This window comes from Billgrantia tianxiuensis (assembly GCF_009834345.1).
Classification (GTDB): domain Bacteria; phylum Pseudomonadota; class Gammaproteobacteria; order Pseudomonadales; family Halomonadaceae; genus Halomonas; species Halomonas tianxiuensis.
This window is the reverse complement of sequence record NZ_CP035042.1, coordinates 851,753-907,110: the sequence shown is the minus strand read 5'-3', so window position 1 is coordinate 907,110 and position 55,358 is coordinate 851,753. Positions and strand designations below refer to the sequence as shown.

The 55,358-nt window shown below is 64.5% G+C and carries 55 protein-coding genes and 4 pseudogenes (2 of these 59 running past the window's edge); 20 read left to right on the top strand and 39 right to left on the bottom strand.

The genetic code is table 11. From position 1 onward, the window contains the following. The 4 genes and pseudogenes from dbpA to EKK97_RS04195 form a co-directional block, all read right to left on the bottom strand. A protein-coding gene (dbpA, locus tag EKK97_RS04205; RefSeq protein ID WP_159549448.1) for an ATP-dependent RNA helicase DbpA crosses the window boundary here: on the bottom strand, positions 1–1,192 show its 5' portion. It extends 209 nt beyond the left edge of the window; 1,192 of the gene's 1,401 nt are visible here — the first part of the coding sequence; its start codon is at positions 1,190–1,192; its stop codon lies off the left edge, out of view. 273 nt (positions 1,193–1,465) lie between these two features. Then, on the bottom strand, positions 1,466–2,914 hold the full coding sequence (locus tag EKK97_RS23590; protein WP_201297098.1) for an efflux transporter outer membrane subunit: 1,449 nt from the start codon (positions 2,912–2,914) through the stop codon (positions 1,466–1,468). A gap of 54 nt (positions 2,915–2,968) precedes the next feature. Further along, positions 2,969–6,108 (bottom strand): annotated as a pseudogene (locus EKK97_RS24255) (efflux RND transporter permease subunit); the annotation flags it as partial. Between the two features lie 96 nt (positions 6,109–6,204). Continuing rightward, complete coding sequence (locus EKK97_RS04195) at positions 6,205–7,416, bottom strand: efflux RND transporter periplasmic adaptor subunit (protein ID WP_159549445.1); 1,212 nt, start codon at positions 7,414–7,416, stop codon at positions 6,205–6,207. Positions 7,417–7,729: 313 nt separating this feature from the next. On the opposite strand from EKK97_RS04195, the gene EKK97_RS04190 reads away from it, so the two are divergent. Further along, complete coding sequence (locus EKK97_RS04190; RefSeq protein ID WP_159549442.1) at positions 7,730–8,704, top strand: LysR family transcriptional regulator; 975 nt, start codon at positions 7,730–7,732, stop codon at positions 8,702–8,704. Here EKK97_RS04190 and EKK97_RS04185 read toward each other — a convergent pair. Together EKK97_RS04185 and EKK97_RS04180 are read right to left on the bottom strand one after the other, a co-directional pair. Then, positions 8,701–9,111: a RidA family protein gene (locus EKK97_RS04185; protein ID WP_159549439.1), complete on the bottom strand. Its 411-nt coding sequence runs from the start codon at positions 9,109–9,111 to the stop codon at positions 8,701–8,703. The two genes, EKK97_RS04190 and EKK97_RS04185, sit on opposite strands and share 4 nt — an antisense overlap. A gap of 34 nt (positions 9,112–9,145) precedes the next feature. Continuing rightward, positions 9,146–11,035 (bottom strand): ABC transporter ATP-binding protein, encoded by a 1,890-nt coding sequence (locus EKK97_RS04180; RefSeq protein ID WP_159549436.1) that lies wholly within the window; start codon positions 11,033–11,035, stop codon positions 9,146–9,148. A 350-nt stretch (positions 11,036–11,385) separates the two neighbouring features. Between EKK97_RS04180 and soxR the strand changes: the two genes are divergently transcribed. After that, on the top strand, positions 11,386–11,835 hold the full coding sequence (gene soxR, locus EKK97_RS04175) for a redox-sensitive transcriptional activator SoxR (protein WP_159549433.1): 450 nt from the start codon (positions 11,386–11,388) through the stop codon (positions 11,833–11,835). 76 nt (positions 11,836–11,911) lie between these two features. Continuing rightward, positions 11,912–12,532, top strand: coding sequence for a glutathione S-transferase family protein (locus EKK97_RS04170; protein WP_159549430.1), 621 nt, complete (start codon positions 11,912–11,914; stop codon positions 12,530–12,532). A gap of 29 nt (positions 12,533–12,561) precedes the next feature. Here EKK97_RS04170 and EKK97_RS04165 read toward each other — a convergent pair whose 3' ends face one another. Further along, positions 12,562–12,783 carry a hypothetical protein gene (locus EKK97_RS04165; protein WP_159549427.1) on the bottom strand — a complete coding sequence of 74 codons (222 nt, stop codon included), beginning with the start codon at positions 12,781–12,783 and terminating at the stop codon, positions 12,562–12,564. A gap of 68 nt (positions 12,784–12,851) precedes the next feature. Continuing rightward, on the bottom strand, positions 12,852–13,859 hold the full coding sequence (locus EKK97_RS04160; protein WP_201297006.1) for an AraC family transcriptional regulator: 1,008 nt from the start codon (positions 13,857–13,859) through the stop codon (positions 12,852–12,854). Between the two features lie 221 nt (positions 13,860–14,080). Between EKK97_RS04160 and EKK97_RS04155 the strand changes: the two genes are divergently transcribed. Beyond that, complete coding sequence (locus EKK97_RS04155) at positions 14,081–15,520, top strand: FAD-binding oxidoreductase (protein WP_159549422.1); 1,440 nt, start codon at positions 14,081–14,083, stop codon at positions 15,518–15,520. A gap of 44 nt (positions 15,521–15,564) precedes the next feature. Here EKK97_RS04155 and EKK97_RS04150 read toward each other — a convergent pair whose 3' ends face one another. Continuing rightward, the gene (locus EKK97_RS04150) at positions 15,565–16,770 is read right to left on the bottom strand and encodes a M24 family metallopeptidase (RefSeq protein WP_159549419.1); all 1,206 of its coding nucleotides are present in this window, start codon (positions 16,768–16,770) and stop codon (positions 15,565–15,567) included. Between the two features lie 144 nt (positions 16,771–16,914). Here EKK97_RS04150 and EKK97_RS04145 point away from each other — a divergent pair. Beyond that, a pseudogene (locus tag EKK97_RS04145) lies at positions 16,915–17,636 on the top strand (YebC/PmpR family DNA-binding transcriptional regulator). Between the two features lie 62 nt (positions 17,637–17,698). On the opposite strand, the gene EKK97_RS04140 reads toward EKK97_RS04145, so the two are convergent. The 7 genes from EKK97_RS04140 to EKK97_RS04110 all read right to left on the bottom strand — a co-directional run bounded on the left by EKK97_RS04140 (position 17,699) and on the right by EKK97_RS04110 (position 23,230). Next, on the bottom strand, positions 17,699–18,781 hold the full coding sequence (locus EKK97_RS04140) for a DUF3618 domain-containing protein (protein WP_159549416.1): 1,083 nt from the start codon (positions 18,779–18,781) through the stop codon (positions 17,699–17,701). Beyond that, a complete protein-coding gene (locus tag EKK97_RS04135) occupies positions 18,778–19,215 on the bottom strand; it encodes a phage holin family protein (protein ID WP_159549413.1) in 438 nt (145 codons plus the stop codon). The genes EKK97_RS04140 and EKK97_RS04135 overlap by 4 nt, the downstream gene beginning before the upstream one ends. Positions 19,216–19,280: 65 nt before the next feature. Next, a complete protein-coding gene (locus EKK97_RS04130; protein WP_159549410.1) occupies positions 19,281–19,736 on the bottom strand; it encodes a hypothetical protein in 456 nt (151 codons plus the stop codon). A gap of 248 nt (positions 19,737–19,984) precedes the next feature. After that, complete coding sequence (locus tag EKK97_RS04125; protein ID WP_159549407.1) at positions 19,985–20,821, bottom strand: alpha/beta hydrolase; 837 nt, start codon at positions 20,819–20,821, stop codon at positions 19,985–19,987. Positions 20,822–20,842: 21 nt separating this feature from the next. Beyond that, positions 20,843–21,595 carry a creatininase family protein gene (locus EKK97_RS04120; protein ID WP_159549404.1) on the bottom strand — a complete coding sequence of 251 codons (753 nt, stop codon included), beginning with the start codon at positions 21,593–21,595 and terminating at the stop codon, positions 20,843–20,845. 15 nt (positions 21,596–21,610) lie between these two features. Continuing rightward, positions 21,611–21,808, bottom strand: coding sequence for a tautomerase family protein (locus EKK97_RS04115; protein ID WP_159549401.1), 198 nt, complete (start codon positions 21,806–21,808; stop codon positions 21,611–21,613). Between the two features lie 111 nt (positions 21,809–21,919). After that, positions 21,920–23,230 (bottom strand): putative bifunctional diguanylate cyclase/phosphodiesterase, encoded by a 1,311-nt coding sequence (locus tag EKK97_RS04110; RefSeq protein ID WP_159549398.1) that lies wholly within the window; start codon positions 23,228–23,230, stop codon positions 21,920–21,922. A gap of 354 nt (positions 23,231–23,584) precedes the next feature. Here EKK97_RS04110 and EKK97_RS04105 point away from each other — a divergent pair, with 354 nt between their 5' ends. From EKK97_RS04105 to EKK97_RS04095, 4 genes are all read left to right on the top strand, one after another. Continuing rightward, on the top strand, positions 23,585–23,773 hold the full coding sequence (locus EKK97_RS04105) for a DUF3008 family protein (RefSeq protein WP_159549396.1): 189 nt from the start codon (positions 23,585–23,587) through the stop codon (positions 23,771–23,773). A gap of 95 nt (positions 23,774–23,868) precedes the next feature. Continuing rightward, a complete protein-coding gene (locus tag EKK97_RS04100; protein WP_340162922.1) occupies positions 23,869–25,083 on the top strand; it encodes a dihydrolipoyl dehydrogenase in 1,215 nt (404 codons plus the stop codon). Beyond that, positions 25,083–25,337 carry a hypothetical protein gene (locus EKK97_RS25620; RefSeq protein ID WP_340162961.1) on the top strand — a complete coding sequence of 85 codons (255 nt, stop codon included), beginning with the start codon at positions 25,083–25,085 and terminating at the stop codon, positions 25,335–25,337. The genes EKK97_RS04100 and EKK97_RS25620 overlap by 1 nt, the downstream gene beginning before the upstream one ends. Positions 25,338–25,489: 152 nt before the next feature. Further along, a complete protein-coding gene (locus EKK97_RS04095; RefSeq protein WP_159549393.1) occupies positions 25,490–25,834 on the top strand; it encodes a zinc ribbon domain-containing protein in 345 nt (114 codons plus the stop codon). Between the two features lie 28 nt (positions 25,835–25,862). On the opposite strand, the gene EKK97_RS04090 is transcribed toward EKK97_RS04095, so the two are convergent. After that, positions 25,863–27,713: an AsmA family protein gene (locus EKK97_RS04090; RefSeq protein ID WP_159549390.1), complete on the bottom strand. Its 1,851-nt coding sequence runs from the start codon at positions 27,711–27,713 to the stop codon at positions 25,863–25,865. Next, positions 27,611–28,540: an AsmA family protein gene (locus tag EKK97_RS04085; protein WP_159549387.1), complete on the bottom strand. Its 930-nt coding sequence runs from the start codon at positions 28,538–28,540 to the stop codon at positions 27,611–27,613. The genes EKK97_RS04090 and EKK97_RS04085 overlap by 103 nt, the downstream gene beginning before the upstream one ends. Positions 28,541–28,793: 253 nt before the next feature. Here EKK97_RS04085 and EKK97_RS04080 point away from each other — a divergent pair, with 253 nt between their 5' ends. From EKK97_RS04080 to EKK97_RS04055, 5 genes and pseudogenes are all read left to right on the top strand, one after another. Next, positions 28,794–29,105: a hypothetical protein gene (locus tag EKK97_RS04080; protein ID WP_159549384.1), complete on the top strand. Its 312-nt coding sequence runs from the start codon at positions 28,794–28,796 to the stop codon at positions 29,103–29,105. A gap of 45 nt (positions 29,106–29,150) precedes the next feature. Continuing rightward, positions 29,151–30,148, top strand: a pseudogene (locus EKK97_RS04075) (NADP-dependent oxidoreductase). 323 nt (positions 30,149–30,471) lie between these two features. After that, positions 30,472–30,783 carry a hypothetical protein gene (locus EKK97_RS04070; RefSeq protein WP_159549381.1) on the top strand — a complete coding sequence of 104 codons (312 nt, stop codon included), beginning with the start codon at positions 30,472–30,474 and terminating at the stop codon, positions 30,781–30,783. A gap of 418 nt (positions 30,784–31,201) precedes the next feature. Further along, entirely contained in the window at positions 31,202–32,695 is a 1,494-nt protein-coding gene (locus EKK97_RS23580; protein WP_201297005.1) for a LysE family transporter, read from the top strand. Positions 32,696–32,787: 92 nt separating this feature from the next. After that, positions 32,788–34,104: a glycerophosphodiester phosphodiesterase family protein gene (locus tag EKK97_RS04055; RefSeq protein WP_159549378.1), complete on the top strand. Its 1,317-nt coding sequence runs from the start codon at positions 32,788–32,790 to the stop codon at positions 34,102–34,104. A 64-nt stretch (positions 34,105–34,168) separates the two neighbouring features. Here the strand turns inward: EKK97_RS04055 and EKK97_RS04050 are convergent, their stop codons facing one another. Both EKK97_RS04050 and EKK97_RS04045 read right to left on the bottom strand, forming a co-directional pair. After that, positions 34,169–34,546: a nuclear transport factor 2 family protein gene (locus tag EKK97_RS04050; protein ID WP_159549375.1), complete on the bottom strand. Its 378-nt coding sequence runs from the start codon at positions 34,544–34,546 to the stop codon at positions 34,169–34,171. Between the two features lie 183 nt (positions 34,547–34,729). Next, positions 34,730–35,119, bottom strand: coding sequence for an HIT family protein (locus tag EKK97_RS04045; protein WP_159549372.1), 390 nt, complete (start codon positions 35,117–35,119; stop codon positions 34,730–34,732). 766 nt (positions 35,120–35,885) lie between these two features. On the opposite strand from EKK97_RS04045, the gene EKK97_RS04040 reads away from it, so the two are divergent. The 3 genes from EKK97_RS04040 to EKK97_RS04030 all read left to right on the top strand — a co-directional run bounded on the left by EKK97_RS04040 (position 35,886) and on the right by EKK97_RS04030 (position 37,669). Then, positions 35,886–36,710 carry a diguanylate cyclase gene (locus EKK97_RS04040; RefSeq protein WP_159549369.1) on the top strand — a complete coding sequence of 275 codons (825 nt, stop codon included), beginning with the start codon at positions 35,886–35,888 and terminating at the stop codon, positions 36,708–36,710. 183 nt (positions 36,711–36,893) lie between these two features. Further along, complete coding sequence (locus tag EKK97_RS04035) at positions 36,894–37,274, top strand: septal ring lytic transglycosylase RlpA family protein (RefSeq protein ID WP_159549366.1); 381 nt, start codon at positions 36,894–36,896, stop codon at positions 37,272–37,274. Positions 37,275–37,444: 170 nt separating this feature from the next. Beyond that, on the top strand, positions 37,445–37,669 hold the full coding sequence (locus EKK97_RS04030; protein WP_159549363.1) for a hypothetical protein: 225 nt from the start codon (positions 37,445–37,447) through the stop codon (positions 37,667–37,669). Positions 37,670–37,746: 77 nt separating this feature from the next. Here the strand turns inward: EKK97_RS04030 and EKK97_RS04025 are convergent, their stop codons facing one another. Together EKK97_RS04025 and EKK97_RS04020 are read right to left on the bottom strand one after the other, a co-directional pair. After that, the gene (locus tag EKK97_RS04025) at positions 37,747–38,268 is read right to left on the bottom strand and encodes a nucleoside deaminase (protein ID WP_159549360.1); all 522 of its coding nucleotides are present in this window, start codon (positions 38,266–38,268) and stop codon (positions 37,747–37,749) included. A gap of 12 nt (positions 38,269–38,280) precedes the next feature. Continuing rightward, positions 38,281–39,276: an AraC family transcriptional regulator gene (locus EKK97_RS04020; protein WP_159549357.1), complete on the bottom strand. Its 996-nt coding sequence runs from the start codon at positions 39,274–39,276 to the stop codon at positions 38,281–38,283. Positions 39,277–39,433: 157 nt separating this feature from the next. On the opposite strand from EKK97_RS04020, the gene EKK97_RS04015 reads away from it, so the two are divergent. Further along, the gene (locus EKK97_RS04015) at positions 39,434–40,771 is read left to right on the top strand and encodes a tetratricopeptide repeat protein (RefSeq protein ID WP_159549354.1); all 1,338 of its coding nucleotides are present in this window, start codon (positions 39,434–39,436) and stop codon (positions 40,769–40,771) included. A 53-nt stretch (positions 40,772–40,824) separates the two neighbouring features. Here the strand turns inward: EKK97_RS04015 and EKK97_RS04010 are convergent, their stop codons facing one another. The 9 genes from EKK97_RS04010 to EKK97_RS03970 form a co-directional block, all read right to left on the bottom strand. After that, positions 40,825–41,364 (bottom strand): histidine phosphatase family protein, encoded by a 540-nt coding sequence (locus EKK97_RS04010; protein ID WP_159549351.1) that lies wholly within the window; start codon positions 41,362–41,364, stop codon positions 40,825–40,827. Continuing rightward, positions 41,351–42,394 carry an MBL fold metallo-hydrolase gene (locus EKK97_RS04005; protein WP_159549348.1) on the bottom strand — a complete coding sequence of 348 codons (1,044 nt, stop codon included), beginning with the start codon at positions 42,392–42,394 and terminating at the stop codon, positions 41,351–41,353. Before EKK97_RS04005 ends, EKK97_RS04010 begins: the two co-directional genes overlap by 14 nt. Beyond that, the gene (locus EKK97_RS26040) at positions 42,391–43,437 is read right to left on the bottom strand and encodes an ABC transporter ATP-binding protein (protein WP_159549345.1); all 1,047 of its coding nucleotides are present in this window, start codon (positions 43,435–43,437) and stop codon (positions 42,391–42,393) included. Before EKK97_RS26040 ends, EKK97_RS04005 begins: the two co-directional genes overlap by 4 nt. Further along, a complete protein-coding gene (locus tag EKK97_RS03995; protein ID WP_159549342.1) occupies positions 43,425–45,125 on the bottom strand; it encodes an ABC transporter permease in 1,701 nt (566 codons plus the stop codon). Before EKK97_RS03995 ends, EKK97_RS26040 begins: the two co-directional genes overlap by 13 nt. 2 nt (positions 45,126–45,127) lie before the next feature. Beyond that, entirely contained in the window at positions 45,128–46,114 is a 987-nt protein-coding gene (locus EKK97_RS03990; protein WP_159549339.1) for an ABC transporter substrate-binding protein, read from the bottom strand. An 82-nt stretch (positions 46,115–46,196) separates the two neighbouring features. Continuing rightward, on the bottom strand, positions 46,197–46,538 hold the full coding sequence (locus EKK97_RS03985; protein ID WP_159549336.1) for a zinc ribbon domain-containing protein YjdM: 342 nt from the start codon (positions 46,536–46,538) through the stop codon (positions 46,197–46,199). 76 nt (positions 46,539–46,614) lie between these two features. Then, positions 46,615–47,076, bottom strand: a complete 462-nt coding sequence (locus EKK97_RS03980) for a GNAT family N-acetyltransferase (RefSeq protein ID WP_159549333.1) — start codon at positions 47,074–47,076, stop codon at positions 46,615–46,617. Between the two features lie 8 nt (positions 47,077–47,084). Then, positions 47,085–47,948, bottom strand: coding sequence for a glutathione-dependent disulfide-bond oxidoreductase (gene yghU / locus EKK97_RS03975; RefSeq protein WP_159549330.1), 864 nt, complete (start codon positions 47,946–47,948; stop codon positions 47,085–47,087). A gap of 178 nt (positions 47,949–48,126) precedes the next feature. Then, positions 48,127–49,053 carry a LysR family transcriptional regulator gene (locus tag EKK97_RS03970; protein WP_159549327.1) on the bottom strand — a complete coding sequence of 309 codons (927 nt, stop codon included), beginning with the start codon at positions 49,051–49,053 and terminating at the stop codon, positions 48,127–48,129. A 103-nt stretch (positions 49,054–49,156) separates the two neighbouring features. Between EKK97_RS03970 and EKK97_RS03965 the strand changes: the two genes are divergently transcribed. Beyond that, positions 49,157–50,167: a zinc-binding alcohol dehydrogenase family protein gene (locus tag EKK97_RS03965; RefSeq protein WP_159549324.1), complete on the top strand. Its 1,011-nt coding sequence runs from the start codon at positions 49,157–49,159 to the stop codon at positions 50,165–50,167. A gap of 51 nt (positions 50,168–50,218) precedes the next feature. On the opposite strand, the gene EKK97_RS03960 is transcribed toward EKK97_RS03965, so the two are convergent. The 6 genes and pseudogenes from EKK97_RS03960 to EKK97_RS25610 form a co-directional block, all read right to left on the bottom strand. After that, on the bottom strand, positions 50,219–50,851 hold the full coding sequence (locus tag EKK97_RS03960) for a LysE family translocator (protein WP_201297004.1): 633 nt from the start codon (positions 50,849–50,851) through the stop codon (positions 50,219–50,221). Positions 50,852–50,924: 73 nt separating this feature from the next. After that, complete coding sequence (locus EKK97_RS03955; protein WP_159549321.1) at positions 50,925–51,365, bottom strand: hypothetical protein; 441 nt, start codon at positions 51,363–51,365, stop codon at positions 50,925–50,927. Between the two features lie 19 nt (positions 51,366–51,384). Continuing rightward, a pseudogene (locus EKK97_RS03950) lies at positions 51,385–52,025 on the bottom strand (Vat family streptogramin A O-acetyltransferase). 48 nt (positions 52,026–52,073) lie between these two features. After that, positions 52,074–52,826 (bottom strand): alpha/beta hydrolase family protein, encoded by a 753-nt coding sequence (locus tag EKK97_RS03945; protein WP_159549318.1) that lies wholly within the window; start codon positions 52,824–52,826, stop codon positions 52,074–52,076. Positions 52,827–52,894: 68 nt separating this feature from the next. After that, on the bottom strand, positions 52,895–53,185 hold the full coding sequence (locus tag EKK97_RS25615) for a LysE family translocator (protein WP_340162921.1): 291 nt from the start codon (positions 53,183–53,185) through the stop codon (positions 52,895–52,897). Then, positions 53,182–53,511, bottom strand: coding sequence for a LysE family translocator (locus EKK97_RS25610; RefSeq protein ID WP_340162920.1), 330 nt, complete (start codon positions 53,509–53,511; stop codon positions 53,182–53,184). Before EKK97_RS25610 ends, EKK97_RS25615 begins: the two co-directional genes overlap by 4 nt. A 30-nt stretch (positions 53,512–53,541) precedes the next feature. Between EKK97_RS25610 and EKK97_RS03935 the strand changes: the two genes are divergently transcribed. Next, the gene (locus tag EKK97_RS03935; RefSeq protein WP_159549315.1) at positions 53,542–53,790 is read left to right on the top strand and encodes a hypothetical protein; all 249 of its coding nucleotides are present in this window, start codon (positions 53,542–53,544) and stop codon (positions 53,788–53,790) included. Between the two features lie 15 nt (positions 53,791–53,805). Here EKK97_RS03935 and EKK97_RS03930 read toward each other — a convergent pair whose 3' ends face one another. After that, positions 53,806–54,228, bottom strand: a complete 423-nt coding sequence (locus EKK97_RS03930) for a GDYXXLXY domain-containing protein (protein ID WP_236551369.1) — start codon at positions 54,226–54,228, stop codon at positions 53,806–53,808. Next, positions 54,122–55,358: the 3' portion of a DUF4401 domain-containing protein gene (locus tag EKK97_RS03925; RefSeq protein ID WP_236551368.1), read on the bottom strand. It continues 65 nt past the right edge of the window; 1,237 of the gene's 1,302 nt are visible here — the last part of the coding sequence; its start codon lies beyond the right edge, outside the window — the gene reads right to left on this strand; its stop codon occupies positions 54,122–54,124. Before EKK97_RS03925 ends, EKK97_RS03930 begins: the two co-directional genes overlap by 107 nt.

Below are 55,358 nucleotides of genomic sequence, written 5' to 3'. Positions count from 1 at the left end.
CGCCGTCGAGCTGCAGCGTGGCCATCTGTGGCAGGAACGGCTCCCGCGTCAGCACGCTGCGCGGCGGCAGCGGTGCCTCCTCCAGCGGCTCACCGAGGAATTCGTTCAGCCGCTCGAGGCGATAGGCCTCGCTCTCGCCGACCAGGGTACAGGCGATGCCGGAGCCGCCGGCGCGGCCGGTTCGTCCGACGCGATGCACGTGGACCTCCAGGTCGCGGGCGATCTGGTAGTTGAATACCGCATCCAGCGCGGCGATATCCAGCCCGCGGGCCGCCACGTCGGTGGCCACCAGGATGGAAACGCTGCGGTTGGCGAACAGGACCAGGATGCGGTCGCGATCGCGCTGCTCCAGGTCGCCGTGCAGCGCCAGGGCACTGAAGCCCGCCTCAGCGAGGGCGTCGGCGAGCTCCTGGGCCTCGCGCCGGGTGTTGCAGAACACCACGCTGGAGCGCGGCCGGTGCTGCAGCAGCAGCCCACGCAGCGCAGCAAAGCGCTCCGTCTCGTCGGCCACCCGGTAGATGCGCTGGCGGATGGTGCTCTCGTCATGGCTTTCGGCCACCGCTACCTCGGCCGGGTCACGCATCAGCCCCTGGGCGATGCCCCTGACCTCGTCGCTGTAAGTGGCGCTGAACAGCAGGGTCTGGCGGCTGGCGGGCGTCGCGTCGACGATCGCCTCCAGGCTGGGCTGGAAGCCCATGTCGAGCATGCGGTCGGCCTCGTCCAGCACCAGCATGCCGAGCGTGGCGAGATCGAGCGCGCCCTTGCGCAGATGCTCTTCGATGCGGCCGGGCGTGCCCACCACCACATGCGCGCCATGCGCCAGCGAGGCCAGCTGCGGGCCGAAGGGCGCCCCGCCGCACAAGGTCAGCACCTTGACGTTGGGCAACGTGCGCGCCAGCCGCCGGATCTCGCCGGCCACCTGGTCGGCCAGCTCGCGCGTGGGGCATAGCACCAGCGCCTGGACCTGAAAGCGCGAGACATCGAGGCGCGAAAGCAGCCCCAGACCGAACGCCGCGGTCTTGCCCGAGCCGGTCCTGGCCCGGGCAATCACGTCGCGGCCCGCCAGCACCGGCGGCAGGCTGGCGGCCTGCACCGGCGTCATGGCGTGGTAGCCGAGCGAATCGAGATTGGCCAACAGCGGTGGCGCCAGCGGCAGCGAGGCAAAGGCCCCGTGGTTGGGAGAGTCGGACACGGAAAGAGACCTGAAAGAAATTGAGCGATGCCGAGACGGCCAGCAAGAAGAAGCGGGAGTGCCTGAAAGCACGAACCGAGGGTAAATGGAAGGCAAGCAGCATAACAGAAAGTGGGGGATGGCGTAGCCTTCTCGACCGTTGCAGGTCAGCAAGTGCTTACTGGGGCGGTCGTGATAGGGAGGGTGCCGAGAGGCATGCGACAAGATGAACCGGCACGGCGCATGGCGCCGTGCCGGTTCGTCTTCAAAGGGCAAGCCAGAGGCTTGCCCTCCTCAGGTGGAGGTCAGCGCAGGTTCGGCACTCGCCTGGCGCGGCTCATCCATGCGCTCGTCCCAGCCGCCGGCCAGCGCCCGGTAGAGTCCCACCAGGGCGGTGGAAGCGCGCACGTTGGCTCGCGCCAGGCCATCCTCGGCCTCGAGTCGTGAACGCTCGCTATCGATCACCTCGAGGAAATCGATCACGCCGACCTCGAAGCGTACCCGCGCCTGACGGGCCGCCTCGGTGCTGGCCTCGGCGGCAGCCGCCAGGTGCTCACGTTCACGCAGCGATTGGGCGTAGCGGGCAAGTGCCGTCTCGGCTTCCTCCAGCGCCAGCAGCACGGTCTGCTCGTAGCGTGCCAGGTTGGCTTCGGCGTCGGCATCGGCCGCTGCCATGCGCGCCCTCACCCGGCCACTGTCGAGAAACGACCAGTCCACCCCCAGCGCCACCAGCCGTGTCTCGCTGTCACGGCCGAACAGGTCGCCGGTGCTGGCGGCCTGGGTACCGAGCAGGCCGCTCAGGGTGAAGCGCGGGTAGAGGTCGGCGGTGGCCACGCCGATGCTGGCGGTGGCGGCATGCAGGCGTCGCTCGGCGGCGGCGATGTCCGGGCGTCGACGCAGCAGCTCGCCAGGCAGTCCGGTCGCCACCTGGTCCGGCAGTGCCGGTAGTGGCGCGGGTGCCTCCAGCCGGGCGACCAGCGCGGCGGGCTCGCGCCCGGTCAGCACCGCCAGGCGATGGGTAATGGCGGCGATCTCGGCCCGAAGCGCCGGGATGCGCGACAGCGTGCTCTCGAGCTGCGCCCGGGCACGTACGCTGTCGAACTCGGTGCCGCGCCCGGCCTCCAGCCGTGCCTCCACCAAGTCCAGCGACTCACGCTGGTAGTCGGCATTGGCCTCGGCCACGCGCAGCTGCTCCTGCAGGCCGCGCAGGCGCATGTACTGATCGACCAGCTCGCCGACCACCACCACCTGCATGGCGCGCACATCGGCGGCCGATGCTTCCGCTTCGGCCTGCTGGGCTTCCACGGCGCGTCGTACGCGGCCGAAGAAGTCGAGCTCCCACAGCGCGGCGACGCCGGCATCATAGCTCTCGAAGTCGCGCTGGGAGCGCGTCGCCTCGGGCATCTGGTCGGCACTGGCACGCTGGTGGGCGGCGCCGCCCTGGGCGGTGACGCTGGGCGCCAGGTCGCGACGCGACTGGCGCAGCAGCGCCAGGCTGCGGTCGTGGCGCGCCAGGGCGATGCGCAGGTCGTGGTTGGCGTCGAAGGCCTCCTCGATCAGCTCGGTCAGCAGCGCATCGTCAAAGCCGCGCCAGAATTCCCGCTCGACGGCTTCCGTGGTGACCAGCTCCGGCTCGGCACGTACCAGGGCGGCGGGTTCGGGCAGTGTCGGCGCACGGTAGTCAGGCCCCACCGCACAGGCGGCCAGCGCCAGGAAAAGCGGCAACGGCAGCAGGTGTCGCATGGTTCTCTTGCGTGTGGCCAGTTCAGGCATGGTAAGCCCCTCCACGGGCTGTGCGTCGCGAGGTTCGGCCTGCCCACGCGTGACCAGCTTGCGCAGGGCGACGTAGAACACTGGGGTCAGGAACAGGCCGAACAGGGTCACGCCGAGCATGCCGGCGAACACCGCCGTGCCCAGTGCCTGGCGCACCTCGGCGCCGGCACCGCCGGCCAGCATCAGCGGCACCACCGCGGCGGTGAAGGTGATCGAAGTCATGATGATCGGACGCAGGCGCAGGCGGCACGCCTCCAACGCCGCCTCGACGATGCCGCGACCCTGTATCTCCAGCTCGCGGGCGAACTCGACGATCAGAATGGCGTTCTTGCACGCCAGGCCGATCAACACCACCAGCCCCACCTGGACGAAGATATTGTTGTCGCCGCCGGTGAGCTTCACGCCAATCAGCGCCGAGAGCATGCACATCGGCACGATCAGGATCACCGCCAGCGGCAACGTCCAGCTCTCATAGAGCGCGGCGAGCGCCAGGAACACCAGCAGGATGGCGAGCGGGAACACGATCAGCGCCGCCCCGCCCTGGTTGACCTGCTGATAGCTCAGGTCGGTCCATTCGAAGGCCATGCCGGCTGGCAGCACCCCCGCGGCGAGCTGCTCCACCACCTGGATGGCCTGGCTCGACGACAGCACCCGCGGGTCGGCCTCGCCCATCAGGTCCGCCGCCGGGTAGCCGTTGTAGCGAATCACCGGGTCGGGCCCGAAGGTCTGGTCGATGCGGATCATGCTGCCGATCGGCACCATCTCTCCATAGACGTTACGGGTACGCAGGCGATCGATGTTGGCCACGTCCATGCGGAAGTCGCCATCGGCCTGGGCCATCACCTGCCAGGTGCGCCCGAAGCGGTTGAAGTCGTTGACGTAGACCGAGCCGAGGTAGACCTGCAAGGTCTCGAACAGGTCGGTCAGCGCCACGCCCTGGGTCTTGGCCTTGACCCGGTCGACGTGCAGGTCGAGCTGCGGCACGTTGGACTGGTAGGAGGTGATCGGGTAGCCCATGCCCGGTGCCTGCATCAGCGCGCCGCTGAAACCGTCCACCGCCTGCTGCAGCTCGCCGTAGCCGAGCCCGGCGCGGTCCTGGATGAACAGCGAGAAGCCCGAGCCCGAACCGATCCCGAGGATCGCCGGCGGGGTGAAGGCAAAGCTGAACGCCTCCTGCATGGCGCCGAACTTGCCGTTGAGTTCACCGACGATCTCCTCGGCGCTGCGCGAACGCGACTCGAACGGGTCGAGGCCGAAGAACACCGTGCCGGTGTTGGGCGTGTTGGTGAACTGCAGCGGGTTGAGCCCGGGGAAGGCCACCGCCGAGGTCACGCCTTCGGTCTCCAGCGCCAGTTCGGTCATGCGCCGGATCACCGCCTCGGTACGATCGAGCGAGGCCCCTTCGGGCAGCTTGGCACCGCCGATCAGGTACATCTTGTCTTGGGTGGGAATGAAGCCCCCGGCACCATCTGAAACATCACGCCGGTACCCGCCAGCAGCAGCGCGTAGACGGCGAACACGGCGCCACGCCGGCGCAGGCTGCGCGCCACGCCGCCCTGGTAGCCATTGGAGCTGGCGTTGAAGAAGCGGTTGAAGGGGCGGAACAGCCAGCCAAACAGGAAGTCGATCAGCCGCGACAGGCGATCCTTCGGCGCGTCGTGGGGCTTGAGCAGCATCGCCGCCAGCGCCGGCGACAGCGTCAGCGAGTTGATTGCCGAGATCACCGTGGAGATGGCGATGGTCACCGCAAACTGGCGATAGAACTGGCCGGTGACCCCCTCGAGGAAGGCCATCGGCACGAACACCGCGCACAAGACCACCGAGATGGCGATGATCGGCCCGCTCACCTCGCGCATGGCCTGGTGGGCCGCCGCCAGCGGGGCGAGCCCCTCCTCGATGTTGCGTTCGACGTTCTCCACCACCACGATGGCGTCGTCGACCACGATGCCGATCGCCAGCACCAGGCCGAACAGCGTCAGGGTGTTGATCGAGAATCCCAGCAGATAGAGCACGGCGAAGGTGCCCACGATCGACACCGGTACCGCCAGCAGCGGGATCACCGAGGCGCGCCAGGTCTGCAGGAACAGCGTGACCACCAGCACCACCAGCAATACCGCCTCGAGCAGGGTCTTGATCACCGACTTGATCGAGTCGCGTACGAACACCGTGGGATCGTAGACGATGGTGTACTCCACGCCTTCGGGGAAGCGCTGGGAGAGTTCCTCCATCTTGTCGCGCACCGCATCGGAGAGCGCAATGGCGTTGGAACCGGGCGCCTGGAAGATACCGATGGCCACCGCCTGCTGGTTGTCGAGCAGCGCCCGCAGCGAATACTCGGCGGCACCGAGTTCGATACGCGCCACGTCGGAGAGGTAGGTGATCTGCCCGTCGCTGCCCGCCTTGACCACGATGTTGCCGAACTCCTCCTCGGTGGTCAGGCGTCCCTGGGCGTTGATCGAGACCAGGAAGTCGGACGTGGTCGGCGTCGGCGGCGCACCGAGCTGACCGGCCGAAACCTGCACGTTCTGCTCGCGAATTGCTGCGATCACGTCACCGGCGGTGAGCCCCCGCGCCGCGGCACGGTCGGGATCGATCCACACCCGCATGGCATAGTCGCCGGCGCCGAACAGCATCGCCTGGCCCACGCCGGGCAGGCGTGCCAGCTCGTCGCGTACGTGCAGCGCCGCGTAGTTGCGCAGGTAGGTGCTGTCGTAGCGGCCATCGGGCGAGATCAGCTGCGGCACCATGGTCAGGTCGGGTGACTGCTTGTCGGTGGTCACGCCCTGGCGGCGCACTGCCTCGGGCAGCCGCGCCAGCGCCTGGCTGACCCGGTTCTGCACCTGCACCTGGGCCTCGTCCGGGTCGGTGCCGGGGCGGAAGGTCAGCGTCATCGCCAACACCCCGTCGGAGCCGGCCACCGACTTCATGTACATCAGGTTCTCGACTCCGGTGATCGCCTCCTCCAGCGGTGTGGCCACCGTTTCGGCGATCTCCCTGGGGTTGGCGCCGGGATAGACCGCGCGCACCTGCACGGTGGGCGGCACCACGTCGGGGTATTCGCTGACCGGCAGCAGCGGGATGGTGATGGCGCCGGCGATGAATATCAGGATCGACAGCACCGCGGCGAAGATCGGCCGGTCGACGAAGAACTTGGCGAAATCCATGACAAGACTCCCTCCCGGCGCGGACAGCCACATCCGCACCGAAGATCGTTCAGGGGTTATTGCGTTGTTGTGTCAGCAGGCAGCGGGGCCTGGCGGTCAGGGCCTGGCGGCCAGTTCGTTGCCGCCCTCGGCCTGGCCGCGCATGTCGACGCTCTCCGCCGCCACCGGCATCCCCGGGAAGAAGATCCGCTGGGCACCATTCACGACCACCTGGTCGCCAGGTTCGAGACCAGCGGCGACGACACGCAGCCCATCGGCCATGCGCCCGAGCTGCACGTCGCGGCGCATGGCGCGCCCCTCTGCGTCGACCACGTAGACGTACTTGCGGTCCTGATCGGTGAGCACCGCCTTGTCGTCGATCAGCAAGGTGTCCTCGGCGCTGCCCGCCAGCAGCTGCACGCGAGCGTACATGCCAGGAGCGAAGCGGCCCTCACTGTTGTCGAGCACGGCGCGGGTCAGGATGGTACCGGCCTCGGCATCGAGATGGTTGTCGACGAAGTCGACCTCGCCGCGGTAGGGATATCCCTCGTCGTTGGCCAAGCCGACGCGTACCGGCAGGCTCGAGCCACGGAACTCCGCCCGCTCGCCGTTGCGCGACATCGCGTCGTAGCGCAGGTAGGCCTGCTCGTCGCTGTGGAAGTGCACGTGGACCCGATCCAGAGCGACGATCCGGGTCAACGGCGTGGCTTCGGAAACGAGGTTGCCCGGCGTGACCAGCGCTCGCCCGGTGCGCCCGGCAATGGGCGCACGTACCTCGGTGAACTCCATGTTGAGCCTGGCCGTCTCGGCGATGGCCTGGGCCGCCAGGATGTCGGCTTCCGCAGTGGCCGCCGCCGCGCGACGCTGATCCAGCTCCTCGCGCGAAATCGAGCGGCTTTGCGACAGCGCCTCGGCCCGTGCGGCTTCGCTGCGTGCCAGCTCGGCACGCGCCCGGGCACGCTGCAACTCGGCTTCGGCTCGCTCCAGCTCGGCGCGATAGGGGCGCTGATCGATGACGAACAGCACGTCGCCCTTCTCGACCTCCTGGCCTTCGCTATAGTTGACGCTCTCGATGTAGCCCGACACGCGCGGGCGCAGGTCGACCGTCTCCACCGCCTCGATCCGGCCGGTGAAGGCGTCCCACAGTTCCACGTCTTCGACCAGCACCTGGGCCACGCTGACCTGAGGCGGCGGCGGCCCCTGCTCGGCGCCCGCCTGGGTGTCGGCCTGGCTCTCGCATCCTGTCAGAACGACGAGCCCGGCGACCATGGCGATAACCATGAGCGTTCGCCGACCGTCTCTCTTCTCGAACATCTTGTGGACGTTCATTGTTTCTTTTCTCCCCATACCAAGTAGCAGTTCGCAGTGCCGATATAAGACTTGGCCGACAATCTCTTTGCGGGTTAATTTTGCTTAGCCCCTTTTTCCTATCGCAATTAATGTCGTTTGGCGGCGTTATTAATCGACAACTGCAAACTTTGCCGAATGCCACCATATAGGGTTACCGGGTACTTGATTAGTCGGGCCAAGAGGGAAATACTGTCCCATTGGCGGGACAGTCACCGTGCAGCCGTTCTCGTCTTCTCTTGCTCTGCAGTGTTTCCCCTCCCTGACATTGCATGCACGGCACAGGACAATGACCATGCTGCAAGACCTCAACGATGCCCTGATCTTTGCCAAGGTCGTGGAGCAGGGCAGCTTCATTGCCGCCGCCAAGCAACTTCGCCTCTCCAAGACCACCGTCAGCCGCAAGGTGCAGACGCTCGAACAGCGCCTGGGCGCCCGCCTGCTGCATCGCACCACCCGCAGGCTGAGCCTCACCGAGGCAGGCTCCATCTACTTCGATTATTGCAACCGCATCGTTCGCGACCTGGGCGAAGCGGAAAAGGCCGTGCAGCATCTCGAAGAGAGCCCGCGCGGCTGGCTACGAGTGACCGCCCCCTTCACCCTGTGTACCGAATTCACCTCGGTACTGATCGAGGACTTTCGCAAGCTCTATCCCCAGGTGCGCATCGAGCTGGTGCTCTCCAACGAACGTCTCGACCTGGTGGCCGAGCAGATCGATGTCGCCCTGCGCGTCGGCCCCCTGCCCGATTCCTCCCTGATGGCCCGCACGCTGGCGCGCTACCGCTCCTACGTCTATGCCAGTGAAGGTTACGTGGCCCGCTACGGTGAACCGCGTCACCCCTCGGAACTCGTTGGCCTTCCCGCCCTGGCCAACAGCAAAGATCGGCGCGGGCAGCGTTTCCTCTGGCACCTGCGCCATGCACAGAGCGGCGAAGCGATCGAGGCCGAGGTCGATCCCGTAGCCATCGCCAACGATCCCTTCGTGCTGCGCAACCTGCTGGCCGACGGCCAGGGCGTCATGCTGGCCAGCGAGTTCGTCGTCTGCCTTGGCCCGGAAACCGAGCGCCCGCGGCGTATCCTAGAGGAGTGGGAAGGTCCCGAGACGGAGCTGCACGCCGTGTTCCCCGGCGGCAGCCTCATCTCGCCCAAGGTACGCACCTTCGTCGACTTCGTGGTGGAGCGCATGCACATGAAACTGCAGACTCCCATCAATGCCTGGCAGCCGCCGGCGCATGCCGCCGAGCCCGAGGAAGAGAAAGCGCTGGCCTAGTCCGGCAGCACCGCCTCCGCCTCGATCTCGATCAGCCACTCCGGCTCCGAGAGCCCGCTGACGATCACCCAGGAGGTCGCCGGCGGGGCCTTGGGGAAACGCGAACGCAGCGCCTGCACTACACCTTCCTGGTCGTAGCGGGCAGCCTCGGCGATATAGATCCGCATCATCACCACGTCGGTCAGATCGCCGCCCAAGGTGCCAAGGATCGCGGCGATATTGTCCAGCGCCGCAAAGGTCTGCCCCTCGAGATCGGGTCCGACCAGGCATTCGTGGGCATCGACCCCGACCTGTCCCGAGAGGTGCACGCGATAGCCTCCCTTGACCATCACCGCCTGGCTGAAACCGTACTGCAACGTATCGGGCACGCCGCGCGGGTTGATGACTTCACGTTCCACGCCCTTCATACCTTCCCTCCTCCTGCCTTGGGTTCGTCTTGTCTCAGGATTCCACGTCCAGCGGCCGACTACGCTGGCGTTCGCCCTCTTCCTCGGTATCCAGCCCCAGGAAACCGCCCGACTGGCGACGCCACAGCGAGGCGTACAGGCCGTTGCGCGCCAGCAGTTCGCTGTGCGTGCCGCTCTCGACGATGTTTCCCTCATCCAGCACGATAAGTCGATCGAGCATGGCGATGGTCGACAGGCGGTGAGCGATGGCGATCACCGTCTTGCCCACCATCAGGGTGTCGAGCTGCTCCTGAATGGCCGCCTCGACTTCGGAGTCGAGCGCCGAGGTTGCCTCGTCGAGCACCAGGATCGGTGCATCCTTGAGCAGCACCCGGGCGATGGCGATACGCTGGCGCTGGCCGCCGGAGAGCTTCACCCCGCGCTCGCCGACATGTGCATCGAGTCCGCGACGGCCCTTGTGATCGACCAGGTCGAAAATGAACTCGGCATGAGCCCGGCGTACGGCTTCCAGCACCTGCTCATCGGTTGCCTCGGGGCTGCCGTAGCGGATGTTGTCGCGCACCGAGCGGTGCAGCAGCGAGGTGTCCTGGGTCACCATGCCGATCTGCCGGCGCAGCGATTCCTGGGTGACCTCGGCGATGTTCTGCCCATCGATCAGGATGCGCCCACCTTCCAGGTCGTAGAAACGCAGCAGCAGGTTGGCCAGGGTCGACTTGCCGGCGCCGGAGCGCCCGATCAGGCCGACCTTCTCGCCGGGCGCAATGGTCAAATTCATGCCGTCGAACACGCGGCTCTTCTCGCCATCGGGTCGGGAGTAGCCGAAGCGCAGTGCGTCGAAGCGTATCTCGCCGCGCGGAACGTGCAGGGTGGCGGCTCCCGGCAGGTCCTTCACCGTGGGCTCACGGGCAATGGTATTGATGCCGTCCTGCACCGTGCCGATGTTCTCGAACAGCCCCGCCACTTCCCACAGGATCCAGTCGGACATGAAGCGGATACGCATCACCAGGGCGATGGCCACGGCAATGGCACCGAGCGAGAGGGCCTGGAAGTACCAGGCGCCGATGGCAATGGCCGCCACGCTTGCCAGCAACGCTGAATTGAGCACTGTCAGGCACACCGAGAGCAGCGTGGCCAGCCGCATCTGGCGATGCACCGTGACCATGAAGCGCTCCATCGCATCGCGGGCATAAGCCTGCTCGCGCTGGGTATCGGCGAACAGCTTGATGGTCTGGATGTTGCTGTAGCTGTCGACGATACGCCCGGTCATGCGTGCACGAGCGTCGGCCTGCTCCATCGAGACCTGGCGCAGCCGAGGAACGAAGACGCGCAGAATCGTGACATAGCCCACCAGCCACGCTACCAGCGGCAGCATCAGCCAAGGCTCGGCACCGCCCATCAGCAGCATGGCGCCGACGAAGTAGACCAGCACGTAGACCATCAGGCCGACCAGCTTCATGACCGTTTCACGGATCGCCAGTGCCGTCTGCATCACCTTCTGCGACACGCGCCCGGCAAACTCGTCCTGATAGAAGGAGAGGCTCTGGCTCAGCATGTGGCGGTGCGCCAGCCAGCGACCGAGCATTGGATAGTTGCCGAAGATGCCCTGGTGAGAGAGCAGCGACTGCAGCAGCACCAGCAGCGGCAACCCGACCAGCACCAGCGCCGCCATGCCTGCCAGGCGCCAGCCATACTCGGCGAAGAAGCCTTCGCGCTCGGCATTGGAGAGCCAGTCCACCAGTTCGCCCATGTAGCCGAAGAACACCACCTCGGCCGCCGACACTACCGCCGTGACCAGCGACATGGCCACCAGCAACGGCAGCACCGGACGCGAGAAGTGCAGAATGAAGGCAAGCAGTCCCTTGGGTGGCGTACCGGTCTGTCCCGAAGGATAGGGGTTCACCAGCGTCTCGAAGTAACGGAACATGACAACTCCATCGTCAAGTAAACTTAGGCAATGCGAAATCCGGCAATAACGCTTTCCGGAACCGATGGACCATCCTTACCGGTCCATCGGGGCTGACAGGATGCAGGCTAAAACCTAAACTTAAATTGAGGTCAAGAGCTCAATTGAAAAATATGTGCGGAAAGAAAAGAGCCAAAAACCATACGAGCGTTTCGAGAGGAAGAAAAATCAAACTTCCTGATCTCTTTCATCAGCCATTCTTATATATCTGAAATCGACGGAAAAATCGTCGGAGGAATAACGGCATGTCTTGTCAGTTACCTGAAGGGAGGTTAAAAACGTCTGCCCCATCGAAGTCACGGAGACGCAAGATGCCGGCCCACCTCCAGCGCGACCTCAGCGTCGGCGAAGTTGCCAAGCGTAGCGGCCTGGCGGTTTCGGCCATTCACTTCTACGAGGCCAAGGGGCTGATCAAGAGCCGCCGTAACGCCGGCAATCAGCGCCGCTTCACACGCGACGTGCTGCGCCGCGTGGCGATCATCAAGGTCGCCCAGCGTACCGGCATCACCCTGGCCGAAATTCGTGCCGCCTTCGATACCTTGCCGGACTCCCGGGCGCCGACCGCCACCGATTGGCAGCGCCTCTCGGCGAGCTGGCGGCATGCCCTGGATGACAGGATCGCCCGACTCACTCAGCTACGCGACCAGCTCGACCACTGCATTGGTTGCGGCTGCCTGTCGATGCAGGAGTGCCCGCTGCGCAACCCCGAAGACGAGCTGGCCGAGGAGGGTTCGGGACCGCGACTGCTCGACCCCGATTGAACCATCGTTTAACCGCTCAGTTACGTTAAGGACGGGAGCTGCTATCTTGTGTTAAGCGCGCCTGGAGGGACCCGTCATGAACGATTCGCTGATTCTCTATACCAATCCCATGTCCCGAGGGCGCATAGCCCGTTGGATGCTCGAAGAGATCGGTGCCCCCTATCGCACCGAGATCGTGGAATTCGGCCCCACCATGAAGGCGCCCGAATACCTCGCCATCAATCCCATGGGCAAGGTGCCTGCCATACGACACGGCGAAACGGTGGTGACCGAGTGTGCCGCCATCTGCGCCTACCTGGCCGATGCCTTTCCCGATGCCGACCTGGCGCCGCCACTCGCCGAGCGCGGCGCCTACTATCGCTGGCTGTTCTTCGCCGCCGGCCCGCTGGAAGCCGCGATCACGGATCGAGACCTGGGCATGGAGCCCAACATCACGCAGCAGGGCCGTGTCGGCTATGGTAGCATCGAGGCGGTACTGGAAACCCTGGAGATAGCCGTCAGCGCGCACGAGTACATTGTCGGCCCTCACTTCTCTGCGGCCGATGTCTATCTCGGCTCGCACATCGGCTGGGGGCTGCAGTTCGGCAGCCTGGAGTCGTGTCCCGCCTTCGTCGATTATTGGGCGCGGGTCAGTGACCGCGAGGCCTATCGCCGCGCCAACTCACTCGATAACGAGGCCATGCACCGCCACGGCTGAGCCGTGCTCCCCCATGGCGCCAGCACGAGTCACTGCGTCTCGTAGGGGCGAGCCCATAGATCGTCCGGCTGATGACGGCTGAGGATCTGCTCCGCGCCGGATTTTGCGGTGTCCGGCACGATTACCTTGACCTGATGGGCTTCCTTGTCGAAGTAGAGCTTTTCGCGCGGAAAGCCCTCGGAGACGAGTTCATCGTAGGCATTGGTGGCTTTCATCAGATCATGATAAGTCGCCGTTACGGTCTGCGTCATGGCTTCCTCCCACTACTTGGCTGTGGTGGCGTCTGGCGAGCCGTCGACGCAGGCTCGCCCGCGTGCCTTCAGTATAGTGGCTGTTTTTGGCTCAGCCGGGACTGTCGCCGCCTCCATGCTGCAGGAGGCAAGTTGGTTTCACGACGAAAGGCACGGCTGAAGGCGGCTTCCGACTCGTAACCCACCTCGAGGGCAATCGAGGCTACCGAGGCCCGGGTGTGACGCAGCAGGCCGGCCGCTACCTGCATGCGCCATTTCGCTAGGTAATGCATCGGGGCATGGCCCGTAAAGCGAGCAAAGCGTTCATGCAGGGCCGAGCGCGACAGCCCGGTGCGATCGGCAAGCTTTTCTATCGTCCAGGGGTCGCCAGGACACTGGTGCAACAATGTCAGGGCGCGACCGACATACCGGTCCTGCAGGCCAGCCAGCCAGGTCGATTGGCCTTCGGGCATCGTTTCAAGATAGCGCCGCATCAGTTCGACGAACATGGCCTCGCTGAGACGCTCTAGCAGCACGTCGCCCCCTGGCCGTTCTTGGATGGATTCGGCCAGGGCAAAGCGAGCGAAATGGATTAGCCAATCGCGGTCGCCCCCGCGCCTGGCGGGAACATGCATCAGTGATGGCAAGCTGTTCAGCAGAGGGTTGAAGGGAGTCGTATCGCAACCGAAAAAGCCGCAAATCAAGGTGGCACCGTGCCGCTTCCACATGGGCTCCAGACGTAGCATGCGCAGCACTGTCACACGCTGATCGAAATCGTCGGGCAACGGTTCGGCATACACCTGACGATGAAGCCTGCCCCTCCCCCGCAGCCCAGGCTCGCTAGACATCGCATGCGGGTCGCCACGTGGAAATACCGCCACGTCCCCTTCATGCATGGCCACCGGCGGCTCGCCGATCACCGAGGCCCAGCAATGACCATGGGTCAGAATGTGGCAGACCATGACATGTTCGACACCGGGCATGACCGGCTCTGCAAGCTCGACGGCTGTCGATGCCTCGCTGACCCAGCTAGCGTCGCCCACGATGCGGTAGAAGGCCACGCCTCGCAGCCGCACGCAACGCAATACTTCAGACAAGGTGTCCTGTCTCATCGTAGCCCCGTACAGGGCTGTGTCGAGAGGGGTTGTGCCCTGCCTACCCAGTATTGCGGATGCAGTCGCGGCTCGCCATGAGAAACCGGATTCCCGGGCAAGTACCATGGAGTTCCAGTCAGTCGGACAGCGTAACGAAACTCCATAATGACTTTCGCAGCATCAATTCACATAACAGCTGCCAGCCCGTCAGCAAGGAGATCTGCATGCATCCCCTGACTTATCGCACCCTGGACGGGGGCTTGGCTTCGCTGGACCCAGGCGAAGTCGAGGCCTTTTCGCAACAAATTCGAGGCACGGTGCTCACCGCGGCCGATAACGAATACGACCAGGCGCGTCGCGTCTGGAACGGCATGGTCGATCGTCATCCCACCCTCATCGCCCGCTGCCTGGGAGCGCGGGACGTTCGTCAGGCGGTCGATTTCGCACGCCAGCGCCGCATGCTGCTCAGCGTGCGCAGTGGCGGCCACCACATCGCCGGCAATGCCATCGCCGACGGCTCCTTGACGATAGACCTATCGCAGATGCGCCAGGTACGGGTCGATCCCGCTCAGCGCACCGCTCGTGTCGGCGCTGGCGCCCTGCTGGGAGACGTCGATCATGAAGCCCAAGCGTTTGGGCTCGCCACACCATTGGGTATCAACTCGACCACGGGAGTCGCCGGACTGTGTCTAGGCGGTGGCTTCGGCTGGCTGACAAGGCAGCATGGCCTGACGGTGGATAACTTGCTGTCCGCCGATATCGTGACCGCCGATGGCCAACTGCGCGTCGTCTCCGCCAACCAGGAAGCGGATCTGTTCTGGGCCATTCGCGGCGGCGGCGGCAATTTTGGCGTGGTCACCTCTTTCGAATTCCAACTGCATCCCATAGGACCCGAGGTGTACGCCGGCCTGGTGGTGTACCCCTTCGCTCAGGCCAGGCAGGTGCTGAAGGCCTGGCGCGACTTTGCCGCTGCTGCCCCTCGCGAACTCAGCGTATGGGCGGTCATGCGACAAGCCCCTCCCTTGCCCTTCCTGCCGGAATCGGCTCACGGGAAGGAAGTCGTCGTTTTCGCCCTGCTGTGCCACGGCGATCTCGAAGCGGGCGAGCGCCTGGCCGCCAAGGTCCTCGACTTCGGCGATCCGCTCGGTAGCATGCTGGGTCGACAGCCCTACGCCGGGTTCCAGACCGCGTTCGACCCGTTGCTCGCACCGGGTGCCCGGAATTACTGGAAGTCGCATAACTTCGTCGAGGTCAGCGATGGCTTGATCGACGCCGTGATCCAGGGCGTGGAAACGCTGCCAGGCCCCGAGTGTGAAACCTTTATCGCTCAGTTGGGTGGAGCCATGAGCGACGTCGACGAAGCCGACACCGCTTACGCCGGACGCAACGCCAACTTCATGATGAACGTGCATGGACGTTGGCAGGATCCCGCCGACGACGATGCCATTCGCAACTGGGCGCGCCAGGTCTTCCACGACACCACGCCGTTCGCCACTGGCGGTGGCTACGTCAACTTCTTCACCGAAGACGAGAGCAGCCGCGTCGACAGCGCCTACTCGCAGAACTACCTCAGGCTGCAGCAGCTCAAACAGCAGTACGACCCAGACAATCTGTTCCGTATCAATCAGAACATCGCACCATTATCGTTTGCCCAGTCGGCATGACGCACCTGGCCCACCACCGTGGGCCAGGCTTCCGTTGGCTTCGATCATCCAGGCCCTCCAGCCGCCTCTACCCCGCCCAGCATCCAGTCGTTGTCGGTAAGGGGCTCGCCTCCGCGTGGCGTGACTCGCACGGTATCGCTGAGACCGATGCCCCACTGCCCGGGCACGCGCAGGCAGAGCGGCAGGTGGAAGACCATGTCGGCCTCGAATTCACGCACCTGGCCACGGGCGATGTAGCCGCTGCCTTCGACCCAGCTGGGCGGAAACTGCGCACCCACGGCATAGCCGAACACCCCCGAGAAGAACACCCGCTCGGCGTGGGGCGCCAGCACCGCCTCGGCGGCCCGGGCGGCATCGTCGAAGGTACTGCCGGGTCGCATCGTGGCGACGAGGGCCTCGAAGAGATCGCGACACACATCGCGCAGCACCAGCATCTCGCGGCTGGCGCCACCTGCCACGACGGTCTTCATCATCGGCGCGGTGTAGCGCCGGTAGGCGGAGCCGAACTCCAGGAACACCGGCTCGTCCCGGGCGATTTGTTGGCGCTGATGATTGAGGTGGATCACGCTGATGCGCCGGCCGCTGGTGACGATGGGCTGCATGCTCATGAACTCGCTGCCGGCCGCCAGCATGGCCCGTGCACCTTCGGCCGCCACGTCGCCGTCCGCCATGCCGGGGGCGATGACCCGCGCGGCGGCTGCGAGTCCTAGGGAAGTGATCCGGGCACTCTGCCGCAGGCAGGCGAGTTCCGCCTCGCTCTTGACGATACGAATGCGGTCGAGCAGCTCGCCGCCATCGTCGCGGAAGCGCTCGACGCCCAGGCGCGACTGCAATTCGCGGAGCACGCCATGGCGCAGACCCGCCCCGTAAAGATCCAGGCCAATGGCCTGAAAAGGCGCCAAGGTCTCGGCCAAGGGCTCGATCACCTCGCCGATGCCCTCCCAGCGATAACCCAGCAGCTCATCGACACGAGCGGTGACCACCGCCGGCCCGGTCTCGATGGAGGGTACCTGCAGCACCAACCGCTCGGCCGAGCAGACGAGGCAGGTATGCACCGAAACCTCGAAGGTGTTGTAGCCGGTCAGATAGTAGATATCGGCGGGGTCCGTCAGCAGCAGGGCGTCCAGCCCCGCCTCGCGCATGGCGTCGCGCACCCTGGCCAGGCGAGCCTCGAACTCGCTCACCGGAAAGGCCAGTTCACTGGCTTCGAGCTGCGCCGCCAGGGCATGGCGGTACTGAAGGTGATCCATGACGGGCTCCGCGGTGATGGGTGTATCGGACAGTGTAGCCATGCCCCACATCACGCCAGCCGTCATCGAGGCGAAATAGGGCTGTTCCAGGGCTGGCCGGTTTCGTAGAATCCAGCCTCGTATCCGATGCAACAGGACAACGTTATGGGCAGGGCCTTTCAGAACCGCAAGGAATCCATGGCCAAGACGGCCGCCGCCAAGACCAAGGTGTACAGCAAGTACGGGCGCGAGATTTATGTCTGCGCCAAGCAGGGCGGCACCGATCCCAACGGCAACCTGACATTGCGCGGGCTGATCGAGCGCGCCAAGAAGGACCAGGTGCCCAGCCACGTGATCGAGAAGGCGCTCGACAAGGCCAGCGGCGTGGGGGCGAAGACTACTCACCGGCGCGCTACGAGGGCTTCGGCCCAGGCAATTGCATGGTCATCGTCGACTGCCTGACCGACAACCCCAACCGTACCTTCGGCGACGTGCGCGCCTGCTTCAACAAGGCCAAGAGCAAGCTCGGCACGCCGGGCAGCGTCAGCCACATGTTCGACCACTGTGCCATCCTCGCCTTCGCCGGCAGCGACGAGGAAGCGGCACTGGAAGCCTTGATGGAAGCCGATGTCGACGTGACCGACATCGAGAACGAGGAAGGCCGGATCACCGTCTTCGCTCCGCACACCGAGTACGCCAAGGCCAAGCAGGCCTTGATCGATGCCCTCGGCGAGATCGAGTTCGAGGTCGACGAAATCCAGTTCGTGCCGCAGACCACCACGACGGTCGAGGGCGACGACGTCGCCTTGTTCGAAAAGCTGCTCGACACTCTCAACGACCTGGACGACGTACAGAACGTCTTCCACAACGCCGAAGTGGCATCCTGACGCAACGCCGCCGCGCCGGCCTGACGGCCCGGCGCGGCAGCTGTCGCTATTTCGGCGGGGTTTCAGCTACCCTTCGAGGGCGATGAACCGCCGCCTTGCGGCTTGTCGTCGGGCGCATTGGAGCCGCCCTTCTTCGCCGCTTCGTCCCGAGGGCTCTCGGGGCCCCGGGAAGTGCTTTCCATGCTGCCAGTACGCTCAGCGCCGGCCTTGGCGAAGCGCTCTTCGCTGGAGGCATTCTCCACGTAGGCCGAGTTCGACGACTGGGCCGAGCGCGCCTCTTCCTTGACCCGTTCGGCGGTCTCGTGAATCTTTTCCTCGGCTCGTTCCAGTTGCTCCTGGCCAAGCTCCTCGGCGCGATGCACGGCCCGGTCGCGCACCTCGCCCAAGTGACGGTTCTCGACGCGCGTCGGTGAGAACAGGCTGCCCAGCACCGCCCCGACGGCGACGCCCAGCGCGCCAGCCACCAGCGGATGTTCCTGCACGAAGTGGGTGGTCTGGCTGCCGACATCCTGGACCCGGTGCGACGCGGCGTGCATGGCCGCTTGGCGCTGCTCGCCTAGGTGCGAGGCACGCTCGCGGACCTGCCCACCCATGTGCTGGGCGCGATCCTTCACCTGGCCGCCCAGATGCTCGGCGCGGTCGCGGATGCCCTGGGCCATCTGCTGCGCCTTGCGTGTCATGCCGCCGCCATGATCATTTGCCCCGGCGCCATGCTGCGGAGTGGCCCCCATCGCCGCCGGGTCGTGCCCCAGCGTGGTGGTGCCGGCCCCGCTGACGGTGGAATGACTGCCGGGCATGTCGCCACCGTTAGGTATGCGGGTTTGCGGCATGGTGCTGCCGGGATAGCCGGCATGCCGCGGCAGCGCTTCGTAGCGGTCGTGATGCGAGTTGCGCTGTGCCAGCACCAGCCAGCCCAGGCCGATGCCGGTCACCATCACGGGCAGCGGATTTTCCTTGATCGTTCTTCCCAGGCGGGAGGCGATCCGCTCGGCCCCGCCGTGACGCAGGTAATCGTAGGTCATGTTCATAAGCTGCTCGGGAGAAAGTCTCTCTTCGATTTGATGTAGGGTCTCATCCAGGCGCGCCCGCGCCTGGTAGATCTCGTGCTCGATCTCTTCGGAACGGCGCCGACCGTCCTGGCTCATTTCAGCTCCTCCTTGACCGCCTCTCCATGCTGCTGGGTCAGTGTCCTGTCGCGGCGCAAGCTCGCCATGGTGCGGGTCGGCATCAGGTTTTCCCGCTTGAGCTTCTTGCGCCCCGCTTGCAGCATGACGAGACCGATCACCACCACCGCGCCACCCACGATGAGGGCGGAGAGCCAAGGGGTGGTTTCAGGAGGCAGCACGGTATTGAGGCCGAAGACCGCAGCGGCAAGGAGCACCAGAAAGCCACACATCAATACCGTGCCGGCGATGGCAATCGAGGCAAGTGCGCCCATCGCCTGGCTGGTCTTTTCGCTCATTTCGACCTTGGCCAGCTCGGACTCCTTGCGCACCAGAGCGGTGACTTCGTGAGCCAGGTTCGAGAAGAGAGTCCCAATCGTAGAGGTTTCCGTCCGGATTCTGTTTTCCGCTTCCATGAGGTCATACCTCCCTTCCATTAGGCGGTAACGGCGGCGAATGACATCGCTTCGCGCGGCCTGACTCAGTAGCCCTGGGTGCCGTCCTGGCTGGAGCTACGCAGGAAGCGAGACAGCATGAAGCCTGCCGCGATCGCCCCGCCCATGAACAACGCGGGATGCTGCCGACTGTAATGACGTGTCTGATCCAGCAGGGTTTCCAGGTCACGCTCGCGCAGGGTGCGCGAGAAGGCATCGGAGCGCTTGGCCAATTCGTTGACGCAACCGGAAAAATAGGGCTGTTCCTGACGCTCGAACTCATCGGCCATCTTGTGCAGCACCGTCGAGACCTTCTCCGCCTGTTCGGCCGCTGCCGCCTTCTGACGGTCGATGAGTCCTTCGGCCTGCTGCCGGGCGGCATCGCGCAATTCGTCCCGGGTCTCCTCGGCCTGCTGGCGGATCTCCTCGCGATCGAGGCCGTGCCGGCCACTGTCGTTGCCGACGCCAGCTTCCCGGCTTGCGCGGCTATGGGTATCGCTCATTCGCCACCTCCATGTTTTTGCCAAGTGTCACTACGCCCCCGAAAGGGCTTACCCTGTGCTGACCAGGCTCGCAGCCTGGCTGACACTCGCAAAATAGTACTCGTGGAGGGCCTGTCAATTTCGCTGAGGAAAGGGGTAAATGTGGAACACAATGACGCAATGAGCGGATAACGATCGTTACTCTCTGCCCCGATAACTCACCATGGCGAAACGGCACTTACCTCGCGGGCACACCCCTGCAACTTGGATCAAGGCTGTCGGGTCAGGCGGGCATGGCGAGAGAGAAAGTCGTCTATCGAGGCAGAATACTCCGGCTCGCTTTCGACAAAACCGGTGTTGTGACCGCCGCGAATGGTGAGCATCTCCTTGGGTTCGTTGGCAGCGGCGAAGACCGCCTCTCCCTCGCCATAGGGAATGATCTCATCGTCGCGGCTATGGATGACCAGCAAAGGCGCCTCGATCTGCCTGACGTAACGCTCGGTGGGATAATCCAGCGTCGCCAGCCAACGCACCGGCAGGAAGGGGTAGAGCCGCTGGCCCAGCGCCGGCACCGAGCGAAATGGCGATTCGAGGATGAGCGCCGCCGGTTGCTCCCGGGAGGGCAGTGCTGCGGCCAGCTCCGCGGCCACGGCGGCCCCCAGCGAGCGCCCGAACAGCACGATCCGGTCGGCAGGAACCTTCTGCTCGATCAGCCAGCGCCAGCCGGCCCGGGCATCCTGCGCCGTTCCCGCTTCGGAGGGACGCCCCTCGCTGCGGCCGTAGCCACGGTAGTCGAGAATCAGCACCGACAGGCCCAGGCGATGAAACTGCCGGATCGAATCGAGGCGATGGGAAATGTTGCCGGCATTGCCATGCAGGAACAGCAGGCTACCGCGAGCGTTCTCGACGGGGACCCACCAGGCGTCCAGGGTCAGGCCGTCTTCGGTCGCCAGATCGACTTGCTGCCATGCCAGGCCGAGGTCGGCGGGAGTAGCGATATGCTCACGCCCCATATGCGGCAGATAGAGCAGCCGATCCTGAAAGAACCAGGCCAGCAGCACCACGAGGGCATAGATACCGGCCAGGGTGGCGATCACGCGCAGCATGGCCCCGACTCCTCTGGCTCGCTAGCCGGCCTGGGTAAAGGCCCGATAGGCCTCCCACGCATCGGCCACGCCGGCCTCGAGGAAGCGCTGGCCATGCTCCACGCTGGCAAGCGAGGGATCGGAGCCCATGCGACCGTCGGGGAAGCGCCGCCGAAACTCGTCGGCGTCACATTGGGCACTGCCGCGGGGTGCGATGCGCGGCGACATGTCCACCTGCTTGACGGCCTCGGGCCGCGCGCACCAGGAGAGCGCAACCTCCGAGGCGGTGGCGTGGGTGCCCTCGGCATCGCCGTAGAGCGATTCGGCCAGCTCGCGGACTCGCGGGCCGGCGAACCAGTTACTGGTGGTGAGGTGCAGCTCGGTGGCTGGCTGGGGGCCGTATCCCAGGCTGCGCTCGCCGTAGATCTCGGCGAAGGCCGCACTCATGGTGCCGATGTTGCCGCCATGACCGTTGAGAAAGAAGATGTGCGTGAAGCCGTGACGCGAGAGCGACGTGACGGTATCCCGTAGCACGGCGATCAAGGTACTGGGACGCAGGCTGACGGTACCGGGAAAGGCCAGGTGGTGCTGGGCCATGCCCAGGTTCTGGGTCGGGGCCACCAGCACGCCATAGCGCTCGCCGAGTTCCCAGGCGATGGTTTCGGGACAGATGGCGTCGGTGCCCACCAGGCCGTTGGGCCCATGCTGCTCGGTGGAGCCGATCGGCACGATGATGCCGGTCTCGCGTTGCAGGTAGGCCTCGACCTCCTGCCAGGTAGCATGCTGCAGCCGCATGTCGCCTCCTCGTGGTCAGCCCTGTCCGCCGCTACGGTCGCAGCCCATCGTGCCCGCCTTGGCCCAGTTTTCTCCATCCACTTCGCTGAAGAACACCTGCACGCTCTCCTCGGGGGTACCGTAGACCTCGACGAAGGCCTGGGTGATACGGCGTGCCAGCTCGCGCTTCTGCGCCAGCTCGCGGGGAAACTGCTGAATGGTCACGATGGGCATGTCGGCTCTCGTTTGGGCAGGGTCATGATGGACAAGGTCTCATGGTCGGCCGAAAGCGGCCTTGCCGCAACCTGATCATGACGTTGCCCAGGCCTCCCGCAAGTCCCAGGTCTAGCTGGGGGAAGGATCGCTGTACTCCATGCGCGACCACAAGCTGCCTTGCAGCAGGTCGCAGCCCCGTTCACGCAGGAACTCGACCTGGCGGCGCGAGCTCACGCCGCTTGCCGCCACGCGGATTCCCAGCTCATGCGCCATGCCGATGACCGAGCGGATGATCGCCTGTTGGCGCGGGTTATCGAGACAGCCCTCGATGAACAGCGCATCGAGCCTGAGCGTATCGATGGGAAACAGGCCAAGACACCCCAGCACGGAGTGACCTCGGCCGAAACCGTCAATGACCAGCCGGACGCCCATGGCCTTGAGACGCTCGAGCAGGTCGCGGGCATGCTCGGGATCGCGCATCAAGCCACTCTCGGTCAGCTCGATCTCGAGCAGTTCCGCGGGCAGGCCGTTGTCGGCAAGGGCTTCGGCGACGCGCTCGACCAGCATGTCGCCGGCCAGCCCCTCTGCCGGCACGCTGACCATGACCCTGAGCCCCGAGCCGGCTTCATACCAGGAGCGAGCGTGGCGACACGCATTTGCCAGAACCCAGTGACAGATCTCGGACAATTGGTCGTTGTCCCGTGCCGTGGAGATCCAGGAAGACGCTTCCAGCTCACCGAAATGGGGCGAGTGCCAGCACGGCTGAGCCGAAACGCCCACCACCTGGCCGCTACGGGCGCAAATCAGGGGGCGATAGCGCAGCCCCATCTCTCCTCGCGACAGAGCATCGCGCAATTCGCTGCGCAGCAGGATGCGGTCGGGGCCGACATCGAGCAGCTCGGGAGAGAACACGCAGTGCTGCAGGCTTCCTCGCTGCTGTGCCTTGCGCCGGGCGAGGCTGGCATGTCGCATCAGTTCAGTGACCGTGGTGCCATGGTCGGGATACAGCGCCAATCCAATGCAACAGCTGGACAGCACCGTTCGCCCCGAAAGCTCGATGGGCTGACGGGTACGCTCCAGCAGTCGTTCGACCAGGGGCAGCACTGCCTCCGTATCCGCTACGTCGGGCAACACCGCCATTACCTCATCGCTATCCAGCCGGCTGACGCTACCCCGGCTATCGACGACCTCGGCGACCCGTTGTGCCATCATCCTCAGGCAGGCGTCCCCCATGGGCCGCCCCAGCGAGTGGTTGATCTCCTTCAATCGATCGACGTCGATATGCAGAATCGCCACCTTGGCCTCCCGCTCGGCGGCTTGCGCCAGCAGGGTCGCGAGCTGCCGCTCGGCATGGCGGCGTGCGATCAACCCGGTGACTTCGTCGCGGCAAGATGGACTGGGCGGATTCTGGGATCGGCCCTGAATGACAAACTGGCGCATGAGACTCCCTTCCCCGGGATACAACGGAACCTATCGAGCGAGTTGTCCAAGTGGTCCCTAATAAACCGACCTTACTCACGCCAGATCGTTATCGTTATGGGTACTTCGCCTCTTCAGATATCACGCAAAAAGCTGCCCGTCAAAAGGCTTCTTCGAGTTTAGTCATTGCTGTTTTAGCGGTTTTGTAAAAGTCGTTTTCAGGCCAATACATGAACACGGCTCCGCGACTTACCAAGGCCAAATATTACGTAACACGCTGAAACGGCGCCCCTCCCCACCAAGGGCTAAATTTTCGTTAGCGGCACGAACGCCGCCGAGGAGCAACGAACGAACGGACCCGAACGGAGAAGCACCATGCCAGCTAAATCGGAAGCTCAGCAGATGGCGGCCGGTGCCGCCCTTGCCGCCAAGCGTGGTGAGAAGAAAGTCAGCGAACTCGAAGGTGCGTCGAAGCAGATGTACGAGTCCATGGATGAAAAGGAACTCGAAAAAATGGCTTCGACCAGCCAGAAGGACAAGCCTACCCATAACCGCAAGTCGTGAGACCACCTGCACTGTCCCCCTCTCGGCACATAGCAACTAGTCTTTGAGATGCCAGGCAGATCGAATCTGCCACATCGGTGCCAGGGAGACGAGACATGCAGGAACGCGACGTCGATGTTGCCATCATCGGGGCCGGCACGGCTGGCCTGAGCGCCTGGCAAACCGCCAGGCAGTACAGTGACGAAGTGGTGCTGATCGAAGGCGGCGAGCCGGGCACCACCTGTGCCCGGGTAGGCTGCATGCCTTCCAAGCTGCTGATCGCCGCGGCTGAGTCGGCCCATCAGGCGCGCGAGGCAGCGGGGTTCGGCATTCGGATCGGCGATCTCGGTATCGACGGCAAGGCGGTCATGGCCCGCGTCAGGCGCCAGCGCGACGCCTTCGTCGAGAGCGTGCTCGATTCCATGCAGCGTATCGAGCCTCGCAACCGTATCAAGGGCCACGCCCGCTTCGAGGCACCCCACACCCTGCGCGTGGGCGACGATCTGCGCCTGCATGCCCGGACCATCATCATCGCCACCGGTTCACGCCCCCACCGGCCCGACGCCTTGCACCCGGCCGGCGATCGCTTGGTCGACAGCGACGGCGTGTTCGAGTGGGAAGACCTGCCCGAATCGGTCGCCGTCTTCGGCCCGGGCATCGTCGGCCTGGAGCTCGGCCAGGCCCTTGCCCGCCTGGGCGTGCGCCTGCGCATGTTCGGCAAGAGCGGTTCGCTCGGCCCGTTCCGGGATCCGGCGCTGCGCGACTATGCCGAACGCGCTTTCAACGGCGAGTTCTACCTCGATCCAGCCGCCCAGGTCGAGACCATCGCGCGTGACGGAGACCAGGTGGTGATCACCTTCATCGAACGCGACAGCGGCCAGCGTCTGACCGAGCGCTTCGACTACTTGCTAGCTGCCACCGGACGGCGCCCCAACCTCGACCGTCTCGACCTGGAAAACGCCGGGCTGGCGCTGGACGACAAGGGCGTGCCCTTCTACAACCGCTTCACCATGCAGTGCCGCCGCGCCGATGGCGAGGGCGACGCCGGTCATGTCTTCATTGCCGGGGATGCCAGTCAGGAGCTGCCGCTGCTGCACGAAGCGAACCAGCAGGGACGCATCGCCGGGCATAATGCCGGGCGCTACCCCGAGCGGCGTGCGGGTCGTCGCAGTACGCCGTTGTCGATCGCCTTCACCGATCCGCAGATGGCCACGGTCGGTCTGAGCCGCGATGAAGCGGCTGACCGCTTCGGCTGCGACGGTGTTGCCGAGGGCGGCGCCTCCTTCGAGGACCAGGGGCGTGCCGTGGTGATGCGCCAGAATCGGGGGTGATGCGCCTGTACGCCGAGCATGGCTCGGGGCAGTTCCTCGGCGCAGAACTGTTCGGACCGAGAGTGGAGCATATCGCCCATCTGCTGGCCTGGGCCCTGGAGCAGAAGATGGGCATCGAGCGCATGCTGGAGATGCCCTTCTACCATCCGGTGCTGGAGGAGGGCCTGCGCAGCGCCCTACGCGATCTCAACAGTGCACTCCTGCAGGGTCCCGCCATGGCCGAACGCTGCCTCGAGTATGGCCCCGGGGGCTAGCCCCAGCTCGACTGGTTAACGCTGTCGGCAATACCAGGCCCATGATCGATACATGAGGGATGAGCCTGCGCGAGAATCCCGGCATGGCATATCGGCAAGTCCGGGTTATGCTGATGAATAAGAGAACGAGAAACTCGACGCAGGAGACTCCGATGGCCGATATCGCCTCACGGCTGAAAGCCGTACAGGAAGGCATCGAGCGCTTGGCCGAGCTCGCCGCTCCCGACCAGGCCGATGCCGCGAGTCGCCTGGTACAGAAGCTGAAAGGGGAGCTTGACGACGCCATCGCCGAGGCGAGCGGCGGGCCGCAGGAACCTTCGACCTCGGCCAATCTGCCACGTAGCCCGCGCCACGTGGAGATCCGCTGCCCGATCTGCTCGCTACGCTCCTTTACCTACCAGAAGGGCACCATGCGCCGCTCGGACGAAACCGAGTCCGGTTTCGAGGCGCTCTACCACTGCCTGAGCTGCGGCCACGAGGCATGGCACGAGGCGTAAGCGGGAAGCCCCCCGCCCGAACCGCTCCTCACTCCTCGAACTCCGAGAGCGCTCGCTCGCAGCCCATGCCGACCTGCTCGCCGCCGCCCGGATCGACCCACGGCAGGATCGCCAGAGGCGGTGCCACGATGGCTCCCAGCAGCGACAGCGCCCCGCGCGCGATCAGTTCCTCGGTGATGACGTTTACCTCGGGGTCACGCAGCGAGCCCTGCAATTCCACCGGCGAATTACCGGTAAACAGGGTGGGATCGATATTGTGGCCCTGGAAGGCCAGGTCCATTCTCTCCGTTTCCAGGTTGATGGCACCGGCCCCCTCGAAGTGGGCGATCTCCGTCGCCATGAAGAACCGATCCAGGTCGGCCAGGCCCTGGTCGAGGGCGAAACGCACATAGGTACATTCCAGCTGTACCTGATCCTCTCCCGTGAGCGCCGCCACCAGCGCATTGGCCACGTTGAGCGGTAGTAGTTCGGCAGCGATGATGTCCAGCCAGCCCTGGGACATGGCCAACTCCAGTTCGCCATCGAGCCCAGCCATGACCTCATGCATGGAGCGCCCGCGATAGCGGAAGTCGCCGCGCCCACCGATCCTGCCGAGGGTGTCGCGGGCCACTTCGGGCAGGCCGGCTTCGTCCAGCAATGCCGCCAGGTTGACTTGGTCCAGAGCCAGCTGCAGATCGCCCTCGATGGCAGCCTGGCGTGCGTCCATGACCCAGGAGGCACGCACCTCTCCCCCGCCGAGCCCAACTTGCAGGGGCTCGACGGTCATTACGCCCTGCTCGAGTTCGAGAGCCAGGGCCAGATCCTCGAACGGCACATGCTCCGCCTGCACGTTGGCCGCCTCATAGTCCAGAACGATATCGGTATTGCGCAGGGCTTCCAGATCCCATTCGCGATCGGGGAACAGCATTTCGGCGCGCCGTTCCTGCGCTTCCCATTGCTGCTGTTCGGGCGTGGCCGTCTCGCCCGGGCCGGTTCCCGGCGAAATGCCCAGCATCGGCAGCAAGTCATCCGCTTCCAGCTGTCGGGACACCAGGGTCGCCCATAGCTTGGGTGGCTCACCGAAGCGGATACGCACATCTCCGGCCACATCGCTGTCACCGAAGGAGCCCTCGAGGCTGTCGATGCTGAGCAGGTTCTCGCGGTAGCTCACGTAGCCGCTGACACGATAGGGCGGCAGTTCCGGCAGGTTGATTCCGGTCAGCTCGGTGAGTTCAGCCGGACTCGGCCCCTCCAGTCGAGCACTGCCCTCTAGCGATTCGAGGGCGAAAGGCTGCACCGCGCTGCCGTCGATCCACAACCGGGTCTCGCCGCTGGCCAGCTCGCCGGATACCGGATAGGGCGTTTCGGGATCGGTAAGATCGAGCAGCGGCCCGATCAACAGGTCGAACTCGAAGGGTTCCTCCTCGTAACTGCCCTCGCCCACCAGGTGTATCCGCTGCCCTTCCACGCCCTCGGTGCGGGTATCGGCAGTGAACGACAGCGACAGTCCCCAGTGCGGGGCCTGGTAATCGAGGGCCGTATCCTCGAACAGCAGTCCGCCGTCGACCACGCGGGTATTGAGACTGCCATTCAGCGTGCCCAGCGGTCCGAACCCGAGCGGAGCGAGTGCCGCCGTCAAGTCGATGCGATCCAACTCCGCTTGCAGCTCGGCCAGCAGACGCTGGTCCTCGCTCTCGAGCCAGCCCTGGACGTTCAACGAACGGGGCGACTCCTCTTCGAGCTGCTGCTGGGCCTGCAACCGGGAGATGGTGAGCCGGCCTTCTTCCAGGGTCGCTCTCACGGCCAGGTCATGCAGACTCTGGCCGGCATAGTGCAGCCGACCAAGAGACAGGTCGACATCGGCCTCGAATGCCTCGAGCCCCTCCAGCAGCCGTGCCACGTGCCGATCCCACTGTTTCTCTTCTTCCTGCGCCTCTTCTTCCTGCGCTTCTTCTTCCGCCGCCGTTTCATCGAAGAGCCCCAGCGGTCCAGATCGAGCGCGTCGGCTTGCAGTTCGGCCATCAGGCGTGGCACGTCGCGCCCCATGTCCAACGCCAGGTCACCGCTCAATTGGCTGTCGCCGATACGCCCCTGGAACGCCTCGATGACGCCACGGCGCTCCTCCACATCGAGGTGCAACAGGCCCTGAAACTCGACAGAATCGTCCTGTAGCCGGCCCTCTCCGCGCAGCTCCAAGCTCAGCTCCTGGACGCTTTCTCCAGGTGTTGCGAAGGCGATCTCGAGCTCGATGTCCTGGCCCGTATCCCGATAGACCAGCCGGCCCCGGTCGATATGAAAGGCCTCGGGCCAGAGGGGGATCTCCTGCTCCTCGGTCGGCTCCTCTGCCAACAGGTCATCGAGATTGGTAGTGCCATCTTCTCGACGCAGCACCACCACCTCGGGTCGCTCGATAGCGAGCCGCTCCAGTTCGATCTCCCCTTGCAGCAGGGCGCCTACGTCCAAGGTCACCGTCAGTTCGTCGAGGCGTGCCATGGGATCCTCGGCCCACGACGCGTTGGCGATGCTCACCTCGTCGAGCCTCAGCGTCAGCGGTAGGCCCCAATCGATGCCGTGATCGCCGATCGCCACCTCGCGCCCCAGCTGTTCGCTGGCCTGGCCTGCCAGCCAGCCGCGGAACCAGGGGGATTCGAGGAACAGGGCGGCCGCCGCCAGCAACAGCAGCACAGCCCCTATCACGATGACGATTCGCCGAGCTACCTTGTTCACCGTTCCGTCCATGGGTTGTGATTGATCGACACCCTTACCATGGACAGAGAGAAGGCGTAGGTCCAATCCTCAGCCAACCGTACTTTGAGCTGATTTTTAACGCCGTATGACCGAGCGTAGACAGTTTTCGGACAATGCCTAACCTGCCCGGGGCACATAAAGCTTCTATGCTGGAAACATGGACGTCTCGACCGTTGCACACGGTAAACAAGGAGAGACCGCGGGATGTTCCCAGCCAGAACGGGAGGTTCGTATGAAAATCTACAAACCGGAATGGCACTGCACCTTCACTGTGAACGAAGCCGCCGGCGCATCGTCGAGCTGGCGTGAGAGGCTTGCCTGGCGCATTCGCCGCTGGGCCGACAAGCTCGACCACAAGGGCCGTACCGTCACGATCGAATGCCACGTCGAGCCTGCCGTGACTGCGGAAGAGATCGATACCTGCCTGGTCAAGGGATTCGAAGTCACTCACTCGCTGCTCAACCAGCTGGCTCAGCAGGCTGCCTGCGAGGACGTGATGCGGGATGCCAAGGCCGAGCTGTTCGAGCAGGGGCCGCCACGCTGACATTGCCTGGTTCGAACCGGGAACGACGCACGTCAAGGAGCCGACATGCAGGCACGCTACTTTGCTATTCGCGACTACCCACGGGGTATGCCGCCCAGGGAACTTTTCGAATTGCACAGCCAGACGTTGCCCGAGCTGGGCGAGGATGAGGTTCGGATCCGCAATACCTGGCTCTCGGTCGACCCCTACATGCGCGGCCGCATGAGCGGGATGCGAACTTACATTGCACCGTTCGAACTCGACGCCCCTCTCGAGGGGGCCGCCATCGGCGAGGTAATCGAGTCGCGCCATTCGCGCTTCAAGTCCGGCGACAAGGTGCGTCATATGGCCGGATGGCGTGACATCGCCCAGCTCAAGGGCGATGTACTGGAGCCACTGCCCGACATGGAGGTTCCCGAACAGGCCTACCTTGGCGTACTCGGCATGCCGGGAATGACCGCCTGGACGGGGCTCAACCGTATCGCCAACCTGCGTGAGGGCGACAATGTACTGGTCAGCGCCGCCAGCGGCGCCGTGGGTTCGCTCGCGGTACAGCTGGCCAAGGCCACAGGCGGCACGGTGGTCGGCATCGCCGGAGCGGCGGATAAGCTCGAGTGGCTGGAAGAGCACGACATCCGAGCCGTGAGCTACAGGAACAAGGATGCCCGACAGCTGAGCGCCGACCTCGAGGAAGCCTGCCCCGAGGGGTTTGACGTGTATTTCGAGAATGTCGGTGGCGCTTGTCTCGAAGCGGCACTGAACCGGCTCAAGGTCGGCGCCCGCATCGCCGTGTGCGGGTTTATCTCGCGCTACAACGACGAAGCCCAGCAGCAAGGTCCGGGCAACCTGTCGAACCTGCTGATCAAGCGTGCCCGCATGCAAGGTTTCATCGTTTTCGATCACTGGACCGAGTACCCCACTTTCTGGAAGAAGTCGGCCCTCGCGTGGCCCAGGGCGAGATCGACTACGAGGAAACCATCGAGGAGGGCTTGGAGCGTACGCCCGACGCCTTTCTCAAGCTGTTCGAAGGAGCCAACCGCGGCAAGATGCTGGTACGGCTGTGACGTGCACTGCGGCAGGCGCGCCCTGCCGCTTCCCCGCGTGTGCCGCCCCGCAGGGGCAAAAGCCTTCTCTTCACCTGATTCTCCTTACCCTGGTCACATCGCCGCTCAAGTTCCCTCCTACGGCGCCGATAGGACAAGTGACGTGCTCTGGTCGCATGTCGTCCATATGGGGTTGCCGCCACGAGCCTGCTGACGTAGCGAAACGGCACAGCCCGTGAAAGTCCGGTACAAGTTTGTTATTCTGGAAAAGTAGTTTTCGTCAAAGAAGTGGAGTGAAACATCACGATCGATCATTCATAACCAAGCCAGTGCAGGAGGTACTCATGCGAGTCTACAAACCTGAGTGGCGGTGCACGTTCAGCGTAAACGAAGGCATGGAAGAGACGGGCGGCTGGCGTGAGCGCCTTGCCTGGTTCATTCGTAGCCTGGCCGACAGGCTGGACGGTAGCGGCAGAACGATCAAGATCGACTACGACGTAACTCCCCACATCAGTCGTGAGGAGGTGGACAACTGCCTCGGCAAAGGCTTCGCGGTTACCCAGAGCCTGCTGACCCAGTTAGCCCACCAGGCCGCCTGTGAGAACGTCATGCGCGAAGCCAAGGCGGAGCTGTTCGAGGAGCATCCGCAGCGCTGAGTGACTTTCAGCGACTTCCCACGCCCCATACGGCCTTTCTCCGTATGGGGCGTTTTACGTCAGACACCTGAAAATAAGAAGGTACAAAACCGACGGTAACAAATCTGATGCTGCGATGCAGCAAAAAGCAGGCTAAGCTGGCAGAAGTCCTGCAAAGAGGGCCAAGCCATGAACCAAGCACAGCCATACCATCCCCTCTCGACGACGAGATCGTTCGCTACTGGATTCGCCACTCCTGCCAATGGCAGGCAGCCCACGAAGCCTGGCAAATCTATCTCGAAAGCTTCCCAAGCGGGGCGACGCCCAGGCAGCAGCCCGAGCTCGACTAGATCCCGACTAGATAGAGAAGCGTCTCGACTCGCTGGTCAAAATGGCTGACGATGGCCGAGACCAACCATGCGGGGGCCTGCAGAGCAACATGGCAGATGAGCGACATCACGTTACCGCGTTTGCCACCGGAGTTGCCGGGCTCACGGCCATGAGCCTGGTCTCGAACCGTGCCTTTCCCCGCCATTCCCATGACCAGTACGGCATCGGGCTCATCTGTGCCGGCGGACATCGCTCCTGGAGCGGTGCCGGCCGGGTCGATGCCGTGACGGGCGATATCATCACGGTCAATCCGGGTGAGATGCACGACGGTGCCCCGCTAGGCAGCGCTTCGCGTGCCTGGCACATGCTCTATTTCGATCCCGGCCTGATCCGGGAAATCTTCGACGGCGAGTATACCTCGGCCGAACTGGCCCGCCCGGCTCTGGACGATCCCCTGCTACGCAGGCTCATGGGTCGGCTGTTTCAGCATCTCGCCGCAGCGCCGGACGACTCCCTGGCCGTGGAAGAACATTGCCAAGCGCTGCTCGGGGCAGCCTTCTCGCGCCATGGCTCGAGGCGTCCCTCGGCTTCCCATAGCATACCGAACGCCATCGCCAGAGTACGCCAGCGCCTCGACGACGCCCCTCACGCCTCTGCCACCCTGGGCGAGCTTGCCGCCATGGCGGGCCTGAGCCGCTACCAGTTGCTGCGCAGCTTTGCCCGCACGCTGGGGACCACGCCCCATGCCTACCTGCTGCAACGACGGGTACTGATGGCCAGGAGCCTGATCGCCGACGGACATTCGCTGAGCCAGGCGGCCCTGGCAGCAGGCTTCTCCGACCAGAGCCATATGAGCCGAGCCTTTACCCGCCAGCTCGGCCTCCCCCGGGCCGCTACCGCCGCGCGCTCTTTCCTGCGTGACCTGCAATTTCGTTCAAGAAACGGCCCCCATGGTAGCGCCACGATAGCGTCGAGTCGTTATCGGAGCCCTACCATGACACTGGACTACCTGTTGACCTCGCTGGTCGTCGTCGCCGCACCCGGCACCGGTGTGCTCTATACCCTCGCCACCGGGCTCACACATGGCACGCGCGCCAGCATCATCGCGGCGCTCGGCTGCGCTCTCGGCATCGTGCCGCACATGCTCGCGGCCATCACCGGCCTGGCTTCGCTGCTGCAGGCGAGCGCGACAGCGTTCCAACTACTCAAGCTGCTGGGCATTGCCTACCTGCTCTACATCGCCTTTAGCGTGATGAACTCGCGGGGGGAGACGCTACCCACCGCCGCCCTCGCCCCTCTTCCCGCCAGGCAGCTGATCGTCACCGGCGTGCTGCTCAATCTACTCAATCCCAAGCTCACCCTGTTCTTCTTCGCCTTCCTACCGCAGTTCGTCGACGCCGGCACCGCCCCGCTCATGTCCATGATCCAACTGAGCCTCGCCTTCATGCTAATGACATTTGCCGTGTTTATCGTCTACGGCGTCGGTGCGGCCACTGCACGTCAGCGGATCCTGGCTCGCCCGTCCGTGCTGACCTGGCTGCGGCGCGGTTTCGCCGCGGGTTTTCTCGCCATGGCGGCGCGTCTGGCCCTGACCGAGCGCTAGCCTGGTCGCCTTGGCCGCCTATGGCTACGCTCAAGTCTGGCCGCAGGCGCCTGCCGCGGCCCACGCCAACAAGGAAGAAAGCGAGACACGCCATGAAAAAAACACTTCCCACCCTGGCCTGCCTGGGAGCGCTGGTCGCCGTACCGGCCTTCGCTCAAGAGACTGCCGGGAACGCCCCCGAGTGGAACGATGCCCTGCTCGACGCCGCACGCCAGGTAACGCTCGGCCCGCGCCCCCTGTTTCTGCTCAACGACATGAGCGAAGAGACCGAGCGTGAACGTGAACTCAAGGCCGAATTGCTCGAATGTGCCGCCCAGCACACCGACTGGCAGGCTGCCGATCTAGCCATCGCCCATCGCGGTGCACCGCTGCAGTTCCCCGAGCACACCCTCGAGTCCTACCTGGCCGGCGTTCAAGGCGGTGCCGGTATCGTCGAGTGCGACGTCACCTTCACCAGCGACAATGAGCTGGTGTGTCGCCACTCCCAGTGCGACCTGCACTACACCACCAATATCGTGGAAACCGAGCTGGCCCAGAAGTGCAGCGTGCCGCCGGAAATCGATAGCGAAAGCGGCGAGCTGACCAATGCCGCCGAGATCCGCTGTTGTACCAGCGACATCACCCTGGCCGAATTCCGCACCCTGCGCGGCACCATGGAAGGCGCCAACCGGGAGGCGCGCAGCCTCGAGGAGTACCTGGCTGGGACTCCCGGCTGGCGCACCGACCTCTACGCCACGCGCGGCACCCTGATGAGCCATGCCGACACCATTGCACTGTTTCAGGAACTCGGTGTGAAGATGACCCCGGAGCTCAAGGCACCCGACGTCGAAATGCCCTTCAACGGCATGAGCCAGGAGGATTACGCGCAGAAGATGATCGACGAATACAAGTCAGCGGGCGTGTCGCCCAGCGATGTCTTCGCCCAGTCCTTCAATCTCGACGATGTGCTCTACTGGATCGAGAACGAACCTGAGTTCGGCCAGCAGGCGGTGTATCTGGACGGCCGCTACGACGATGAGGGCTTCGACCACACCGTCCCCGACACCTGGTCGCCGAGCATGGAAGAGTTGGCCGAACGGGGCGTTCGCATTCTGGCCCCGCCCACCTGGATGCTGCTGGCCGCCAACCCGGGGTTCGGTGATGGCGACCAGCGTATCGTGCCATCCGAGTATGCCGAACGGGCCCGCGAAGCGGGGCTGGAGCTGATCACCTGGACGCTGGAACGCTCGGGCCCGTTGGCCGAAGGTGGACAGTGGTATCACCAAACCACCGAGGAGGTGATACGCCGCGAAGGCGATAAGCTGATCACCCTCGATACGCTGGTTCAGGATGTCGGTGTCATTGGCATATTCAGCGACTGGCCCGCCACCGTGAGCTTTTACGCCAATTGCGTTCAACCGCGCAGCTGAGGGACTGGCCAGCCGATGGTTTCGGCCGTCGGCTGGCCAATGCTGCGTTCAGGCAACTTCCCAGTCATGCCGCGGCGGAAGCTGTCGTGAAATGCAACGTCAGCACCCGCCATTCCCCGTTTTCCTTGCACCATAGCTCACTGAAATGAAGCCATGGCCGAGACCGGTCGTGCTCAGCGATTCGTCCCTGTCCGTAGATCGACACCACATCGTCCAACGGCAGGACCCTCAGGGTGACATCCTCGGCGCGACTGCCGCGGGCGAACCACTGGCCGGCCGCCACGGCCTCGGCGATGTTGCCGAGCTGATCCAGCTTACCCTGCAGGCCCGCCTCATTGATCAACACGAAATCATCGCTCTCGATGTGATCGAGCTGGCCGACGTTACCTTCGATATAGGCGGCATACCATTGCCGACGCGTCTCTAGCAGTTTTTCGTGCACCGTGCCCTCCATAAGCCCAGCGCTTGGACGATACCGCCCGCCGTAACCACAGCAGGCTTAGGAAGACATCCATACTAGCCTAGAGACACAGAAGTACTATCAGACATTGACCCTGAAGTGTGTAAGCCATGGCGTACGTAACGGCCATGGCTTACACAATCACCGAGGCGCCCGAACGCCGGACTAGAGCGCGCCACGGATGCGGTCGGCATGCTCCGCCAGCTGTTCCGGCCGGGCCTGGGGCAAGCCTTCGAGCCGGATGTCCTGCATCGCATCGATCGGAACCAGATGCAGGTGCACATGAGGAACCTCGAGTCCGACGATCATCATTCCCACGCGTTCGCAGGGGAAAGCCCGCTTGAGGGCCTTGGCCAGCCTTTGCGATACCGTCATGAGATGAGCGCTCAGATCCACTGGCATGTCATCCCAATGGTCGATCTCCTCGCGTGGGATCACCAGCAGATGGCCAGGCTTCATGGGGTTGAGGGTCATGATGGCGACGCATTGCTCGTCGGACCAGACGAATTCACCGGGCAGCTCGCCGTGAATGATACGGGTAAAGACACTTGCCATTTCGATTCTCCCTGTCTGAAGAGGCCGAGTAGGAACGGGTGACGAAGGCAGTCTCGCCTGAGCGACGCTTGCGGTCTACCCTCCCGTAGGATCAGCAGCCACCACCAGGACGGAACTTGAGTCAAATGCATCATTCCGCCTGGACTCCATCGCCTGTCGTTCAGACTCAGCCATGCCATCCCCCTACTGTCTCCAAAAGGGAACACGCAACTTACTGTTTTTTCTACACACTCAGAGAAATGCCCAAATTGTGTCTCCGAACGGCAACAAGTTAGCCTGACTTTTGATCTTTCCAAGCGGCCTCAGACGAGTCTCATCAGCAAGATACGAAACTAAAACGCTGTTTCCAAAAGAGTATACGGAACTTTGGCATCTTTTTCGCTTATAACCTTGCAATGGAAGGTACGGCGAGTAGCGCAATGCGATACAGCGTCATCTGTGACCAGAAACGTCTGTTTCGTCATGAATCGACGCATCCAGGATGAAGCCAAGCAAGATGCTTCTCCTGTTTTCACCGGCCAAAGGCACGCTCTTGCGATGAGTTAGCACTATCCTTTAGTTCCCTGCGTACTTGGGCCGCTCTGCGGCCCTTTTTTTAGCCCCAAGTTCTACAGCAAGACATCGCAGGGATACGCGAGCGGAAGCTGGCCAGAGTCGTCACCTTGCCCCGGGCGAAAGGCCCGTACGGCCCAGGAATGAGACGAATGCCATGCAGACGAAGCCCAAATCTACACTGAGCAGTAGAACCGGTCTTGCAGGATGCGCCTTGGCTGTCGCCCTGGTGCTCGATGCCGCACTTGCCATCAACGGCCTGGTACCCGAGAGGGCCGCACTCTTTCCCAACGCTACCGCTTTTCTGGATACACTGGCGGCCGACATGCAGCCTACCGGTATCGCCGGCTTCGCCAGCGGCATCGCTCTGACGCTGCTGCTGTTGCTGCCGATGCACCATGTCTACCGCACCCGCGAAGCACGCCTGCTACAGGAACGCGAGCGCCTTGCGGCCCACAACGCGAAGCTCGTTCGCCAGGCTGCCAGCGATGGCCTGCTGGGTATCGCCAACCGCCGCGAATTCGAACGTGTATTGAAGCTGGAGTGGCTCCGCGCGGCGCGCGAGCGTCAGCCCTTGAGCCTGCTGATGATCGATATCGACTACTTCAAACGCTTCAACGATACCTACGGTCACCAGGCCGGCGACACCTGCCTGCGCGAAGTGGCCAAGGTGCTGCGCGCCGCCGCCGCCCGGCCAGGAGACCTCGTTGCCCGCTATGGCGGTGAGGAAATGGCACTGCTGATGCCGCATACCGGTATGGAAGGCGCCCTGCGCATGGCCGAGCGAATCCATACCATGCTGGAGGATCGCGCCCTGCCTTTTTCCGCTTCTCCCGTGGCTGAGCATGTCACGGTCAGTATCGGCGTCTCCTCGATGCTGCCGGTACGCCACGCCAACCGTTCCGTCCTGATCAGCCAGGCCGACGAAGGGCTCTACGCAGCGAAGGAGGGTGGACGCAATCGCACGGAGGCCGTGCCGAACCTGCGGCTCATCGCTCCCGAAGAAGCAACCCCCTTGCAATCCGCGAGCCGCGCCTAGGGTTCCTGAATGCCCAGCAGCGAGACGAACCTTGCTGCCAACGTCGCCAAGCGTCTCCCATCATGCTGCCTTCGTCGGCTTTTAAAGTTGCCCCATGCGTCCTTGGCGGGTACTATCCATAACGCTCACCGGCACCTCATCGATGAAAGCGATAACCGCCACACGATAACCTGAGGTAAAACCATGGGAGCTCAACCCAAAAAGTTGCTCGCATTTTGCCTGGCAGGATGGTTCGCGGTATTCGTAACCAACGCCTGGGCTCATGAAGTCGACGCTCAGGAAGAAGGCATCGCCTCCTACTACAGCGACCGCTTCCAGGGCGCCACTACTGCCAGTGGCGAACCCTTCGATCAGCAGGCCCTGACCGCCGCCCACCCCAGTCTTCCCCTCGGTACCAAGGTGGTCGTCACACGGGCGGATACCGGCCAGGAAGTCGAGGTCCTGATCAACGATCGCGGCCCCTTCGTCGAGGGACGCATCATCGACCTCTCCAAGCGCGCGGCACGCGAACTCGGCATGCTCCATCGCGGCACCGTGCCGGTCATGGTCACTGCCGTACAGTAGCCGACAGTCAGTTCTTCCAGGCTCCATCGCTCGGGCGATACTGGGTATCGCCGCATCATTCCCGCCAAGATTACAGTTCCCCTCATCCGGGTCGATAATACCTAATGAGCGCATGGCCGGGAGCGCCATGCAGCTCGTGCGGTTTCGAACGACGCAGGGGGAACATAACGATGAACACAATGAACGTGCCGGGATTGACCGAGCCAGAACCGGAGCCCCTCGACAATCGGGCGCTGTGCAAGCGCCTGGTCATGGCCAAGACGCAGTTGGACCGGCTGGAGCGCGACACGACCAGCAAGGACCTGAGCGCGCTCAGCGCGGCCCGCGTGGAGTTCGCCCTTGCTTCGCGGGCATTGGCCGACGCTCTCATCGCGCAGGAGGAAATGACGACCTAGCCCTGCGCCATATTCTCGAGCAGCCATATTACTGTCAGGCGGGTCGACATTGGCACCGCGAGTCGTGCTGCTGTGCTCTACTTCGACGACAAGGACTTCGACGACAAGGGTGTCAGGCGCGATTGCTGCCCATAGAAGCGATAGTGTAGCTCACGGATCCGCTCTGCCAGCCCAGGCGCCGGCCCTTCCACGATAACGCCCGGCGCGACTTCCTGAATCGGCAGGGAGCGAACGGGGGCTGCAGGAGCACCCAGCTCAGCGAGCCAGCCGGACAGCTGCTCGGAGGAACTGGCGTAAACGATACGCCCCAGCCCGACCCAGCCATGTGCCGCGGCGCACATCGGACAGTGCTCCCCTGAGGTATAAACGGTAGCCGCGGCACGCGCTGCCGGGCTCATGTTTGCCGCCGCCCAGCGCGCCAGTTCGAATTCGGGGTGGCGAGTTCTGTCACCGGAAGCCACCTGGTTGTGCCCCTCGGCCAACACCCGTCCATCGCCATCGACGAGTACCGAGCCAAATGGCTCATCGCCCTTATCGAGAGCCTCGGTGGCCAGTTCGACACAGCGCTGAAGGTGGCGCAGATCGTCAGGGCTCAGCATACGACGTTCTCCTCATTCTCCTTGCTCCGTGTATCGCTGGGTGGTTCCCACTCCCCCTTGCTGCTCTCTTCTCCAAGTCGCCGGCGGCATACCGAAGGCGCGCTTGAACGCCTTGGTGAAGGAGGCCTCCGACTCGTAGCCGGCATCCTCGGCGACCCGTGCAATCGACGTTGGAGTTTCCCGCAGGCGCTGGGCCGCCCGTTGCATGCGCAATCCGGTGAGATAGCGCATCGGCGGCACTCCCACCAGCTCGGTGAAGCGCTCGGCAAAAGCGGAACGCGACAGCCCCACCTCCTGCGCCAGCGCCTCCGTCGTCCAGTGCCGCTCTGGCTCGTCGTGCAGCTTCGTCAACGCGCGGCTGACGAAGGGATTGTGCAGCCCGCCCAGCCAGCGCCGCTGCTCTGCGGGCAGGCCGGCGACATAGTGCTGCACGGCTTCGATGAACAGTAGCTCGGCCAACCTGGCAAGCAAGGTGGGCGACCGCACCTCGCCGGCGGCAAGCTCACCGACAGCAAAGCGAAAGGAACTCTCGATCCAGGGGCCCGCCATGCCCTGGGCCATGTCGAGGGTCATGACGCTCGGCAACAGGCCGACCAATGGATCGGTGGTCGTCTCGCTGAGCAGAAATCCGCACCACACGCGTGTCGCCTCGCCACCGCCGCCGTGGACGATGCGCGTCACGCCGTGATCGAAGGTCGCCTGCATCAACGCATCGGCAGCAATAGGGGGATAGTCCAGACCGCTGCCCAATATGTGCGGATCGTTGCGCGGCAGCACTACCAGCTGCCCGGCCGCGACTTCAGCCGGCTCCGCTTCACCTACTTGCAGCCACAGCCGCCCCGCGCTGACGTAGTGATAGGCAATGATCGAGCGGGATGCCGGGGCCAAGGGGTGGCAGTCGTCAGGCGTCACCTGGGCGTTAACGCACCAGGGCGCAGTGAACTCCGCATCGAGAAAGATGCCGCCGGTCAGGCGAATCGTACGCAGTACCTCGAGAGATGCCTCCATCGGCCGCGCCCTCTACACGGCGGCGGTTCGGACAAGAAGTCCGGCGTCTCGTCCATTAAGCCCGGCCGCACCACCGAGTAGTTTAGCAGTGTGGCGCAAGCGAGGGAGGTTCTTGCGCCCTCCCCGACCAATGACAACGAACCCCTGGAGTTCCATCATGCCAACCGATCGTCAAGGAAATGCCCTGCCGGGCGCCACCGCAGAAGCCGCCGAACTCTACGCACGCGCGCTGGAAGCCTTCAATCTCTATCGCGGCGACCCTGTCGCATTGCTGGCCCAGGCCCTCGAAGCGGCCCCGGATTTCAGCATGGCACGGCTATTTCGCGCCTATCTCTACGCGCTTTCCACCGAACCCGAAGCGACCGCCGCGGCCCGGGCCGATCTCGTCGCGGCCAAGGCGTCACGCCTGAGCGAGCAGGAGGCCTCGCATGTCGTCGCCCTGGAGCATCTGCTGGCCGGCGAGTGGAGCGCTGCCGGCTGCGCGTTGGATCGCCACAACATGCGCTATCCCCACGATCTCCTCGCCCTTCAGGCTGGCCATCTGGCCGATTTCTATCGCGCCAACGCCCGCGACCTTCGTGATCGCATCGCCCGGGTGCTGCCCAAGTGGTCACCCGACCTGCCCGGCTATCCGATCGTGCTCGGCATGTATGCCTTCGGCCTGGAGGAGAGTGGCGCCTATGCTCGGGCCGAGGAGACCGGACGCCAGGCCCTGGCCATGCAGCAGCTGGACTGCTGGGCCCATCATGCGGTCGCCCATGTCATGGAGATGCAGGGCCGCGCCGAGGATGGCATCGGCTGGATGATCGCCCGTGAACCCCATTGGTCAGGTGACGACAACTTCTTCCAGGTGCACAACTGGTGGCATCTTGCCCTGTGCCGCCTCGACCTTGGCCAGGACAAGGAGGCGCTGGCGCTCTACGACGGCCCCATCCGCCAAGGCACCAGCACCATGGCGCTGGACATGGTCGATGCCTCGGCCCTGCTCTGGCGATTGCAGTTGACCGGCCAGGACGTCGGCACGCGCTGGCAGGAACTGGCCACCGCCTGGGACCTGCACGCCGACGGACGACTCTACCCGTTCAATGACTGGCATGCGGTGATGGCCTATCTCGGAGCGGGCCGCAACGACCAGGTGGAGCGCCTGCTGGCTGCCCTCAAGGCCGATGACGCCGGCCGGGAAGCGAGCGCCTGGGCCAGGCAGATCGGTCTGCCGTTGGTGGAGGGATTCACGGCATTCTGGCGGGAAGACTATGAAAAGGCGGTCGAGCGGCTACATCCGGTACGCTTCATCGCCAACGCCTTCGGCGGCAGCCACGCGCAGCGCGACATCATCGACTGGACCCTGACGGAGGCCGCCTTGCGCGGAGGCTATCGCGACGTGGCCGAGGGGCTGGCCCACGAGCGCCTTGCCGCCAAGCCGCACAGCCCGATCAATCGCACCTTCCTGAGGCGCGCCAACGCTCTCGGTATTCCTCAGCGCCAGGTCGCCTGAGGGATGCCTGGCGCCCCCGCCCAGTAGGGGCGCCAGGGCACCCTGGTGGCGTATTACTCGCAGCGCCGATAGCGAAGCACCTGCCAGCCCAGCAGGCCGGGACGAATCAGGTACGGGGTGGCATTGGCCAGCCGGGGGCCATTGGGAGTGCCGATCAGCTGAGAGCGAATGACCCGGAACACCCCCGAGTGGGCCACTATCAGCGGTAGTTCCTCGCTTGCCAGCACGCCGTTGAGCGCCGACAACTCCCGGGCCTGGAAAGTCGCCCAGCTCTCTCCATCGGGTGGAGTGGCCTCGTAAGCGGGCTGCTGCGTCAGACGCAGTCGGTCCAGCCGCCCCCAGTCGCGCTCGTCGAGTCCGCTCAAGCGAATGGCCTGCTGACCAGGAACCGCCAGCTCCGCCGTGCGCCAGGCGCGCTGCAGCGTGCTGGTCACGACCCGGCTCCAGGGCTGGTCCAGCCAGGCGGCGGCCTGTTGCGCCTGGGCCTCGCCCAGCGCCGTCAGTGGCACATCGCTGCGCCCGCAGATGCGCTGCTCCCGGTTCAACTGCGTTTCGCCGTGACGGATGAAGACGAAGGGCCTAGCCAGCAACATCGCTTTCCTCCGTGGCCAAAGCCAGCCCGCTTGGCATCATCAACAACTCGCTTACCTCACTGACTTGGGTGGTGAATAGGGGAATCGCTTGCCTAGCTCCGAGCTGACGCACCAGGACCCGCAGATGCGAGAGCCGCAGGTGCACGTTCCAGCGCAGCCAGTCGACCTCGCCGGCCGCTCGCTGACGTTGCCGCCGGGGCGTGAGATAACCCGTATGCAGCAGGCGATGCGCCGGCCAGTCGTCCGGGTCGTCGTCGCGGTCTGCTACCAGCCATAGTTTGGGTGAAACCGGGCGGGAAGCGTCGACCAGCCCACGAATGTTTGCATCGAGCCCCTCACGGCGCAGCGTGGCAGGCAGGCTCAGCAGCGTCTCGAGCCCCTCCCGGCAGGCGTGATCCAGATCCCACGTGACGCCGAGGCGCGGTGCCAGGGCATCGAGCCACAGCGCCATCTCCAGCGCGCGCCCCGAGGCCGGCACCGGCAGCACCCGCGGTTTGCACAGCTGGCACGCAATCGTCTCCCGGCACTGTGCCTGAGGGGTATCGTAGACCCCGTAGGAAGCGTCCAGCAGCGCAACGCGAGCTGGAGGCGGTTCGTCGAAGGGAAGGAGCAGCGATTCCAGGCAGGCGTCACCGCTGTAGAACACGCCGCCCGCAATGCCGAGGTGCAGCCACACGCCGCCCAGCGAATGGCCCGCCTGACCGGTCGTAACCGGCACGCCGGCAATTCGGCACTCGCCGCGCTCGGGCAAGGGGCGCCAGTCGCGTCCAATCGGCAACGCGGCCGCCACCGGCGTCGTGCAGTAGAGCGGCAGCTCGGCAGGCAGCGCCGCCACGCCGCCGATGTGATCGACGTGATCGTGGCTGATCAGCACCGCATCGACGTCCAACCCTTCGGTCCACGCCGTCGACTGGCCCGGGTGCAGGGCACCACCGGCATCGAGCAGCAACCGCTTGCCCTCGGCCTCGATCAGGATGGCAGCGGGGGCCTTCTCTCCCAGGCCGCTGAGAACCTCGATGCGCAGGCTCATGCGTCGGGCTCCAGGCACCAACCCTCGTGCAGCAGCAGCGCCACCCCCTGCCCTTCGGCCAGCGCGGAGTGATGATAGGCCAGCAGCGTCTCGCCGCTTTCCAGGCGCAGGTGCAGCTCATAGCGCTCGCCGCGAAAGGTCGCGCTCTCCACCCGCGCTCGCAGGCTGCGCTGGGAGGCCGACTCGGCCAGCACCGTGACATGCTCCGGGCGTACCAGCACCGGCTGGGTGCGCTCGGCGGCGATGGCGGTGAGCCCGCGCATCAATGCCGCCTCTTCCAGGCGCAGCCCCGGCCGCCCCGCGGCCACCTCGAGCAGGCTGCCCTGGCCGATGAAGCTCGCTACCCAGGCGCTGCGCGGCCGGCGGTAGAGCGCCTCCGGCGTCGCCCATTGCTCCAGCCGGCCGCCACGCATCACCGCTATGCGATCCGCCAGCGACATCGCCTCGCTCTGGTCGTGGGTCACGTAGATCATGGTGGCCCGGGTGCGGCGATGAAATTCGCGGAAGCTCTGCTCCATGGCGGCACGGAGATGGCGGTCGAGGTTGGCCAGGGGCTCGTCGAGCAGCACCACTTCCGGGTCGGTGGCCAGACAGCGGGCCAGCGCCACGCGCTGACGCTGGCCGCCGCTCAGCTCCTGCGGCGAGCGCTCGGCATACGTTGCCAGGTCCACCAGGGCCAATGCCTGAGCCACCCGGCGCCGGTAGGTATCGCCCTCCAGGCGGCGCAGCTTGAGCGGGTAGCCGACATTGTCGGCCACGCTCATGTGCGGCCACAGGGCATAGGACTGGAACACCATCGCCATGTTGCGCCGCTCGGGCGGTACATGCCGCCCGCGGCTGGCCAGGGTGCGATCGCCCAGGCGAATCTCGCCCTCGCTGAGCGGCTCGAAGCCGGCCAGCATGCGCAGCATGGTGGTCTTGCCGCAGCCGCTGGGGCCGAGCAGCGCGACGAACTCGCCCGGTGCGACGTCCAGCGAGAGCGCATCGACGGCACACTGCTCGCCGAAGCGCTTGGTGACGCGCTCGATCGTCAACCCTGCCATGGCACGACTCCCTTGGGCAGACGCGGCGCCAGCAGACTGAGCGCCAGCATCAGCGTCGCCACCATCATGACGACCAGCACCGAAACCGCGGCGGCCAGCACGCTCTCGCCCCCCTCGTCGAGGTTGAAGATCAGTACCCCCAGGGTTTCATTGCCGGCGCTCCACAGCAGCGCCGAGACGGTCAGTTCATTTACCGCCAGCAGGAACACCAGCAGCCCACCGGCGAACAGCGCCGGCGCCACCAGGGGCAGCACGATGCCACCCAGACGCCGCCAGGGTCCGGCGCCGGCGAGCTGGGCGGCCTCCTCCAGCGAGGGGTCGAGCTGGGCAAGGCCGGCCGCCACCGGCTTGAGGCACACCACCAGGAAGCGCGCCAGGTAGGCGACGAAGATCAGCCCCAGGGTGCCGTAGAGCGCCACGTTCACCACGGGAATGGGACGCACGAAGAGCAGGATGCAGGCCACTGCCAGCACCACGCCCGGCAGTGCGTAGGGCAGCTCGATGGCACTGAGCGCCAGGCTCTGCCAGCGCTGGGGCAAACGCTGCAGGCGGTAGGCCAGCGGCAGGCTGCACAGCATCAGCACCACGGCGGCACCACCCGCCAGCCAAAGGCTGTTGCGCACCGCGCGCCAGGTCGCCCCCTGGCGGCCGACCACCTCGTGATAGGCGTTCAACGTGGCGGTCTCCCAGGTGAGCGGCACGCCCATGGCAGGCACCAGCGAACTTACCACCAGCGCCGCCAGAGGGGCGACGAGTATCGCCAGCAGCACGGTCACCAACAGCGCGGTCACGCCGCCGCGCCAGCGCCCCAGCAAGAAATCGTGGGCACGCCCCGAATGGCCCACCAGACCGAAGCGGCTACGCTTCATCCACGCTTGTTGCAGTGCCACGCCGGCCAGTGCCAGCACGCCGATCAGCAGCGAGAGCGAGGCCATTTCGGCCAGCACGCCGGTACCGAAGCTGGCCATGCGCTGGTAGATCAGGGTCGGCAGTACATAGTAGCCGGCAGGGATGCCCAGCATGGCCGGGATGCCGAAGTTGCCCAGGCTGGAGATGAACGCCATGGCGCCGCCTGCGATCAGGCCGCCGCGGGATACCGGCAGGATGATCTGCCCCCACACCTGAGCCTGGCGGGCGCCGCTGATACGGGCCGCCTCGACCAGCTCACGAGGCAGGGAAAGCAGCGAGGTACGCAGTGCCAGGAACACCAGCGGCGCACTCTGGATGCCCAGCAGCAGGGCGATACCCTCGGCGGAATAGAGCGGCTGCGGGCTGCCCAGCGGCGGCGCCATACCGATGCTCTTCAGCAGTGGGCTGGCAGGCCCGAACAGCTGCAGCCAGCTCAACGCCGTGACCTGGGGTGGGATCATCATCGGCAGCATGAAGCAGAACACCAGCCAGGCCTTGCCGCGAATGTCCGTCAGCGTGATCACGAAGGCGAACAGGCTGCCGAGCGCCAGGGCGATCAGCATGCCCAGTCCCGAGGTGTGGAGGCTGCGCCACAGCGCCCGCCAGGTACTCTCAGCCTGAAGCACGCGCCACAGCGGGGCCTCGCCGCCCTGGGCCAGGTCGCCCAACGCTTCGAACAATAGCCGCAGGCTGGGCACGAGGCTGAGCGCCACGATAGCAACCATCAACAGGGTTAGCAGCCAGCGTTGCTGGCTGCCTTCGGTCAGGCCCGGTGCCATGATCAGCCGCCGAACAGGTCGCCGAAGCGCTGCTTGAGCTCGGCTTCCCTGGCCAGAGCGCTCTGGGTATCCAGCGGCATCAGGGCGATCTCGTCACGCGCGGGGAAACCCTCGGGCGGCGTCACCTCGGGGTGCGCAGGCAAATAGCCCTGCTCGCTCACCAGTTCCTGCCCCTCCCGCGAGAGGACGAAGTCGACGAACTTCTGCGCCGCCTCGAGGTTCCTGGCGCCCTGCATGATGGCGACCGGCTCGGTCACGGCACTCACGCCCTCCTCGGGGAACACGAACGCCACCGGCGAGCCCTTGGCAGCCTCGCGAATCGGCAGGAAGTCCACCACGATGCCGTAGGGTTTGCTGCCCGCTGCCACGGCGTTGAACACGCCGCCGTTGCCGCCCTGGGCCTCGGTGCGGTTGGCCTGCAGCGCCTCGTAGTAGCCCTCGCCCAGGCCGGGATGGGCCTCGATCGCCGCCATGTGGATCAGCGCGGCGCCGGAGTAGAGCGGGCTCGGCATGGTGACCTGCCCGGCGTATTCGGGTTGGATGAGTTCCTGCCAGCTGTGTGGCTGACGCTCGGCGCCGGTGTTGTAGACGATGCCGGTAGTGATCAGCTTGGTGCCGTAGTAGTAGCCCTCGGGATCGTACAGTTCGGCAGCGTAGGCCTCGCGCTCGGGGCTCAGGTAGGCCTGCAGGTGCCCCTCCCGCTTGAGCGACTCCATGGTCATGCTGTCGGCGATCAGTAGCACGTCGGGATTGCTGACCCCGGCGGAGAGTTCGGAACGCAGACGGGTCATCAACTGCGTGGTGCCGTCGCGCACCCACTCCACCTCGACATCGGGATGGGCGGCCCGAAAGGCATCGACGGTCTGCTGGGCGTCGCTGTTGGGCTGGCTGGTGTAGAGCACCAGCTTCTCATTGGCGAATGCCGGGAGGGCCAGGCCGGCAAGCAGCACGGGTACGGAAAGGGCGGTTACCAAAGAGCGCTTGTGCATGAGAAGACCTCCGATGAGTGAGTCTCATCGAAAGTACTGCCGTTAGCTTACAGCTCGGTGACAGCCAGTCTTCCCAGGACGCTTACGCCTTCTTGACGAACTCCGACTTCAGCTTCATCGGCCCGAAGCCATCGATCTTACAATCGATATCGTGGTCGCCCTCCACCAGGCGAATACTCTTTACCTTGGTGCCCACCTTGACCACCGACGAGGTGCCCTTGACCTTGAGATCCTTGATCACGGTGACGCTGTCGCCGTCTTGCAGCACGTTGCCGTTGGCATCGCGCACCACCTTCTCGTCGCCAGACTCTCCCTCACTCGCCACGCTCGACCACTCGTGACCGCACTCGGGGCAGGCATACATGTCGGCGACTTCGTAGGTGTACTCGGAATGGCAGGCGGGACAGTTCGGTAGTGCGCTCATGGGTTTCTCTAAACAGGTTTCGCGGAGCGCGAAGCATGCCAGAGCACCCGAGGGGTGTCCAATCGCATCCCTGCCCCTAGCCCATCAGCCCCTTGGCATAAAAGGCCATCCCCTCGCTACAGCGAAACCCGAGCCCCTGGTAGAACGCCGCGGCGGGGATGCCTCGATCCGTGGCCAGGTATACCGCCCTTACGTCATGCGCGACCAATTGCTTCTCCAGCCCACGGTAGAGCCGCGAACCGATTCCCTGGCCCTGTCGGTGCGAGGCAACGCACATCTCTCGCAGGTAGAACAGCTTCCCTTCCAGGTAGGGCTCGAGGTGCCCCAGCAGGAAACCCGCAACCGCTCCACCTTCGCCAGGCATCAGCAATCCCACGCCGCCAGGCGATGCATGGAAATGCTCAAGACGTGCCAGGGCACTCTCATGGGTCCACGGCTCGCTCCAGGGCGGTGTAGAAAAGACCTGCGCGAACAGGGTCGCGCAGGCCTCGAGATCGCCCCGGTCCATTGCCCTGGGCTGCCTGACTGGCTCGTTCATGCCCACGCCTAACGCTTGTCCTGAGTGTTGTTCTCGAAGTCGCTGGCATCGTGGCGCTCGTGCAGCTGTGTCTCCTGGGGGCCGAAGGTCCGGTTGACCATGCGCCCGCGTTGCACCGCCGGACGGGCGTCGATCTCCCTGGCCCAGCGCTGCACGTGCTCGTACTCCTGCACCTGCAGGAACTCGCCGGCATCGTAGACGCGGTCCAGCGCCAGTTGCCCGTACCAGGCCCAGTTGGCGATATCGGCGATGGTGTACTCGTCACCACCCAGGTAGCGGCTCTCGGCCAGGCGCCGGTCCAGCACATCGAGCTGCCGCTTGGCCTCCATGGCGAAGCGATCGATGGCGTACTCGATCTTGGTCGGCGCGTAGGCGTAGAAGTGGCCGAAGCCGCCGCCCAGGTAGGGTGCGCTGCCCATTTGCCAGAACAGCCAGTTCAGCGTCTCGGTGCGCCAAGCATGATCGCGAGGCAGGAACTCGCCGAACTTCTCGGCCAGGTAGAGCAGGATCGAACCCGACTCGAACACCCGGGTGGGCGGCGTGGTGCCATGGTCCATCAAGGCCGGGATCTTGGAGTTCGGGTTGACCTCGACGAAGCCGCTACCGAACTGTTCGCCCTCGCCGATGCGGATCAACCAGGCGTCGTATTCGGCATCCTTGTGGCCTCTCGCCAGCAATTCCTCGAACATGATCGTGACCTTCACCCCGTTGGGCGTGGCCAGCGAGTAGAGCTGGAATGGATGCTTGCCCACTGGCAGTGCCTTGTCGTGGGTGGGGCCGGCGATGGGTCGGTTGATGTTGGCGAACTGCCCACCGCTCGCCTTCTCCCATTTCCACACTTTCGGCGGTACATACTCGTTTTCTTGGCTCATGAATGCTCCAGATAACAGAGTGTCGAAGCGCCCCGCTCCCCGACGGGAAGAGGGACACATGCAGTAGGGGAAAGATAGCCTGTTAATGGTTTGGTATCGAGCCACAGCTTGACCCGCTCATGCACGAGGCCAGGTTTGCCCCCCATTGAGAGGCGCGCGTACCGCCCAAAGGCCCACGCTATGCGGAACGGGCCAAGGTGCCAGACGGCAACGGCAAGGCAGCGCACTTCGTCTTCAGCAGTCGATGGAGCGCCTGCACGACGGGCGTGAATTGCTTGCGATGCGGACAAACCAAGTGCAATGGAACCGGCTCGCCGGCGTAGCCTGGCAGCACGACCTCCAGCCGGCCAGCGGCTACGTCGTCGCTGACGTCGATCCACGACTTGTAGGCGATTCCCTGTCCCGCGATGGCCCAACGCCGGACCACATCGGCATCGTCACTGAGCAGGGCACCCTCGACTTCGACCCGGTGCCGTCGGCCGTCGCTTTCGAAGTGCCAGCTATCGTGAGGCCGACCCTGCAACTGATACACCAGGCAGTGATGGCGAGAGAGCTCTTCGATCGCCTGCGGTCGTCCGTGACGGGACAGGTAGCAGGCAGAGGCAACCAGCACCCGGCGGTTGTCGGGCGCCAGCGGCATGGCGATAAAGCTGGCGTCCTCCATCTGCCCGTAGCGGATTGCGACATCGACGGGATCGCGGAAGACATCGCTGACCTGGTCGGATAGCAACAGCCGCACCCCGAGGGCAGGGTGCTCGCGGCGAAACTCCTCCAGCCAGGTCAGCAGCAGGTTGCGGCCAAGGTCCGACGGTGCTGCCACCTGCAGGGTACCGGTCAGCTCGCCTGCCTGCCGCTCGAGATGCTCACGCGCCTCGCGCAGCGTGTCGACGATGGACTGGGCAAAGGGCAAGTACTGCGCGCCCTCCTGGGTGAGTCGCAGGCTACGCGTCGAGCGGGCAAACAGGCGCATGCCAAGCTCGCGCTCCAGCCGCTGGATCGCGGCGCTCACCCGGCTTGGGGCCAGGTCCGCCTCGCGTGCCGCGCCGCTGAAGCTTCCCAGCGCGGCCGTCCTCACGAACAGCACGACGTCTTCCAGGCGCTCCATTTTCCGCTCTCCCTTGAAAGTGTTGTTCGGCTAGCGCGGTGTTTCTGCGCCGCGCAGCGTTGCAGCATTGGTGGACCTTACCACGCAACAACCGGGAGACCTCATGAAAGCCATTGCCTATACCCAGCACGGCCTGCCCATCCAAGCTGACGATGCACTCGTCGAAATCACCCTGGCCGAGCCCGAGCCTGGCCCCCACGACCTCCAGGTCGAAGTCCGAGCCGTCTCGGTCAACCCGGTCGACACCAAGGTGCGACGCAACGCACCGGTCAACGAGCCACGAGTTCTCGGTTGGGATGCCGCAGGCGTTGTACGGGCCGTGGGCTCTGCGGTCAGTCGATTCCGTCCCGGCGACGAAGTGTTCTACGCCGGGGACATCACCCGCCCGGGCAGCAACAGCGAGCTGCACCTGGTCGACGAGCGCATCGCCGGCCCCAAGCCCGCCACACTCGATTTCGCCCAGGCTGCGGCGCTGCCGCTGACTTCGATAACGGCCTGGGAACTGCTCTTCGACCGCCTCGGCGTGGCTGAGGGCGGCGGTACGAACCAAAGCCTATTGATCGTTGGCGCAGCGGGTGGGGTCGGCTCGATTCTCACCCAGTTGGCGCGTCGACTGACGGGGCTGACCGTCATCGGTACCGCATCGCGGCCGGAATCGCAGCAGTGGGTGACCGAACTGGGCGCCCATCACGTCATCGACCACCGTCGGCCCCTCACCGAGGAACTCGCCCGCGTGGGAATTCCCGAGGTCGACATGGTGGCGAGCCTTACCCACACCGAGAGTCACTTCGCCCAACTGGTCGAGGCCCTGCGACCTCAAGGGCGGCTGGTGCTCATCGATGACCCGGCGGAACCGCTTGACGTGAGGACAATGAAACCCAAGAGCCTGTCGCTGCATTGGGAGATGATGTTCGCCCGCTCGATGTTCCAGACACCGGACATGGTGCGCCAGCATGAGTTGCTCACCCGCGTGGCCGAACTGGTGGACAAGGGCGTTATCCGCACCACGTTATCCGAGCGCTTCGGCAGCCTGAACGTCGAGACCCTGCGCCGTGCTCATGCGCTGGTCGAGAGCGGTCGCACCCAAGGCAAGATCGTCCTGGAAGGGTTCTGACATCCCCGGCCGATGCCGCAATGGGAAAGCTGGCGATTGGTAATGTCGCACTCACCGATTGGCGCTCGAGACGATCAACGTGCCGCCGGCGCCCAGGAACAAGCCCCCGGTAGTGCGATGAAACGCCCGCATCCTGCCGGGGCTATCGAACCAGCGGCCCAGCCCCGACCCCAGAGTGGCGTAGAGCGTCATCAAGGTCGTGTCGATGACCAGCCAGGTCAGCGCCAGGATGACGAACTGAATCAATTGCGGTTCGCCGATGGTGATGAAGTTGGGAAACAGGGCAGCGAAGAACAGCAGGTCCTTCGGGTTGCCGATACCCACCAAGAATCCCTGGCGGAACATGGCGGGTACGGACTGACCCTTCACCGCCGCTGGCGCATCGGCCAGCGGCGACTGAGGCTTGGCCAACCAGGCCTGCAAGCCCAGATAGATCAGATAGGCGCCGCCCAGCAGTTTCAGCACGAAGAAAGCCGTTTCCGAGGTGGCGAGCACGGCACCAAGCCCCAAGGCGGAAAGCGTCATCAACACCAGTGAAGCCACACCGCCGCCCAGCACCGTTGCGAAGGCGCGGTGCCGCCCGAAACGCAGGCCATGCGTGGTACACAGCAGCGCCACCGGCCCCGGGAAAATGATCAGGGCCGTTATCACCCCGACGAAGGTCATCCAGGTCCACCACTCCACGAGTCAACTCCTTGTAAATTCAATATGCCGTCTGCTGCATACCGGCTGCCGAAATTCGAGCTTACCGCAAAGGTCATTGCTGTACCTGAGTAGACAGAAGCTCCCGGGGCGTTCGCTGCAGGTAGGCCAAGTGGAAAAAGGGTACCAGCAGCGGGCTGGCAAAGACGCCCAGGGCAATGATGATCCCCCACTCCGGCAGCTCCCAGCCGAAGGCGATCAGGCAGAACAGCATCAAGGAAACGGTTACCAACCCAGCTCCCGCGCAGGCGGCTCGCCACCACCAGATGGACCGCGCCCGCCGGGCCAGGTAAGTGACCGCGGCACACCACAGCCCCACGATACCCAGCATGCCGACCACAGCGAAGAGCATGATCGCGAGCTCTTCCAGCCCCCAGGGAAATCCCACCGTCATGAGCAAGGCCAAGCCGAAAAATAGGCAGAACACGCTCACCGGCAGCGCCAGCAGAAGCATCTCGGCAACGATCAGAATCTTGTGGCATAGCGGTCGGTTCATATTTCTGCCTGCTATACGCTCATTCGTTCAACCCACCCTGTCGTAACGCCTCCACATCTCCCGCCACGATGAGGGGCAGGTGGAGGGTTATCTTTTCTACCGGCCAATCCCACCAAGCAATTTCCTGTAGCCTTTCGATCACTTCCGGCGAGAAGCGCTGCTTGATGGGGCGAGCCGGGTTTCCTCCCACTACGGTATAGGGCGGCACATCTTTCACCACCACCGAGCGCGACGACACGATGGCACCATTGCCGATTTTCACGCCAGGCATGATGAGGGCGTCGTAGCCTATCCACACATCGTTGCCAATGACGGTATCGCCCTTGTAGGGCAGCTCGCTCGACTGCGGCATGACCTTTTCCCAGCCATTGCCGAAGATCTGGAATGGATAGGTGGAGAGCCCCGAGAGCTTGTGGTTCGCCCCGTTCATGATGAACTTCACGTCCCGGGCGATGGCGCAAAACTTGCCGATGATCAGTTTGTCGCCAATGAATGGATAATGATAGAGCACGTTGCGCTCGAAATTTTCTGAATCTTCGGGGTCATCGTAGTAGGTGTAATCGCCAACGATGATATTCGGGCTCTTGATCACGTTCTTGATGAAACCACCTGGGGAAACCCGGCCATGGGGTGCGGGTCCGTAGGCTCGGGGCCGTGCATGGCTGCTCTCCTTTTTCATAAAGCTTGTCGACACCATATGCATGCAAGCTAGCAAAGATGCTTCTCGAAAAAATCGACCAGATACTCATGATGGAGATTTTCTCCGGCACTACCTGGTATGTGATCTTCTCCCTCGTAGTAGCGCACTTCAGGTTGGTGCCCGTGTGCCTTCAGACGCTGCTCTAGTCGCCTCGTCATCTCCACCGACCACATCCGATCTCGTGTGCCATGGGAAAGAAATAGCGGTCCGGGATACTGCTCCACTTCGATCGGTGTCGTGGGCATTAGCCCCTCGCCCCGCCATGTCCAGGCGCGCTTGCTCGCGTCCCAGGCCTGCCAACCTGGGTCACCGGAGTCACGATAGCTGCGAGAGTCGAAGGCTCCGCAGACCACATCGGGAGGGCTATGCACCGCAACGGCCTCGGGAAGTCCCGTCTTGTTCTCCTTGGCCATCAATGAAGCGAGAAGCAACGCATGCTCGGCCCCACGCGAGACACCATAAAGCCCCACTCGTGGGCCGGCATACGAAAAGGCACGCAGCGCAGCCAAGGCCTCAACGCTGCGCTCGAGCGAATGATCGACGATGCTTCCCGCGTTCCAGGCATTACCGCCGCTGGAGTAGCCAAAAGGAAAGGCTAGAAAGCCATGGGCAGCCAGTATCACGGCGTTGCGATGGCTCCAGCCGGACCAGGCCCCCTCTGAGCCATGCAGTATCATGACGGCGGGAAAAGGTCCCTCCCCAGGCGGGCCATAAGTGGTGCCCCATTCGGGAATGAGGCGTCTGACGATACGCAGCTCCATGATGACTCCTGTCGTTGTACCCGCGTTTACCGGCTCCCTTTCCCCGAGCCGTTCCAACTCGTCAGTTCTTACCCCTTGGCAATCAGGAAGGCGCCGGCAGCGACCATCAGTGTGCCTGCGGAGCGGTTGGCGCCTTTCATGGCACGCTTGGTCTGCAGGAAGCGCCGTGCGCTCGAGGCGCCGGAGGCTACCAGCATCAGCCCCGCCATCAGGCTGACGAAGGTGAGCCCGACCACCAGCACCATGTCGCGAGAAGCCAGGGTAGTGAGATCAATGAAAGTGGGCAGGAAAGCGATGTAGAAGAGAATCACCTTGGGGTTGGAGGCGGAGATCAGAAAGCCCTGCAGGAAACTCTTCACGGCATCCCCCGCTGTTGCTCGGGCGCCAGCGGTTCAACCTCGACCGGAGCGGTCCACATCTTCCAGCCCAGGTAGAGCAGGTAAGCGGCACCAAGGTAGCGGATCACCGTGAAGGCCTCGCTCCAGTTCTCGGCGATGGCCGCCAGGCCGTAGAAAGCCAGCAGCAGGTAGAGCAGGTCGCTGAGGGTCATACCCAGTGCCAACGGCACGCAGACCCGCGCCCCAGAGGTCATGCCTCGTGCCAGCAGGGCGAACACCCCGGGGCCGGGGGTAACGGCGAAGACGAAGATGGCCACGAGATAAAGCAGCGCACTTTCCAGGGGCATGGCTTTCCTGCCTGAGTCGAGGAGGGACGAATGCCATCATGCATCAGCGCCGACCGGCACGCCATCGTCACTCGTTTGACACCTGTCTTCGTTATCGTCGGCCAGACCCTCTTCAGTTGGAGCCTCTGGATGACGCGACCCAAGCGCGAGCCGCTCAGTGAGGCGGAGCTCGAGTTCCTTGTCCTGTTGGCCAACGGCAACGCCCTGGCCCGTCAGCGCCGCCGCGAGCGCGAACGCCAGCGCGCTATCCGTCGATGTCGGTACGATACACGGCGGTGAGGCACAGTGAAGACGCTACCGCTCCATCTCCCCGAGCAGCTCCAACTCCGCATCGTGCATGGAGACGAGCAGCGGCTCGCCGCGCTCGTTGACGCGGAACTGCCCGTAGCGTGCGGGTTCGTAGCGCTCGGCGTGGCCTTCCTGGAAGAAGAAGGCGTCGGTGGCGAACCGCACGCGGCCATTGCGCATCCGGTAGCGCAGGCGCATCTCGTCGGCGGCAAGGGAATCGTTGCTCGCGCCCAGGCGCTGGAAATGCGCCACGCGCTGCGCATCCAGGCGGACGACCACATGCCCATCGGCGGCATTCAGTTCCCCGCTCTGCCAGCGCCTTTTATACAGCGCATCCTGGATCTGGTTGCCGATCTCGAAATTCAGTGCCATATAATCGCCCTGCATCAGCGAGCGCGGATCCACCGGCGCCAGCTCCAGGTAAACCACCTCGCCCTCGGCCAGGTGGCGCTCCTTGGCCCAGATGCTCCAGTTGACCAGCGCCAGAATCAGCACGGTGGCGGCTACTACCACGACCCTGTCGAGCTTGTCTGTCGCAATCATTGGCTTGCTCCCTCCCCGCATCGGCCCTGCCATCGTCCTTTCCTTCGATTGGCCACCAGCGGCGCAACACCCAGCGAATCGCTAGCAGCAGTCCACCCAGGGCAAACAGGGTCAAGGCCTTGCTCAGCAGGGTCGCCTCGAGCCAGTAGTAATAATTCGCGATGGAGAGCAGCAACAGCAGCACTCCGCTCCCCACCACCAGACGGTGGCCAATGGCAAAGCCCAACATCACCATCACGACGCTCTGGATCAAGCCATGGGCCTGCAGCGAAAGCAGCAGCAAGAGCACCACGGCACCATAGGCGGCCATGCGAACGCTCGGCACCATGGCCTGGGCATGACGCTTGAAGAGCTGCCGGAGCAGCAGCAAGAGCGCCAGCACGGCCAGGATATTTCCGGCCCAGGGTTCCAACCAGGCCAAACCGGAGCCGGCATCGTTACGCCAGCCGAGCAGCGGCTGGCCAAGGTATGCCGTGATTTGGATCGCCACCAGGCCAAGCAGCAGGCCGAGGCCTAGCGCCTCCACTGTCCGTACTCGGGCCAACCAGCGAAACTCGTTGAGAAAGAGTATGACCAGCGCCAGCAGCACCAGGCCAACGGCCATGGAGGGCACGGCGATCCCCTCTGCCAGGGCCAGATAGAGCGCCAGGCCGGCGGCAAAGGCGGAAAATGCACGATGCGTGAGGCTCGGCATCGCCAGGGCGAGCGCAACCTGCAGCACCAGCAGCGACCACCAAAGGCCGACGGTGGTGCCCTCCAGCAGGGAGGCAATTGCCCATGCCACCAGCAGTTGCCCCGCCAGGCTCGCGGCCAGCGCCAGGTGTTCCAGGAAGTCGCCCTTGGCCTTCTGCAGCGCCATGAAAGCACCGGCGATCATGACCAGTCCCAGGGTGGCGGCGGCAGCGCTATTGTCGAGCACGAACACCGCCCCCATGGCAAGAAAACCGAGCAGGAACAGGGCGGCGAGCCAGCCCGAGAACGCCTGCAGTGCCCGCACGAACCAAGGCGTCTCAAGG

Coding starts and splice junctions, on each gene's coding strand:
- EKK97_RS23590 (WP_201297098.1), bottom strand. CDS start 2,914: ATGCGACACCTGCTGCCGTTGCCGCTTTTCCTGGCGCTGGCCGCCTGT.
- EKK97_RS04195 (WP_159549445.1), bottom strand. CDS start 7,416: ATGAACGTCCACAAGATGTTCGAGAAGAGAGACGGTCGGCGAACGCTC.
- EKK97_RS04190 (WP_159549442.1), top strand. CDS start 7,730: ATGCTGCAAGACCTCAACGATGCCCTGATCTTTGCCAAGGTCGTGGAG.
- EKK97_RS04185 (WP_159549439.1), bottom strand. CDS start 9,111: ATGAAGGGCGTGGAACGTGAAGTCATCAACCCGCGCGGCGTGCCCGAT.
- EKK97_RS04180 (WP_159549436.1), bottom strand. CDS start 11,035: ATGTTCCGTTACTTCGAGACGCTGGTGAACCCCTATCCTTCGGGACAG.
- soxR (WP_159549433.1), top strand. CDS start 11,386: ATGCCGGCCCACCTCCAGCGCGACCTCAGCGTCGGCGAAGTTGCCAAG.
- EKK97_RS04170 (WP_159549430.1), top strand. CDS start 11,912: ATGAACGATTCGCTGATTCTCTATACCAATCCCATGTCCCGAGGGCGC.
- EKK97_RS04165 (WP_159549427.1), bottom strand. CDS start 12,783: ATGACGCAGACCGTAACGGCGACTTATCATGATCTGATGAAAGCCACC.
- EKK97_RS04155 (WP_159549422.1), top strand. CDS start 14,081: ATGCATCCCCTGACTTATCGCACCCTGGACGGGGGCTTGGCTTCGCTG.
- EKK97_RS04150 (WP_159549419.1), bottom strand. CDS start 16,770: ATGGATCACCTTCAGTACCGCCATGCCCTGGCGGCGCAGCTCGAAGCC.
- EKK97_RS04140 (WP_159549416.1), bottom strand. CDS start 18,781: ATGAGCCAGGACGGTCGGCGCCGTTCCGAAGAGATCGAGCACGAGATC.
- EKK97_RS04135 (WP_159549413.1), bottom strand. CDS start 19,215: ATGGAAGCGGAAAACAGAATCCGGACGGAAACCTCTACGATTGGGACT.
- EKK97_RS04130 (WP_159549410.1), bottom strand. CDS start 19,736: ATGAGCGATACCCATAGCCGCGCAAGCCGGGAAGCTGGCGTCGGCAAC.
- EKK97_RS04125 (WP_159549407.1), bottom strand. CDS start 20,821: ATGCTGCGCGTGATCGCCACCCTGGCCGGTATCTATGCCCTCGTGGTG.
- EKK97_RS04120 (WP_159549404.1), bottom strand. CDS start 21,595: ATGCGGCTGCAGCATGCTACCTGGCAGGAGGTCGAGGCCTACCTGCAA.
- EKK97_RS04115 (WP_159549401.1), bottom strand. CDS start 21,808: ATGCCCATCGTGACCATTCAGCAGTTTCCCCGCGAGCTGGCGCAGAAG.
- EKK97_RS04110 (WP_159549398.1), bottom strand. CDS start 23,230: ATGCGCCAGTTTGTCATTCAGGGCCGATCCCAGAATCCGCCCAGTCCA.
- EKK97_RS04105 (WP_159549396.1), top strand. CDS start 23,585: ATGCCAGCTAAATCGGAAGCTCAGCAGATGGCGGCCGGTGCCGCCCTT.
- EKK97_RS04100 (WP_340162922.1), top strand. CDS start 23,869: ATGCAGGAACGCGACGTCGATGTTGCCATCATCGGGGCCGGCACGGCT.
- EKK97_RS25620 (WP_340162961.1), top strand. CDS start 25,083: ATGCGCCTGTACGCCGAGCATGGCTCGGGGCAGTTCCTCGGCGCAGAA.
- EKK97_RS04095 (WP_159549393.1), top strand. CDS start 25,490: ATGGCCGATATCGCCTCACGGCTGAAAGCCGTACAGGAAGGCATCGAG.
- EKK97_RS04080 (WP_159549384.1), top strand. CDS start 28,794: ATGAAAATCTACAAACCGGAATGGCACTGCACCTTCACTGTGAACGAA.
- EKK97_RS04070 (WP_159549381.1), top strand. CDS start 30,472: ATGCGAGTCTACAAACCTGAGTGGCGGTGCACGTTCAGCGTAAACGAA.
- EKK97_RS23580 (WP_201297005.1), top strand. CDS start 31,202: ATGGCAGATGAGCGACATCACGTTACCGCGTTTGCCACCGGAGTTGCC.
- EKK97_RS04055 (WP_159549378.1), top strand. CDS start 32,788: ATGAAAAAAACACTTCCCACCCTGGCCTGCCTGGGAGCGCTGGTCGCC.
- EKK97_RS04045 (WP_159549372.1), bottom strand. CDS start 35,119: ATGGCAAGTGTCTTTACCCGTATCATTCACGGCGAGCTGCCCGGTGAA.
- EKK97_RS04035 (WP_159549366.1), top strand. CDS start 36,894: ATGGGAGCTCAACCCAAAAAGTTGCTCGCATTTTGCCTGGCAGGATGG.
- EKK97_RS04030 (WP_159549363.1), top strand. CDS start 37,445: ATGAACACAATGAACGTGCCGGGATTGACCGAGCCAGAACCGGAGCCC.
- EKK97_RS04025 (WP_159549360.1), bottom strand. CDS start 38,268: ATGCTGAGCCCTGACGATCTGCGCCACCTTCAGCGCTGTGTCGAACTG.
- EKK97_RS04020 (WP_159549357.1), bottom strand. CDS start 39,276: ATGGAGGCATCTCTCGAGGTACTGCGTACGATTCGCCTGACCGGCGGC.
- EKK97_RS04015 (WP_159549354.1), top strand. CDS start 39,434: ATGCCAACCGATCGTCAAGGAAATGCCCTGCCGGGCGCCACCGCAGAA.
- EKK97_RS04010 (WP_159549351.1), bottom strand. CDS start 41,364: ATGTTGCTGGCTAGGCCCTTCGTCTTCATCCGTCACGGCGAAACGCAG.
- EKK97_RS04005 (WP_159549348.1), bottom strand. CDS start 42,394: ATGAGCCTGCGCATCGAGGTTCTCAGCGGCCTGGGAGAGAAGGCCCCC.
- EKK97_RS26040 (WP_159549345.1), bottom strand. CDS start 43,437: ATGGCAGGGTTGACGATCGAGCGCGTCACCAAGCGCTTCGGCGAGCAG.
- EKK97_RS03995 (WP_159549342.1), bottom strand. CDS start 45,125: ATGGCACCGGGCCTGACCGAAGGCAGCCAGCAACGCTGGCTGCTAACC.
- EKK97_RS03990 (WP_159549339.1), bottom strand. CDS start 46,114: ATGCACAAGCGCTCTTTGGTAACCGCCCTTTCCGTACCCGTGCTGCTT.
- EKK97_RS03985 (WP_159549336.1), bottom strand. CDS start 46,538: ATGAGCGCACTACCGAACTGTCCCGCCTGCCATTCCGAGTACACCTAC.
- EKK97_RS03980 (WP_159549333.1), bottom strand. CDS start 47,076: ATGAACGAGCCAGTCAGGCAGCCCAGGGCAATGGACCGGGGCGATCTC.
- yghU (WP_159549330.1), bottom strand. CDS start 47,948: ATGAGCCAAGAAAACGAGTATGTACCGCCGAAAGTGTGGAAATGGGAG.
- EKK97_RS03970 (WP_159549327.1), bottom strand. CDS start 49,053: ATGGAGCGCCTGGAAGACGTCGTGCTGTTCGTGAGGACGGCCGCGCTG.
- EKK97_RS03965 (WP_159549324.1), top strand. CDS start 49,157: ATGAAAGCCATTGCCTATACCCAGCACGGCCTGCCCATCCAAGCTGAC.
- EKK97_RS03955 (WP_159549321.1), bottom strand. CDS start 51,365: ATGAACCGACCGCTATGCCACAAGATTCTGATCGTTGCCGAGATGCTT.
- EKK97_RS03945 (WP_159549318.1), bottom strand. CDS start 52,826: ATGGAGCTGCGTATCGTCAGACGCCTCATTCCCGAATGGGGCACCACT.
- EKK97_RS25610 (WP_340162920.1), bottom strand. CDS start 53,511: ATGCCCCTGGAAAGTGCGCTGCTTTATCTCGTGGCCATCTTCGTCTTC.
- EKK97_RS03935 (WP_159549315.1), top strand. CDS start 53,542: ATGCCATCATGCATCAGCGCCGACCGGCACGCCATCGTCACTCGTTTG.